Origin of the sequence: Enterobacter sp. BIDMC 27, from assembly GCF_000534415.1 — a bacterium.
Classification (GTDB): Bacteria; Pseudomonadota; Gammaproteobacteria; order Enterobacterales; family Enterobacteriaceae; genus Enterobacter; species Enterobacter hormaechei_C.
This window is the reverse complement of record NZ_KI973178.1, coordinates 3,973,957-4,031,627: the sequence shown is the minus strand read 5'-3', so window position 1 is coordinate 4,031,627 and position 57,671 is coordinate 3,973,957. Positions and strand designations below refer to the sequence as shown.

Below are 57,671 nucleotides of genomic sequence, written 5' to 3'. Positions count from 1 at the left end.
CGCTTCAAATTTGGCAATCTCTTCGTGGTCAACGTTGTGAGCCACCGGGGATTTTTCGGCATTCATGGGCGCTTTTACTCCTTATTTAGCAAGACAAATAAGTATATCAGGCAATCCCTGTGAATAAAGCGTATAGGTTTACCTGTATCACCGCGGCTGTGTTATAATTTGCGACCTTTGAATCCGGGATACAGTAGAGGGATAGCGGTTAGATGAGCGACCTTGCGAGAGAAATTACACCGGTTAACATCGAGGAAGAGCTGAAAAGCTCCTATCTGGACTATGCGATGTCGGTCATTGTTGGCCGTGCGCTGCCGGACGTCCGCGATGGCCTGAAGCCGGTACACCGTCGCGTACTATACGCCATGAACGTATTGGGCAATGACTGGAATAAAGCCTACAAAAAATCTGCCCGTGTCGTTGGTGACGTAATCGGTAAATACCATCCTCATGGTGATTCCGCGGTGTACGACACCATTGTCCGTATGGCGCAGCCCTTCTCGCTGCGTTACATGCTGGTAGATGGTCAGGGTAACTTTGGTTCTATCGACGGCGACTCCGCCGCGGCAATGCGTTATACGGAAATCCGTCTGGCGAAGATTGCCCATGAGCTGATGGCTGACCTGGAAAAAGAGACGGTTGATTTCGTTGATAACTACGACGGCACGGAAAAAATTCCTGACGTTATGCCAACGAAGATCCCAAACCTGCTGGTGAACGGTTCGTCCGGTATCGCCGTCGGTATGGCAACCAACATTCCACCGCACAATATCACGGAAGTGATCAACGGCTGCCTGGCCTACATTGACGATGAAGACATCAGCATTGAAGGGCTGATGGAACACATCCCGGGCCCGGACTTCCCGACGGCGGCAATCATCAATGGCCGTCGCGGTATTGAAGAAGCGTACCGCACCGGTCGCGGCAAGATTTACATCCGTGCCCGCGCCGAAGTGGAAGCGGACGCTAAAACCGGCCGTGAAACCATTATTGTTCACGAGATCCCGTATCAGGTGAACAAAGCGCGACTGATTGAAAAAATCGCCGAGCTGGTAAAAGAAAAACGCGTTGAAGGCATCAGCGCGCTGCGTGACGAGTCTGATAAAGACGGTATGCGCATCGTGATTGAAATCAAGCGCGACGCGGTGGGTGAAGTTGTGTTGAACAACCTTTACTCCCAGACTCAGCTTCAGGTCTCCTTCGGTATCAACATGGTTGCGCTGCACCATGGCCAGCCGAAGATCATGAACCTGAAAGAGATCCTGAGCGCGTTCGTGCGTCACCGCCGTGAAGTGGTGACCCGTCGTACCATCTTCGAACTGCGCAAAGCGCGCGACCGTGCCCATATCCTTGAAGCACTGGCCGTTGCGCTGGCGAACATCGACCCGATCATCGAGCTGATCCGCCGTGCGCCGACGCCGGCAGAAGCGAAGGCGTCGCTGGTTGCGCGTCCATGGGATCTGGGCAACGTGGCGGCAATGCTGGAACGTGCCGGTGATGACGCTGCGCGTCCTGAGTGGCTGGAACCGGAATTCGGCGTGCGTGACGGTCAGTACTACCTGACTGAACAGCAGGCCCAGGCGATTCTGGATCTGCGTTTGCAGAAACTGACCGGCCTTGAGCATGAAAAACTGCTCGACGAGTACAAAGAGCTGCTGGAGCAGATTGCCGAGCTGCTGCATATCCTGGGTAGCGCAGAGCGCCTGATGGAAGTGATCCGTGAAGAGCTGGAGCTGGTTCGCGATCAGTTCGGCGACGAGCGTCGCACCGAAATCACGGCCAACAGCTCTGATATCAACATTGAAGATCTGATCAACCGCGAAGACGTGGTAGTGACGCTGTCTCACCAGGGCTACGTGAAGTATCAGCCGTTGACCGACTATGAAGCACAGCGTCGTGGCGGTAAAGGCAAATCTGCGGCGCGTATTAAAGAAGAAGACTTCATTGACCGTCTGCTGGTGGCCAACACCCACGACACGATCCTCTGCTTCTCCAGCCGGGGCCGTCTGTACTGGATGAAAGTCTATCAGCTGCCGGAAGCGAGCCGTGGCGCGCGGGGTCGTCCTATCGTCAACCTGCTGCCGCTGGAAGCGAACGAACGTATCACCGCTATTCTGCCGGTACGCGAGTACGAAGAGGGCGTGAACGTCTTTATGGCGACCGCGAGCGGTACCGTGAAGAAAACCGCGCTGACCGAGTTCAGCCGTCCACGTTCTGCCGGGATCATCGCGGTGAACCTGAACGAAGGCGATGAGCTGATCGGCGTGGATCTGACCTCCGGTTCTGATGAAGTCATGCTGTTCTCTGCCGCCGGTAAAGTGGTGCGCTTTAAAGAGAACGCCGTGCGCGCAATGGGTCGTACGGCGACCGGCGTGCGTGGTATCAAGCTGGCGGGTGAAGACAGCGTGGTTTCCCTGATCGTTCCGCGTGGCGAAGGCGCAATCCTGACCGTCACCCAGAACGGCTACGGTAAACGTACGGCGGAAAGCGAATACCCGACCAAGTCTCGCGGCACGCAGGGCGTTATCTCCATCAAAGTGACCGAGCGCAACGGTTCCGTTGTTGGCGCGGTGCAGGTGGACGACGCGGACCAGATCATGATGATCACCGATGCCGGTACGCTGGTGCGTACCCGCGTGTCTGAGATCAGCGTGGTGGGTCGTAACACCCAGGGCGTAATCCTCATCCGCACTGCGGAAGATGAAAACGTCGTCGGTCTGCAACGCGTTGCTGAGCCGGTGGATGACGAAGAGCTCGACTCTATCGACGGCAGCGTTGCGGAAGGGGATGATGAAATCGCCCCGGAAGCGGACACCGATGATGAAGTAGCGGATGACGCTGACGAGTAACGTCTCCTGACGCATAAAGGGCCGGTTTCCGGCCCTTTTGTTTTGCGCAAGCAGACAAGTGAACGTTGCGACAAGCCGCGTTTACCGCTACCTTAACCACATTCTTTTTGACCCCGACGGCGGAGCCTCGCCCCTTTGAAATACCTCGTCTCCTTTCGTACCACGTTAAAAGTCTCTCGCTATCTGTTTCGGGCGCTTGCGCTACTGCTATGGTTGCTGGTGGCACTGCTCTCGGTGTTTTACATCGTTAACGCGTTACACCAGAAAGAAGCGGAGATCCGCCAGGAGTTTAACTTAAGCTCGGATCAGGCTCAGCGCTATATCCAGCGCACGTCTGACGTGATGAAAGAGCTTAAGTATATTGCTGAGAATCGACTCACGGCGGAGAACGGCATTCTTGCTATCCGCGGTCGGGATGAAAAAACCGAAGTACCTGATTTCGAACCGCTCTTCCCGGACTCCGATTGTTCCGCCATGAGCAAAGCCTGGCGTGGTTCACTGGAGTCCCTCTCATGGTTTATGCGCTACTGGCGCGATAATTTCTCGGCCGCCTACGATCTGAACCGTGTCTACCTGATTGGCAACGAAAATCTCTGCATGGCGGATTTCGGCCTGCGGGATATGCCCGTCGAACGCGAAGACGCGCTGAAAAGTCTGCATGAGCGTATAGTGAAATACCGCAATGCGCCTCAGGAAGAGCGCGGGAACAACATCTTCTGGATAAGCCAGGGGCCGCGCATGGGCGTCGGCTATTTCTATGCCCTGACTCCGGTTTACCTCGGAAACCGCCTGCAAGCGCTGCTGGGGATTGAACAAACCATCCGTATGGAAAACTTCTTCACGCCGGGCAGTCTGCCGATGGGCGTGACCATTCTGGATGAAAACGGCCATCCGCTCATCTCCCTTACCGGGCCTGAAAACCGCCTGAAGGTGGAACCCAGCTGGATGCAGGAGCGGTCATGGTTTGGCTATACCTCCGGGTTCCGCGAGCTGGTGCTGAAGAAAAGTTTACCGCCATCGTCGCTGAGCATTGTCTACTCGCTGCCGGTGGACAAGGTCCTGGAGCGCATTCGCATCCTGATCCTTAACGCCATTTTGCTGAACATCGCGGTAGGCGTCGCGCTGTTTATGCTGGCGAGAATGTATGAGCGGCGGATCTTTATTCCGGCGGAAGCGGATGCTCAGCGTCTGGAAGAGCATGAGCAGTTTAACCGTAAAATTGTCGCCTCGGCGCCGGTAGGGATCTGCATCCTGCGTACTCAGGACGGGACAAATATCCTCAGTAACGAGCTTGCCCATAACTACCTGAACATGCTCACGCATGAAGACCGCCAGCGGTTAACGCAGATCATCTGCGGTCAGCAGGTTAACTTTGTGGATGTGCTGACCAGCACCCACACCAACCTGCAAATCAGCTTCGTCCATTCTCGCTACCGCAATGAAAACGTGGCCATTTGCGTGCTGGTGGACGTCTCTGCGCGCGTGAAAATGGAAGAGTCATTGCAGGATATGGCGCAGGCGGCGGAGCAGGCCAGTCAGTCGAAATCGATGTTCCTCGCGACCGTCAGCCATGAGCTGCGTACGCCGCTGTACGGCATTATCGGTAACCTCGATCTGCTCCAGACCAAAGAGCTGCCGAAAGGGGTCGACCGGCTGGTGACGGCCATGAACAACTCGTCCAGCCTGCTGCTGAAAATCATCAGCGATATTCTCGACTTCTCTAAAATTGAATCCGAGCAGTTGAAAATAGAGCCGCGCGAGTTCTCCCCGCGCGAAGTGATGAACCATATCTGCGCTAACTACCTGCCGCTGGTGGTGCGTAAACAGCTTGGGCTGTACTGCTTTATCGAGCCGGATGTGCCGCTGACGCTGCATGGCGATCCGATGCGTCTGCAACAGGTCATCTCAAACCTGCTGAGCAACGCCATCAAATTCACCGATATCGGCTGTATTGTGCTGCACGTCTGTCGGGCAGGGGAGTACCTGACCATTCGCGTGCGCGACACGGGTGTTGGCATTCCGGCGAAAGAGGTCGTTCGCCTGTTCGATCCGTTCTTCCAGGTGGGAACTGGCGTCCAGCGTAATTTCCAGGGGACCGGGCTAGGTCTGGCGATTTGCGAGAAGCTTATCAGTATGATGGATGGAGATATCTCCGTCGATACAGAGCCAGGCATGGGCAGCCAGTTCACCATTCGTATTCCGCTCTATTCGGCGCACTATCCGGCGAAAACCACCGTCGACGGGCTGAGCGATAAGCACTGCTGGCTGGCGGTGCACAACGCCTCCTTACATGATTTCCTGACCTCGATGCTGACCAGCAGCGGCGTGCGGGTTTCACGCTACGAAGGCCAGACGCCGGACGCGGATGACATGCTGATCACCGACGTTGAGCCGGAGCAGGCGTGGGCGGGGCGCGGCGTAGTGATGTTCTGCCGCCGTCATATCGGTATTCCGCTTGAGCGTTCGCCTGGGGTATGGGTGCACAGCGTGGCGACACCGCACGAGCTGCTGGGCTTGCTGGCGCGTATTTACAGTGTGCAGCTTGAGGACAGCGACGGCGCCACCGTGCTGGCTTCCCCTGATGAGCTGGCGTCGGTGAACGACGATATGATGATTCTGGTCGTCGACGATCATCCGATTAACCGTCGTCTGCTCGCAGATCAGCTTGGCTCTCTGGGCTATCAGTGTAAAACGGCCAATGATGGCGTGGATGCCCTGAATGTCTTAAGTAAGAACCATATTGATATTGTGCTCAGCGATGTGAACATGCCTAACATGGACGGCTACCGTCTGACGCAGCGTATCCGACAGTTGGGGCTGACGCTGCCGGTGGTAGGGGTGACAGCCAACGCGCTGGCGGAGGAGAAGCAGCGCTGTCTGGAATCGGGAATGGACAGCTGCCTGTCGAAGCCGGTCACGCTGGATGTACTGAAGCAGACGCTGTCCGTGTATGCGGAGCGGGTACGAAAAGCGAGACAATAAAAAAGGCCCGAAAGGGCCTTTTTTATTTCTCCGGCGGTTGTAGGCCGGGTAAGCGCGAGCGCCACCCGGCGTAGACAGCGAAGATCAATCTTTGTCCGTTGCGCTCAGCGTCACGGAAGAGAGATAGTTCAGCAGGGCGATATCGTTATCCACACCCAGCTTCATCATCGCGGATTTTTTCTGGCTACTGATGGTTTTAATACTGCGGTTCAGCTTTTTGGCGATTTCAGTGACCAGGAAACCTTCAGCGAACAGACGCAGAACTTCACTCTCTTTAGGCGAGAGACGCTTGTCGCCATAACCACCCGCGCTGATTTTTTCAAGCAGGCGTGAGACGCTCTCAGGAGTGAATTTCTTCCCTTTCTGTAGCGCCGCCAGCGCTTTTGGCAGATCGGTAGGTGCGCCTTGTTTCAGCACAATCCCTTCAATATCGAGATCCAGAACGGCGCTCAGGATCGCCGGGTTATTGTTCATGGTCAGAACAATGATCGAAATGTCCGGGAAGTGGCGTTTAATGTATTTGATGAGCGTGATCCCATCACCGTACTTATCTCCAGGCATGGAGAGATCGGTAATGAGCACGTGCGCATCAAGTTTAGGCAGATTGTTAATGAGGGCTGTGGAATCTTCAAATTCACCGACTACATTCACCCACTCGATCTGTTCAAGTGATTTGCGAATACCGAACAGTACAATCGGATGGTCATCGGCAATAATTACGTTCATATTGTTCATGTATAAGGCTACCTTGCTACAGCAAGCTCTTGACGTAAGCGTCAATGTCGCTGATGTATTTTTCAATGCCAGAGGCATCTTTCTCACGAATTAGATGTTCCAGCGTTTCACATAACTGCTTGCCGGGAACCAGATTAAGCATGGCAAACACCCCTTTAAGCCGGTGTGCTGTCTGTGCCAGCGCTGCAAAATCCTGCGCAGCGGACTCAGTATACAACCGCTTAACATCATCTGGTACTGTATCAACGAAGAGCGAATAATATCCGCTGGCATGGAGTTCGGCATTTTCATCGCCGCCTAACGGTGACTCCAGGATCTCTTCCTGCGCCAGATTCTCTTCAATCAGTTGTAATACAGCTTCCTGCATTGCATTGCTCATATTAAAGTTGACGCGCAGCTGCCCAGGGCCGATTTTCCGCACGCCTGGCTCATCATCGCTTAAAAGCAAGCCTGAGGCAGTAAGATTAGACGGATTATCAGTTAAAAATAGATCAAATTCTTGACTCGCGAGCCTTTCGTCCGGGGTAATGCAGGACGCCCCCCAGTTTTCCAGCTGACGAACGACGATATTACGGATCTCACTGGAGGTCACATCCACCATCACCACCACATCGTCCAGCAGACGCTCTTCATCCTCTTCCTGGGGATTCGCCGCCATTTTCACGTGTAAAGAGTAGCGGGTGCCGAGGGATTCGCGCGCCTTGATGTTCAGATGACCGCCCAGCTTACGCGCCAGCTGATCGCAGAGCCAGAAGGTGAGGGCATTCGCCTTGCCGTAGTGGTCGCGCTGGGTATCGTTCAGGAACGGGAAGTGCAGGTTATCAATTTCGCTCACTGTGACGCCTTTGCCCGTATCCAGAATGCGGAACGTCAGACGATCGTCGGTGGACTCATCGGTGCTGACTTCAAGGGTGATCTTGCCGATCTGCGTCGTGGTGACGGCATACTGTATCAACATCATCAGGATGCGACGCAGGGCATCGCGATCGCCGTGACGTTCGTCGTTGGCCGGTAAATGGTTGTTGATCAGCAGCTGGAGTCCCTTGCGCTTGATCACCGGCAGGACTTCCGGCACCACCTCATCAATCAGGTCCTGGATGGAGAAGAGCGTAGGGGTGCCTTTCCAGATATCATTTTCCAGCATGTTCGCAAGCTGGATTTCGTCCACCAGACGAACCAGTGAATCGGCCTGGCTGCTTAGCTGTCGGCTTTCCGGCGTGCTCAGATCAGCAATCTGCGTGGCGAGTGACTTCAACGGTTGTTTAAAGGCATCGCCAATATTTTGCATAAACGCCGCGCGGCCATGTTGGTTTTTCTCGTACAGCCTTTGCGCCTGCTTGAGCTTTTTATTCACCAGCACTTCGCGATCCTGATCGCGAATGATGAAGATTTGCGTGCGCGAGGCGACCTGACTGCGGAACTGGCGGATCTCATACAGTTCATTATTAACGGTGGCCTGAATAACGCCCTGGTGCTGGTCCGCCATGGCCGTAATATTTTGCAGGTTAAGATGCGGCAGAAGGTGATCGGCAATTTTATTGCTCATTACCGTGCGGTTAGCCTCCTGGTCGTGAACGAGCACCCCAAGCGGTAGCACGGAAATAATCTCTTCATTCAGGGCACGAAGAATGCGCAACTCGTTGCTGGTCCCGGCTGATACCGACGTCGAGTCGCTCTGGCGGCCCGACTGGAAACGGAAGGTGCTGTAGCCAAACAGCGCCAGCGCCAGCAGGCCAATATTCAGCAACAGCGGCAGCAGAATGTTTTGCAGAGTATCAAGCATCAGGGTGCCAAAAGGCACCTGCCACACCAGACGCATACCGGTTGAGTTGAGCGATGAGGCAATCTCAATCTTTGAGCCATTAAAGGAGATCGCTACGCTGTCCGCGCCTTCTTTATCCGACGGCGTGCGCATATTTTGGGTGCTGTTGTCTGGCTCCAGACGGAAACTGTCCAGCGGCATATCCGGTGGGATGAGATCGTTAATCGGCAGGTCGAAGGCAACCACGGTCGCCAGATGGCCCGGCTGGTTAAAGGTGGTTCGCAGCGTAAAGTAGTGGCCATTCTGCCAGGCAAGACGGCGTAATGACGAGAAACTTTCTCGCTCGTCCAGCGCGTTGGCCTGTTGCAGCATTTCTGCCCGACGGGAATCCACAATACTGCCAACGGTGGTCTCTTTAAAGCCGGACGAGAGATCCTTAAGCGGCAGGGTCGAGATCAGGATCATGCTGTTGTCCTGACCGTTCAGGTAATACATTGACCACGGTACGGTCTCGGCGCCCCACAGGGTGTCCAGATAGGAGGAGATCCGCTGCGTCATCTCAAGCGTTGCGCTGTCGTGCGAGCCGAAAATCAGGGCTTCCGTCTTGCGCTGCGGTTTTTCAAGGTAATACACATCCTGCTTAAGGCGCGTTTCCTGCAACCCTTCGCCTGACGAGGTGGCAGGCGCGGCAGCGATATTGTCGTAGATTTGCCAGGTCGCATAGCGCCACGTATCAATGCGCTTATGCACCGCATGGGTGATATCGACGATTTGATAGCTTTTATCTTTAAGCCAGGTATTAACGGCGCTCTGAACCATCACCCCCATTGTGACTAACAGCACAACGATCAACAGAAGAAAGAAACGGGTGATGCTGCCCGGTAGAAGGGAGAATTTGCTCGGGGCGGTAGTTTCAGTCTGACTCATCGATGTGTTTAACCCGTAATGGCCGCGCGGTAATGGGATAGGGCAGTATAAAGGGTAATAACTGAATTTCCAGCGTCGTTAACGGTATGACCTTGACTTTTTATCCGGGTAAGCGGCTTCAACGTCCCCGGATGAAAGGTGTACAAAACCCCGTGAAATGTATAAATACGCGATCGCACCGGCGGGAAAATAGCACGAATAAACAAGAAATTAATTTCAATAGCATAAAAAAGAATTCAGCGAAAGCCGGATGCTGGATTTAGTTAATAGTCGTTATCATTTCTGAGGGGTAGCACATAAAATGTAGGCTGACGTAAAGAAAGGTAAAAAAAAACCGAATGCGAAGCATCCGGTTCAATTAGGGATAAACAGACATTCAGAACTGAATGACGGTAATAAATAAAGTTAATGATGATAGCGAGAGTTATTTTAGTGGTGTTGAAGGGAATTTTTTTGTCATTCAGTGCTGTACTGTTTTTTAAGCTAATCAATTGTATTAAATAGAATATATTTTTGTTTTGATTATCCGTGCTATATTTTTAAACTATTTATGCTCTGTAAAAGTTCCTTCAAATTTACAAATTGAAACATGTTGATGGTAAAGTGAGACATCTTCAAAGTTTTCGTATCATATTCCTGTTGGATTATTCTGCATTTTTGAGGAGAATGAACTTGCCGACTGGTTAAGAGGGTTGACCAGTAAGCAGTGGTAAATAATAAGGCATATAACAGAGGGTTAATAAAATGAAAGTTAAAGTACTGTCCCTCCTGGTACCAGCTCTGCTGGTGGCAGGCGCAGCAAATGCGGCTGAAATTTATAACAAAGACGGCAACAAATTAGATCTGTACGGTAAAGTGGATGGTCTGCACTATTTCTCTGATGACGACAGTGCAGACGGCGACCAGACCTACATGCGTCTGGGCTTCAAAGGCGAAACTCAGGTTAACGACCAGCTGACCGGTTACGGCCAGTGGGAATACCAGATCCAGGGTAACTCTGGTGAGAACGAAAACAACTCATGGACGCGTGTGGCGTTCGCAGGTCTGAAATTCGCTGATGCGGGTTCATTCGACTACGGTCGTAACTACGGCGTTGTTTACGATGTGACTTCCTGGACCGACGTTCTGCCGGAATTCGGCGGCGATACCTACGGTTCTGACAACTTCATGCAGCAGCGTGGTAACGGCTTCGCGACCTACCGTAACCAGGACTTCTTCGGTCTGGTTGATGGTCTGAACTTCGCGTTGCAGTACCAGGGTAAAAACGGCAGCGCAAGCGGCGAAGGCCAGACCAACAACGGTCGTGACGCGCTGCGTCAGAACGGTGATGGCTACGGCGGCTCTCTGACCTACGATCTGGGCGAAGGCTTCGCTATCGGTACGGCAGTCACCAGTTCTAAACGTACTGCTGACCAGAACGCTGCGGGCTACTACGGTGAAGGCGATCGCGCAGAGACCTATACCGGTGGTCTGAAATACGACGCGAACAACATCTACCTGGCTGCACAGTATACTCAGACTTACAACGCGACCCGTGCGGGCGACCTGGGCTGGGCTAACAAAGCGCAGAACTTCGAAGTGGTTGCGCAGTATCAGTTCGACTTCGGTCTGCGTCCATCCGTGGCGTACCTGCAATCTAAAGGTAAGGACCTGGAAAACGGCTACGGCGACCAGGATCTGCTGAAATATGTTGATGTTGGCGCGACTTACTACTTCAACAAAAACATGTCCACCTACGTTGATTACAAAATCAACCTGGTTGATGAGAACGACTTCACTCGCGCAGCAGGTATCGGTACTGACGATATCGTCGCGCTGGGTCTGGTTTACCAGTTCTAATTGCTCATACAGCGACAAAGGGGCCATCAGGCCCCTTTTTTCATGCTTTTTTAGGGTCTTACAAATACGCTGTTTTAGTGTACTCTTGCCGCCCTGGCATGAGGATAATAACCAATGGATATGACTTTTTTACGCGCCAGCGTTCTGGCGACTTTTTTACTCCTGACCGCGTGTGACTCTTCCACACAGCCCGCAAAAATCGACGCACCCGCCGCGACGGTGCTGGAAGGGAAAACCATGGGGACCTTCTGGCGCGTCAGCGTGATGGATATTGATAAATCCCGCGCTGAAGAATTACGCGGTAAAATTCAGGCGCAGCTGGATGCCGACGATCAGCTACTCTCTACCTATAAAAATGACTCAGCGCTGATGCGTTTCAATCGCTCCAGCAGCACCTCGCTGTGGCCGGTGAGCGAAGCGATGGCCGATATCGTCACGGAATCCATGCGCGTGGGCTACAAAACCAACGGCGCAATGGATGTGACCGTGGGGCCGCTGGTGAACCTGTGGGGATTTGGCCCCAACAAGCAGCCGGTGACTACACCCGATCAAGCCGCCATCGACGACGCCCGCGCCCGTACGGGGTTACAGCATCTGGCGGTGATCTCCCAGTACGGTCAGCAATACCTGCAAAAAGATATTCCCGACCTGTTTGTCGATCTCTCCACGGTAGGCGAGGGGTATGCTGCGGATCATCTCGCGGCCCTGATGGCGCAGGAAGGCATTCCGCGTTATCTGGTTTCCGTCGGGGGCGCGCTCGTCAGCCGGGGCATGAACGCCAGCGGCAGGCCGTGGCGAGTGGCCATCCAAAAACCAACCGATCAGCAGAACGCGGTGCAGGCGATTGTCGACATCAACGGGCACGGTATAAGCACCTCCGGAAGCTACCGCAACTATTACGAGCTGGATGGCAAACGTATCTCGCACGTGATTGATCCGCAAACCGGACGCCCGATTATCCACAACCTGGTGTCCGTGACGGTGATAGCCCCAACCGCGCTGGAAGCGGATGCCTGGGATACCGGATTGATGGTGCTCGGCACGGAGAAGGCCAAAGAGGTGGTGCGTCAGGAAGGGCTGGCCGTCTATATGATCACCAAAGAGGCTGACGGATTTAAAACCTGGAGTTCGCCGCAGTTCAATAGCTTCCTGGTGAGCGAAAAAAATTAAAAAGCAAGGTTGCGGGTTTTTGTTCGGTGGCGTTCAGGCAAGCTGAGCGTATGCTTGTAAGAGGAGCCGATAATGAAAAACACAACCTATCTTACCGATGAGGATCGCTGGCAGGCCGTACTGGCCCGCGATCCGCGTGCGGATAACCAGTTTGTCTTTGCCGTGCAGACGACCGGCATTTATTGTCGTCCGTCCTGCCGCGCCCGCCACGCGCTGCGTAAAAATGTCTGCTTTTATCCTGATGCTCACCAGGCCGCGCAGGCGGGTTTCCGCCCCTGTAAGCGCTGTAGGCCAGACCAGGTCGACCCTATGGCGCAGAAAAAGGCCAACATTGCGCTGGCCTGTCGACTGCTTGAACAGGATGCCGCGCTGAACCTGGAGGCACTGGCGCAGCAGGTTGCCATGAGTCCGTTCCATTTCCACCGCTTGTTTAAATCCGTCACCGGCATGACGCCGAAAGCATGGCAGCAGGCCGCGCGTGAACAACGCCTGCGCACCCTGCTTGCACAGGGCGGTAAAATCACCGACGCCGTACTTGCCGCTGGCTTTCCGGACGGCAGCAGCTACTACCGTAAAGCCAACGGCGCGCTGGGCATGACGGCAAAACAGTACCGCAACGGAGAGGCTGCGGTCCGCTATGCCATCAGTGACTGCTCGCTGGGCCGCTGTCTGGTGGCGGAAAGCGAGCGCGGGATCTGCGCAATACTGCTGGGTGATGACGACGCCGGGCTGACGGCTGAGCTGCTGTCACTGTTTCCGCTTGCCGTCCGTGAACCGATGGAAGGCGCGTTTGCCGGGCGTGTTCGGCAGGTTATTGCCTCTGTCGACAGCCGCGCGACGCCGCTGACGCTGCCGCTGGATATCCGTGGTACCGCCTTCCAGCAGCAGGTCTGGCAGGCGCTGCGGGCTATCCCCTGCGGTGAGACGGCAAGCTATCAGCAGGTCGCAAAGGCCATTGGCAAACCCAATGCCGTACGTGCCGTGGCGGGGGCCTGCGGTGCCAACAAACTGGCGATAGTCATCCCCTGTCACCGCGTGGTGTGTAACGACGGTGCGCTGTCGGGTTATCGCTGGGGAGCAGCGCGTAAGATGCTATTGTTGAAACGTGAGGCGAGCAACCCGGAGGGATAATGCTCGATCTTTTTGCTGATGCTGAACCCTGGCACGAGCCGCTCGCGCCGGGGGCGACGATCCTGAGACGATTCGCGCTTTCCCGCGCGGCGGCGCTGTTCGACGGTATTGATGCCGTCAACGCCCGTTCGCCGTTTCGCCATATGGTTACGCCGGGCGGGTATACCATGTCCGTGGCGATGACCAACTGCGGCGAACTGGGATGGGCGACGAATGAGCGGGGCTATGTATATGCCGCGAACGATCCGCTGACGGATCAGCCGTGGCCGCCGATGCCGGAGGCGTTTCAGGCGCTGTGTCATGACGCCGCCGTGGCGGCCGGCTATCCTGATTTTCGACCCGATGCCTGTCTTATCAACCGCTATGCCGTTGGGGCAAAGCTCTCCTTGCATCAGGATAAGGACGAGCCGGACCTGCGCGCGCCGATTGTCTCGGTATCCCTTGGGCTGCCCGCTGTCTTTCAGTTTGGCGGCCTGCGGCGCAACGACCCGCTCAAACGGCTGATGCTGGAGCATGGTGATGTGGTGGTCTGGGGCGGTGAATCACGGCTTTTTTACCACGGTATTCAGCCGCTTAAACCTGGCGATCACCCGGTGGCGGGGGCATTTCGCTACAACCTCACGTTCCGTCAGGCGGCATACAGAGAATAAAAATAAGAATTATTCTTGATGTGTGTGAAAGGCAGTTTACACTGCTGGCTGATTTTTCTTGTCCGGATTGCTCTGCATGCAACTACTTCTTCTTGTCTGGCGGCAGTATCGCTGGCCTTTTATCGCGGTGATGGCGTTAAGCCTTGCCAGCGCGGCGCTGGGGATCGGCCTGATTGCCTTCATTAACGTGCGTTTGATCGAAATGGTCGACACGTCACTCTCAGTCCTGCCGGAATTTCTGGGTTTACTGCTGCTGCTGATGGCAGTCACGCTCGGGTCACAGCTGGCGCTGACCGCCCTCGGCCACCATTTCGTTTTCCGTCTGCGCAGTGAGTTCATCAAACGGATCCTTGATACTCAGGTGGAACGCATCGAACAGCTGGGAAGTGCCTCTCTGCTGGCGGGGCTGACCAGCGATGTGCGCGCCATTACCATCGCCTTTGTGCGCCTGCCGGAGCTGGTGCAGGGGATCATCCTGACATTTGGCTCGGCAGCCTATCTCGCCTGGCTCTCCAGCAAAATGCTGGCGGTGACGGCGCTGTGGATTGTTATTACCATCTGGGGCGGGTTCCTGCTGGTATCACGCGTCTATAAGCACATGGCGGTGCTGCGCGAAACGGAAGACAAGCTCTATAACGATTATCAGACGGTGCTGGAAGGGCGCAAAGAGCTGACACTGAACCGCGAGCGTGCCGAGCATATCTTCAACCATCTCTATATCCCGGATGCGCACGAATATCGTCATCACATTATCCGCGCCGATACGTTCCACCTGAGCGCCGTGAACTGGTCCAATATCATGATGCTGGGCGCGATTGGCCTGGTGTTCTGGATGGCGAACAGCCTGGGGTGGGCGGATACCAACGTGGCGGCAACCTACTCCCTGACGCTGCTGTTTTTACGTACGCCGCTGCTGTCGGCCGTAGGCGCACTGCCGACGCTGCTGAGCGCTCAGGTGGCCTTCAACAAGCTGAAGAAATTCGACCTTGCGCCGTTTAAGGCTGAGTTCCCGCGCCCGCAGGCCTTCCCGAACTGGCAAACGCTGGAGCTGCGTAACGTTACCTTCCGCTATCAGGATAACGCCTTCTCCGTAGGGCCGATAAACCTGACCATTCACCGCGGCGAACTGCTGTTCCTTATCGGCGGCAACGGCAGCGGCAAATCTACGCTGGCGATGCTGCTGACGGGCCTCTACCAGCCGCAGGCGGGTGAAATTTTGCTGGATGGTAAAGCGCTGAGCGCGGAGAAACCGGAGGATTACCGCAAGCTCTTCTCGGCGGTATTTACCGACGTCTGGCTGTTCGACCGGCTGCTGGGACCGGAAGGGCAGCAGGCGGATCCGGCGCTGGTGGAGAAGTGGCTTGCGCACCTGCAAATGTCACACAAACTGGAGCTACAGGATGGCAAAATCCTGAATCTCAAACTGTCGAAAGGGCAGAAGAAACGCGTGGCGCTGCTGCTGGCGCTGGCCGAAGAGCGTGACATCATCCTGCTGGATGAGTGGGCCGCCGATCAGGACCCGCACTTCCGTCGCGAGTTTTATCAGGTCCTGCTGCCGCTGATGCAGGCGATGGGGAAAACCATTTTTGCCATCAGCCATGACGATCACTACTTCATTCACGCCGACCGTCTGCTGGAGATGCGCGACGGCAAGCTGAGCGAGCTGACCGGCGATGAGCGCGATGCAGCGTCACGGGACGCGGTGGCGCGTACGGCCTGATTGCAATTGTGCCGGGTGGCGCCCGGCACACTAATTTTTCATATATGCCGTTTTTTTCTCCATCCCGACCCGCCGTTTATTCTTATTTACATATCCCCGCGCTATGCTTAACGCCAACTCATTTAATGGATTTATGATTGATGTCGGTATTAAAGAAAAACAGCGCCAGGCAGCGTGACCAGGAGCGTGCGCGGCTCATCTGGCTCCTGACGACCGATAAAGCGGTCACGTCAACGTTATTGGGTAAGCTAACCCTGGCTGAGCAATATGATGTCGGCACGCTGGCCGACGATATTGCTGAGGTAGGTGCGCTGGTTGCACATTTACCGCCCCCGGACCTGGCGGACACCCTGGAGGCATTGCCTTCCGAAGAGCGCCACGCCCTGTGGCGGCTGGTGCAGGATCACGAGCGCGGTCAGGTATTGCTTGAAGCCTCGGAAAACGTCTGGGATGACCTTATCGATGAGATGAGCGACCGGGACATCCTTGACGCCCTGCAAACGCTGGATATCGATGAGCAGATTTACCTCGTTCAGCATCTTCCGCGCAACCTGACCGGACGCCTGCTGGCTTCCCTGCCTGCTGAAGAGCGGGCGCGTGTGCGTCAGGTGATGCACTACGAGAAAAACAGCGTCGGCGCGATCATGGAGTTTGGCGTCATCACCGTGCGCCCGGACGTCACCCTGGGTACGGTGCAGCGCTATCTTCGTCGCCTGGGCAGTATGCCGGACAACACCGATAAACTGTTCGTCACCTCGCGGGATAAAACTCTGCTCGGGGAGCTGGAGCTGAAAACGATCCTGCTGAACAGCACCCAGCAGCGGGTGAGTGAGGTCATGGAAACCGAGCCGATGGTCTTCTCGCCGGAAGACGATGCCGAAAAAGCGGCGCGTACCTTCGAACGTGATGACCTGGTGAGCGCGGCGGTGGTGGATTCGGTGGGCAAGCTGATGGGGCGTCTGACCATCGATGAGATCGTTGACGTGGTCTATGAAGAGACCGATAACGACCTGCGTGCCCTTGGCGGGATCAGTGCCGAAGATGACGTTCATGCCTCCGTCGGCAAGGCCGTCAAAACGCGCTGGGCGTGGCTCGCCATCAATTTATGCACCGCGTTCGTGGCGTCCCGCGTTATTGACGGCTTCGAACATACCATTTCCCAGCTGGTGGCCCTGGCGTCGCTGATGCCGATTGTGGCGGGGATCGGCGGGAACACCGGCAACCAGACTATCACCATGATCGTTCGCGCCCTGGCGCTGGAAAACATACAGCCGGGTAATTTCTCGTGGCTGATTTTCAGGGAGATGGGCGTCGCGCTGATTAACGGCCTGGTCTGGGGCGGCATCATGGGCGGCATTACCTGGTGGCTGTATGATGATATGGCGCTGGGCGGGGTCATGATGCTGGCGATGGTGCTGAACCTGCTGGTGGCGGCGATGATGGGCGTGATTATCCCGTTGACCATGACCCGGCTGGGGCGCGACCCCGCGGTGGGGTCGAGCGTGATGATCACCGCCATTACCGATACCGGCGGTTTCTTTATTTTTCTTGGACTGGCGACGATTTTTCTTCTGTAGCCAGCGCTTTTTGCTTAAGTCGGGCAGGGAGGATGAACATCGTCACAATCCCGCCCAGCACGCCAATCGCCAGGTTGCCGGTGAAAACCGTTGCCACAACCGTCACCAGCATCACGACGGTTTCAGCCACCGGCGCGTTTTTCAGCGTTCCGGGCTGAACGCTATGCCAGCTAAAGGTCTTGACGGCCACAATGGCCATAATTCCCGCCAGTACCGCCATCGGAATTTTGGCCATCACCTCGCTGAGCGCCGTAACCAGCACCAGCAGTACGATGCCCGCCGCAAGGGTGGAGATACGGCTTCTGCCTTTCCCCATCTCCACGTTAACGATGGTCTGCCCAATCATCGCGCAGCCCGCAATGCCGCCGTAGAACCCGGCCATAATATTGCCCACGCCCAGCCCGATGCTCTCGCGGCGCTTACTGGAGGGGGTAGCGGTCAGCTCGTCCACCAGTTTTGCCGTCAACAAGGATTCCAGCAGGCCAACGAAAGCGATACTTAGCGCGCACGGCCAGATGATGCTCAGGGTTTCCAGATTGAGCGGCACCAGCAGTTGCGTAAAGCCCGGCAAACCGCCGCCCATGGAACCTTCATCCCCTACCGTCGGCAGGATTTGCCCGCTGGTGACGGTGAACAAAGTCAGCAGCACAATGGCAATCAGCGGGGAGGGCACGCTTTTGATATAGCGTGGCACCCACAGCACAATCAGCAGCGTCAGCACGAACAGGCCCACAATCAGCGGGCTTCGGCTCCAGAAATGGGGCACCTGGGCAAAGAAAATCAAAATGCCAAGGGCGTTAACAAACCCGGTCATCACCGACTGGGGAATAAAGCGCATCAGCCGCGCCATACCCAGCGCGCCGAACAGGATCTGAATCACGCCTGCCATCACCACTGCGGGCAGAATGTACTGTACGCCGTGTTGATGGACCATCGGCCCAATCACCAGCGCGACGGAACCTGCCGCCGCCGTCACCATGGCCGGACGCCCGCCGAGCAGGGAAAGGGCGAAACAGAGCACCACGGAGGCGATAAGGCTCACTTTCGGATCCACGCCCGCGACCACGGAAAACGAAATCACTTCCGGGATCAGCGCCAGCGCGGTAATCACACCGGCCAGGGTTTCGCGCATCAGACGGTGAGGCGAACGTAAAACAGTGGCGACATGGCCTTCTTGAGGTACAGACGAGTGGGGTAATGACATAACAATTCGCTGGTAGGGGCAGGCTTCCGTGCGCGCGATCACAAAGTGCAGCATGATAGCCAGGAAAATCGTCGGGTGCCAGCCTGTCTGCCAAATCCCTACAAACAATCCATCATTAAATTTCACAATTACAATAATTTCGTAACCTTTAAACAATATTTAAAAGTTGCTACCGTGCCACCGCAGCGTGTTTCACCTGTAATTTCCACGCATCAAGCACTATTCAACTAAGGCATAAATGATGAAAAAAATGACTGCCGTGCTCTTTTCTCTGGCCGTGGGGCTGAACGCCGTCTCGATGGCAGCGAAGGCTGACGCACCAAAAGAGCAGGAAACGGATGTCCTTTTAATTGGTGGCGGCATCATGAGCGCCACGCTGGGAACGTATCTTCAGGAATTGGAGCCGAACTGGTCCATGACCATGGTCGAGCGCCTCGATGGCGTGGCACAGGAAAGCTCTAACGGCTGGAACAACGCCGGGACGGGGCACTCGGCACTCATGGAACTGAACTATACGCCGCAGAAAAAGGACGGTTCCATTAGTATCGAGAAGGCGGTAGAGATCAACGAAGCGTTCCAGATCTCACGTCAGTTCTGGTCTCACCAGGTGAACAGCGGTGTGTTGCACAATCCGCACTCCTTCATCAACACCGTACCGCACATGAGCTTTGTGTGGGGCGATCAAAACGTCAACTTCCTGCGCGCGCGCTACGCTGCCCTGCAACAGAGCACGCTTTTCCGCGGGATGAAATACTCTGAAGATCACGCTCAAATCAAAGAGTGGGCGCCGCTGGTCATGGAAGGCCGCGATCCGAACCAGAAAGTAGCGGCGACCCGCACTGAAATTGGTACTGACGTTAACTACGGTGAAATCACCCGTCAGCTGGTGTCCTCTCTGAAGAAAAAAGAGAACTTTAACCTGCAACTCAGCTCCGAAGTGCGTGGTTTCAAGCGCAACGCGGATAACAGCTGGAGCGTGACCGTTGCCGATCTGAAAAACAACGAAGCCGAGCATGTGATTAAGGCGAAGTTCGTGTTTATCGGTGCGGGCGGCGCGGCGCTGAAACTGTTGCAGGAGTCCGGTATTCCGGAAGCGGACGACTACGCGGGCTTCCCGGTCGGCGGCCAGTTCCTGGTGTCGGAAAACCCGGAAGTGGTTAACCGTCATCTGGCTAAAGTGTACGGTCAGGCCTCTGTGGGCGCACCACCGATGTCCGTTCCGCATATCGACACCCGCATGCTGGACGGTAAGCGCGTAGTGCTGTTCGGGCCGTTCGCCACATTCTCCACCAAATTCCTGAAAAACGGTTCCCTGTGGGATCTGCTGAGCGCGACCACGACGTCAAACGTTAAGCCAATGATGGACGTGGGGCTGGATAACTTCGATCTGGTGAAATACCTGATTAGCCAGGTGATGCTCTCTGATGAAGAACGCTTCGAGGCGCTGAAAGAGTACTATCCGCAGGCGAAGAAAGAAGACTGGCGTCTGTGGCAGGCGGGTCAGCGCGTGCAGATTATCAAACGCGATCCGAAAGAGGGCGGCGTGCTGCGTCTGGGTACCGAAGTGGTAAGCGATAAGGATGGCACCATTGCCGCGCTGCTGGGGGCATCTCCGGGGGCGTCTACCGCTGCGCCAATCATGCTGCACCTGATGGAAAAAGTGTTTAAGGACAAAGTATCCAGTCCGGAATGGCAGGCGAAGCTGAAAACCATTATTCCATCCTACGGTACGAAGCTGAACGGTAACGTTGAAGCCACGGAACAAGAGCTGGAATACACCAGCCGCGTTCTGCAACTGCAATACGTCAAACCGCAGGCTGCGGATGCTGCGCCAAAGGCAGAGCTGAAGCCTCAGGCGGAAAGCAAGCCGGTAGCGGATATCGCGCTGTAAGGTAAACGCAAAACGGTAACATCCGTTACCGTTTTTAGTGTTTTCTCCCTCTCCCGGTGGGAGAGGGTTGGGGTGAGGGCACCAGAACGCACCCTTTCCTGGTCGGGTAAGCGAGAGCGCCACCCGACTTATTATTAACGAACTACCGCTTGTCCTACCGTCTCATCCGCCTTCCATACGCGATATTTCACATCCACGTTTTCCGGCGTGTATACGACGATCGGCAGCTTGCTGTTATAGCGCAGCAGACTGTTATCACCCAGATACGCGGTAATAAATTTCTTCTCTTTCTTGCCGTCCGGGCACGCCATCATGGTGGAGACTGGCGAGGTTACTTTGTCGAAGACATAGTAGTCATAGCCCCAGCCTTCCAGCGTTTTGCTTTCCAGCTGGCCGCCCAGGCGATGCTGGTTGCAGTCCACTTCCAGCGTCTGGCCGATTAACAGCTCAACTTTGAAATTTGCTTCATCCTGCTGAGCCGGGAGCTGAATAACCTGGCGCTTCATCCCTTTGTCCGCTTGCGGATACGGAGCAACTTTTTCCAGCGGCTGCTCTTTCCGGGTTTCGCTGGCGAAAGCACTGCTGCTGGCGCACGCAGCGGCGATGAGGGCGATGGCAAATTTAGGTGCGTTTTTCACTGTCATTCCTTTTTTGTCAAAACGATCCGGTAAAGACTAACATAACGTACGTGAATGGTTGGCGCAATTTACTCATGTTTTCAATTTAAATGGAGTAATACACTGCTTTGGTGTTCTTTTTGTGGTGTTTAATGCTGCGTTGGAGTCGGGGCGGCAATCGTGTTATTTTACGCGTTAATTATTGTTATTCATCTGTAAAGGGAGGGGAGATGGTACGGGAAAAACTGAAGACACCTGAAGGCCGCAAGTTCCTGCTGGCGTTACTGGTTGTATTTATGATTGCTGCCGCATGCGTGGGGCGAGCAACCATTGTCGGTGTGATTGAGCAGTACAACATCCCGCTCTCTGCCTGGACAACCAGCATGTTTGTCCTGCAATCGGCGATGATCTTTGTTTACAGCCTGGTGTTTACCGTCCTGCTGGCGATTCCGCTGGGGATTTTCTTTCTCGGTGGGCGTGAAAAACACTAAGCATTGCGCATGCGGAGACAGGCAATAAAAAACCAGCCATAAGCGGCTGGTTTTTTTGTGTAGTTTTGGTCGGCACGAGAGGATTTGAACCTCCGACCCCCGACACCCCATGACGGTGCGCTACCAGGCTGCGCTACGTGCCGACGCATAAAAGGAATACTACTCGATTCCTTTTTGAATGCAAGGGGCAAGCAACGCTAACTGATTCATAAATAATCAGTTAGCGATAAAGCGCTTCTCGTCTGTCAGCACCTGCAACAGCAAACTGAGCTGCGGCTTCTGGTCTTTCAGCTTCTCACCTTCGAGGTTATACGTCTGGTAATTGCCATTGCTGTTCAGCACCAGGGACAACGTTGGCGTGGTCACCACCAGCGTGTTTCCGCCAGCAGCCGTGACCCAGTTATGACGCCGCGTGGCGCTAAAGAGGTCTTGTCCCTGCGAGTACTCAATTGCCGGTGTGCTGACGTGCAGCAGCCGTTGCATTAACGTGGTCATGACGTCTTTATGGTCGGTGAGCATGTTGATGCGCTGCGCGGGAGTGCCCGGCCAGTGGATCACCAGGGGAACATGCAGGTTCGGACGCGACCACTCCATGCCCTTCGCCTCGTCGCCGAGCGGCACGCCATGCCCCGCCGTGATAATCACGACCGTATTATCCAGCTTGCCCGCGTCGCGCAGGGCGGTCAGCACGCGGCCGATCTGCGCATCGACATCGCCCGCCGCACGGCTATAGCGGCGCGCGAAGCCTTTCTGATTGCTGTCATCAAGCGTTGTGCCGTTAAACGCAACCCAGGAGAACCAGCGGTTATCTTCCTGCGCATAGCGCTTCAGCCAGTCTATCCACTGGTCAGCGGTCCGATCGTCAGACTGGCTCTGCGCGGCGGGCAGTGAGAAATCAGACAGCAGCGCCTGGCGGTACAGCGAGCTGTTGAAACCATCAGAGGCGAACAGCCCCAGCTGGTAGCCCTGCTGATTAAGCCCGGTAATCAATGCCGCCGGAATACGGGCCGACAGCACGCCGTCCATATAGCTCGGTGAAATGCCGTAGAACAGGCCGAAAATACCCGCGTCGGTCGAATTACCGGAGCTCATATGCTGAGTGAATACGATGTTGTTCTCAGCGAATTCAGCCAGCGCTGGCATCTGCTTCTCATAGCGGGAATAGTTCAGGCCATCGACGGTAATCAGCAGCACGTTCTGACCGCGGCCCATGTCGCGATATTTCAGATCGCTCAGGGGATACTGCACGCTGACCGCTTCCGGATTACCCTGTTCGACCAGACGACGCTGATACTCCTGCGCGTCCAGCAGGCCGTGTTTTTCGAGGAAACGACGCGCCGTCATCGGATAGGAGAGCGGCAGGTTCGCGCGCTGCATGGTAATCGGGCGGTAGAAGTTCGCATCTGCCCAGATATACATCAGGTGCGAACCGATAAATGAGGCGAAAAAGAGCGCCGCGACGGGCTTCGCATAATGGCGGCGTCGGGTCAGACTGCGGAGTTTTTGCCAGCTCCACGTGGCGAACAGCATTTCGATCAGCAGGATGATCGGCACGCTGATAAACATCAGCTGCCAGTCGCGCGCGGTCTCGTTCTGATCCGGGTTAATTACCAGCTCCCAGACGACAGGATTCAGGTGCAGGTGGAAGCGGGTAAAGACTTCGCTGTCGATCAGCAACAGCGTCATGCCCGCCGTCGCAAGAATGGCGGACAGGAAGCGCATCAGCCGCTGCGACATGACGATAAACGTCAGTGGGAACAGGATCAGCAGATAGGTGGCGAAGACCAGAAAGCTAAAGTGACCAACAAGGCTCATCCACGAGTAGATGCGCCCGGTTAACGTGGTTGGCCAGTCCGCCACAAACAGATAACGGCAGCCGAGCACCATCGCCAACAGAATGTTGAACAGGGCAAACCAGTGCCCCCAGCTGACCATCTGGGAGACTTTTTCACGGTAGCGCTGACGATTCGTCACCATAAACTGTTGTTCGTTTCCCTTAGTGTGCCTGGTCGTCGCTAACGGAGGACTGCAAAGCCTGGGCGAAAGATTTGGCGATCGCCTGACGCTGAGCCGGAGCAACGCTGGTATTGATCAGGTTGGTAACCATATTTCCCAAAACCATCAGGGAGAGATCGGTTGGCGTTTTATGTTTTTCCAGTACGTTGACCAGCTCACTGAGCAATTGTTCAACGTGTTCGTCACTGTAGCGGGAATGTTGTGGCATAAATCAAAATCAGTTTGTTGAGAGAAGGGCGACATATTACCGTAGCAACAGCTTTTTTTCCCCTTTTTTATCTTCTGTTGCACACATGCTTTGGTGGTGGTTGAATACCGCCCGGTCTAAAAGGAGAGTTTATCATGAGTCTGGAAATCAACCAGATTGCCTTGCACCAGCTTATCAAGCGTGATGAGCAAACCCTTGAAGTGGTGCTGCGCGATTCGTTACTGGAACCAACGCCTACCGTTGTCGAGATGATGGCGGAGTTGCATCGCGTCTACAGCGCGAAAAATAAAGCCTATGGCTTGTTCAGCGAAGAGAGCGAACTGGCGGATAGCCTGCGCCTGCAACGTCAGGGCGAAGAGGATTTCCTGGCATTCAGCCGCGCTGCTACTGGCCGTCTGCGTGACGAGCTGGCGAAATATCCCTTCGCCGATGGCGGTATCGTCCTGTTCTGCCACTACCGCTATCTGGCGGTAGAGTATCTGCTGGTCACCGTGCTGAATAACTTAAGCAGTATGCGCGTGAACGAGCAGCTGGATATCAGCTCAACGCACTACCTGGATATCAACCATGCGGATATTGTGGCGCGTATCGATTTAACCGAATGGGAAACCAACCCGGAATCAACGCGCTATCTGACCTTCCTTAAAGGCCGCGTGGGCCGCAAAGTGGCGGATTTCTTTATGGACTTCCTCGGCGCCAGCGAAGGGCTGAATGCCAAAGCGCAGAACAAAGGTCTCCTCCAGGCGGTGGATGACTTTACGGCTGAGGCGCAGCTTGATAAATCTGAGCGTCAGACCGTGCGTCAGCAGGTTTACAGCTACTGCAACGAGCAGCTACAGGCTGGAGAAGAGATTGAGCTGGAGTCGCTGTCCAAAGAGCTGGCAGGCGTCAGCGAAGTCAGCTTCCAGGAATTTACTGCGGAAAAAGGCTATGAGCTGGAAGAGAGCTTCCCGGCGGATCGCAGTACGCTGCGTCAGCTGACGAAATTTGCCGGTAGCGGCGGTGGGTTAACCATTAACTTTGATGCCATGCTGCTCGGGGAACGTATCTTCTGGGACCCGGCCACCGACACGCTGACCATTAAAGGCACACCGCCGAATCTGCGCGACCAGCTTCAGCGTCGCACTTCAGGCGGTAAGTAACAGCCATAAAAAAACCCCGCAAACGCGGGGTTTTTCTCGACAGGTTTGCGATTACGCGCGAACGAAGTCGATGTGAGTCAGTTTTGGCTTGAACGCGTGACGCTGAACAGCCTGAACTTTCACTTTTTCTTCTTTACCGTCAACAACGATGGTCAGAACTTCGCTGTAGAATTCAGCTTTGTTCTGCATGTTCCATACTTTGTCGTGATCCAGTTCAATAGCAACTGGAGCAGCTTCGCCACCGTAAACGATAGCCGGGAACTTGTTTGCGGTACGCAGGCGGCGGCTCGCACCCTTACCCTGCACGTTACGTACTTCTGCTTCGATAGTGAACATTGATTTCTCTCTGTATTTAAAACCCTACTACAGGCGACCCAGCAGCAGGTGAGTGTTCTGCCTCACGGATGTGAAGCGGGCGGCATTTTATACTCAAATGGCTCGCGCATCAACGAAAAGTCCCGTTAACCGCGCAATTCGTTTGCCCGGCGAAAGCGTCCTTCATAGTCAAAGACCTTCTCACGCACCTGCCAGAACTGCCCTTTTTTACGGGCGACAACAAAATCAGGATGGCGCAGTAACGCCTGCTGGCGCACGATATCGGCCACGGTTAGCCAGCGCAGCGGCACGCCAGGCGTGCGGGTGTGCGGGCGGATAAAGAGCTGCTCAAACGCGGTGCGCTGGGCGGGCGTCTGGACCCGGAACCGCTCGCTGACGTCTGCGCCATCCTCGTCGTAGTAGGTAATTTTTAGCCACTCGCCTTTTTCATCCGCGCCGGGCTGTAAGGCCATGCCGGAACAGCGCAGCACCAGCGCATCTTTCAGCTTCAGCGCCGCTTTCAGCATGTCGTCCGGGTCGACCAGGACCGTGTCGCACTCCCGACAGCGGCGGGCGGCAATGTCGTTTTCGGCATTGCACTGCGGGCAGTTTTTGAAGCGGAAGCGGAAGTCACACTGTTCGCGATGGCCTTCATCGTCTTCAAACCAGCCCTGACAGCGGCGGCCAAAATGTTCGATCAGCGTGCCGTCGGCGGTGGTTTTCCCCCAGAAGGTGTTGGCAAACCCGCAGGCAGGGCAAAAAACCTGAACGGGCACGTTGTCGCTCTTGCCTTTTGGCGTGCCGACTTCCGGCGAATAGAGATCGTGCGGGTTACCGGCGTAATCAAGGATCAGACAGTCGGTTTTGCCCGGCGCCAGACGCAGCCCGCGGCCAACAATCTGCTGATACAGGCTGACGGATTCCGTCGGGCGAAGAATCGCAATCAGGTCGACGTGCGGGGCGTCAAAGCCGGTGGTTAGTACGGAGACATTCACCAGATAGCGGAACCGCTGAGCTTTGAAGTCCTCAATCAGGCTGTCGCGCTCCAGGCCGGGGGTTTCACCGGTAATTAACGCCGCGTCGTCGGCGGGCAGCAGCCCCGTAATTTCGCGCGCGTGTTCGACAGTGGCAGCAAAAATCATCACCCCTTTGCGCGTTTGCGCGAACTCTTCAATCTGGCTGATGATATGCGGCGTGATCCGCTTCTGTTTTTTCAGCTCATGGTTAAGATCTGCCTCGCTGAACAGCCCGTTGCTCTGCGCCTGTAAACGGCTGAAATCGTACTGCACGACGGGCATATCCAGCCGCTCCGGCGGCGTCAGGTAGCCGTGCTTGATCATGTAGCGCAGCGGAAGCTCATAGATACAGTCGCGGAACAGGGCCTTTTCATCGCCACGCACCATGCCGTGATAATGAAACTGATAAATCCAGCCCTTGCCCAGACGAAACGGCGTGGCGGTGAGGCCAAGCAGACGGAGGTGAGGATTCACCTTTTTCAGATGAGTGAGGATTTGCTGATACTGGCTGTCGTCGTCATCGCTGATGCGGTGACACTCATCGACAATCAGCAGGGAAAACTCGCTGCGAAACAGTTCCAGGTTGCGCGCAACGGATTGTACGCTGCCAAACACCACTTTTCCGTGGCTCTCTTTGCGCTTCAGTCCGGCGGCAAAAATGTCGGCCTCCAGGCCGAGCGCGCAATATTTGGCGTGGTTTTGCGCCACCAGCTCTTTGACGTGCGCCAGCACCAGCACGCGTCCGCGGGCCAGGCGCGCCAGTTCGGCAATCACCAGGCTTTTACCGGCTCCGGTCGGGAGTACGATGGCAGCGGGCTCCCGATGCTTGCGAAACCAGGCGAGGGTGGCATCAACGGCTTCCTGCTGATAGGGGCGTAATGTGAACGTCATGGCTTCTCTATTCAGTTAACTCGCATATAGTATGCCACGAAACTTTTTCCCTTGAGTGGCGCAACCAGACCATTATACTGAACTGTTTCTGACTGCTTCTTTTTCGGACGCGTAGTCCGACTTCCAGCACCATTAAGGCTAAAAAGATTTCATGCGACTTGATAAGTTTATCGCTCAGCAACTCGGCGTAAGCCGCGCTATTGCCGGGCGTGAAATTCGCGCCTGCCGCGTAACCGTGGACGGCGACATTGTGAAAGACAGCGCTTTTAAACTCCAGCCTGAGCACCAGGTGGAGTATGACGGCAACCCGCTGACCCAGCAGAATGGCCCGCGCTACTTCATGCTCAACAAACCGGAAGGTTACGTCTGTTCAACGGACGATCCGGATCACCCGACGGTGCTCTATTTCCTCGACGAACCTGTGGCGCACAAGCTGCATGCGGCAGGGCGACTGGATATCGATACTACCGGCCTGGTGCTGATGACCGATGACGGCCAGTGGTCGCACCGCATCACCTCCCCGCGCCATCACTGCGAGAAAACCTATCGGGTGACGCTTGAGTCTCCGGTCTCGGATGACACGGCAGAGCAATTCGCGAAAGGCGTTCAGCTGCATAATGAGAAGGATCTGACCAAACCGGCGGTGCTGGAAATCCTCACCCCCACGGACGTCCGTCTGACCATCAGTGAAGGCCGCTACCACCAGGTGAAACGGATGTTTGCCGCCGTGGGCAACCACGTTGTGGGGCTGCATCGTGAACGTATTGGCGCGATTGAACTCGATCCAGACCTGGCGCCAGGGGAATATCGCCCGCTGACGGAAGAAGAGATTGCCAGCGTCGGGCTGCCTTCACGCTAAATTCAGGAGAACCCTGTGACCACCAGGCCACACTCGTCGTTTAAAATTGTATTTATCCTTGGCCTGCTGGCCATGCTGATGCCGCTGTCTATCGATATGTATCTGCCCGCGCTGCCGGTGATTTCCGCGCAGTTTGGCGTACCGGCAGGCAGCGCGCAGATGACGCTCAGCACCTACATTCTTGGTTTTGCCCTCGGTCAGCTCTTTTATGGCCCAATGGCCGACAGCCTGGGGCGTAAACCGGTTATCCTGGGCGGGACATTGATATTTGCCGCGGCGGCGGTGGCCTGCGCGCTGGCGCAGAGTATCGATCAGCTGATTGTGATGCGCTTCTTCCATGGCCTGGCGGCGGCTGCGGCAAGCGTGGTGATTAACGCGCTGATGCGCGACGTCTACCCGAAGGAAGAGTTCTCACGCATGATGTCGTTCGTCATGCTGGTCACGACAATTGCGCCGCTGGTCGCCCCCATGGTGGGCGGGGCGGTCCTGGTGTGGTTCAGCTGGCATGCGATTTTCTGGATCCTGGCGATTGCCGCGCTGCTGGCCTCGGTGATGATCTTCGTCTTTATCGATGAAACGCTGCCGGTCGAGCGACGTCAGAAGTTCCACATTCGCACCACGCTTGGCAACTTTGCCTCGCTGTTTCGCCATAAGCGTGTGCTCAGCTATATGCTGGCCAGCGGCTTCAGCTTTGCCGGAATGTTCTCGTTCCTGAGCGCGGGGCCGTTTGTGTACATCGAACTGAACCATGTGTCACCCCAGCATTTTGGTTACTACTTCGCGCTGAATATTGTGTTCCTGTTTGTGATGACCATTATCAACAGCCGCTTTGTCCGGCGGGTTGGGGCGCTGAATATGTTCCGAGCCGGGCTGTGGATCCAGTTCGTGATGGCTATCTGGCTGGTATTGAGCGCGTTGCTGGGCGTCGGTTTCTGGGCGCTGGTGGTGGGCGTGGCGGCGTTTGTCGGCTGCGTGTCGATGGTTTCATCCAACGCGATGGCGGTGATCCTCGACGAATTTCCGCATATGGCGGGCACCGCCTCGTCGCTGGCAGGAACGTTCCGTTTCGGAATTGGCGCGATAGTCGGGGCGCTGCTCTCGACGGCGACGTTTAATACCGCCTGGCCGATGCTGTGGGCGATTGCCCTCTGCGCGACCTGCTCCATACTCTTCTATCTTTACGCCAGCCGGCCGCGAAAGACGGCGCATAAATGACCACTTAAGGCCCGTGACGGGCCTTTTTGTTGACCCATATCAACCAACCCTCCGTTCGTTTACCCTGTGTTTGTTTCTTTTATGTAAAATCTATTTATGTAAAAAGTCACATCATTGTATTTAAAAAGGTTGAGTTAGATCGCAGAAACGGGTACATATAGCGCCGACGCGAGCCTGCAACGCCTATAAAATCCGCTAAACAGTGCAGGTTGGCGATGATGTGTTACTATAAATGTAAATAAATTGTGAAGTAAATTTGCTTCCGGGGATCTGAACGTGAATACATTACAACTCTCCATTGTCCATCGCTTGCCCCAGAGCTATCGCTGGTCGACGGGTTTTGCAGGTTCGAAAGTTGAACCGATTCCGCAAAGCGTTGCCGGGGAGGATAATTGTCTGGTGGCCCTCAAACTGCTCAGCCCGAGCGATGAAAATGCGTGGCCGGTCATGGAACGTCTCAGCCAGGCGCTGACGGACATCGAAGTGGACAGCTCCGTGCTGGAATGCGAAGGTGAGCCGTGCCTGTTTGTTAACAGCCAGGATGAGTTTGCCGCCACCTGTCGTCTGAAAAACTTCGGCGTGGCCATTGCCGAGCCGTTCTCCGGTCAATATCCTTTCTGAGTGCTAGTCAGCGGACAATAGCTGGCGCGTGTAATCCTGCGTCGGCGCGGTGAATACGCGCTGGCACTCTCCCTGCTCAACGACTTCTCCCTGCCGCAATACCACCACCTGATGGCAAAGCGCACGCACCACCTGTAAATCGTGGCTGATAAAGATATAGGCCAGCCGATGCTTTTCCTGTAGCCCCTTCAGCAGCGCCAGAATTTGCGCCTGCACGGTGCGGTCCAGGGAAGAGGTTGGCTCGTCCAGCACGATCAGCTCCGGTTTCAGGATCAGCGCGCGGGCAATCGCTATACGCTGGCGCTGTCCGCCGGAAAACTCAGCCGGATACCGGTGCCGGGTCTCGGGATCTAAACCCACTTCCGCCATCACCCGCATCACGTCGATTTCACGCTGTTGCGCCGTCATGGTCGGCTGGTGGACGCGCAGGCCCTCTTCAATAATCTGTAATACGCTCAGGCGCGGGTTAAGCGAAGAGTTTGGATCCTGAAATACCACCTGCATCCGCGGACGCACGGGAAGCATCATCCGGCGATTCAGGTTTTGCAGCGGCATGCCGTCAAAAACAATGCTTCCCTGAGAGGCGATCAGGCGCAGCAGCGCCAGGCCGGTGGTGCTTTTGCCTGAACCGGACTCGCCCACAAGCCCAAGCGATTCGCCCGGACGCAGAGCGAAGCTCATGTCTTTCAGAACATGATTGTGATCGACCACGCGACGCAAAATGCCTTTGCGGATCGGGAATGACACCGACAGCCCCTCAACCCTCAGCAACGGCGCGCTGTCAGCGTTAAGCGGAACCGGGTCGCCAGCGGGTTCGCTATCGAGCAGGCGCTGTGTATACGGGTGCTGAGGCGCGCTCAGCAGGGCGGATGCCCGGTTCTGTTCCACGCAGCGGCCGTTTTGCATCACGGCCACCGCGTCAGCGAGCTTTTTCACGATGCTCAGGTTGTGCGTAATAAACAGCAGGCTCATGTTCAGCTCGTCGCGCAGTTCGCGCAGCAGTTGCAGAATTTGTGCCTGTACCGTGACGTCCAGCGCGGTAGTAGGTTCATCGGCAATCAGCAGTTCGGGGCGCGTGAGCAGGGCCATTGCAATCATCACGCGCTGGCGCTCGCCGCCGGAAAGCTGGTGCGGGAAATCGTTCAGCCGTTTCGCCGCATTACGGATACCGGTGCGTTCAAGGCAGTCCAGAATTTCACCCCGCGCTGCCTCTTTACGCATTCCCCGATGAAGTGACAGCACTTCATAGAGCTGTTTTTCCAGGGTATGCAGTGGGTTGAGCGACACCATCGGCTCCTGAAAAATCATGGCGATGTTGTTGCCACGAATGCCGCGCAGGGTTTGCTCGTCAGCGTTCAGCAGCGATTGTCCATGGAACAGAATATCCCCCTGCGGATAGCTGACCGGCGGGGAAGGGAGCAGGCGCAGCACCGACAGCGCCGAAACGCTCTTACCGGAGCCGGATTCCCCGACCAGCGCCAGCGTCTCTCCGCGCTGGATCTGCAACGATAAATCCGTCACCACCGTGCGTGATTCGCCCTGTTTTGAAAACGCAATCGACAGGTTCTCTATGCTCAGAAGAGGCCGGGTCATGTCATACCGCCTTGTTGGGATCGAAGGCATCGCGCACGGCTTCGCCAATAAAAATCAGCAGGGAAAGCAGCACCGCCACGGAGAGGAATGCGGCGATGCCCAGCCAGGGGGCCTGGAGATTGTTTTTGCCCTGCAACAGCAGTTCGCCAAGGGACGGTGAGCCCAGCGGCAAACCGAAACCAAGAAAATCAAGCGACGTCAGGGTGGTGATGGAGCTGCACAAAATAAACGGCAGGAAGGTAAGGGTCGCCACCACCGCATTGGGAAGCATGTGACGGAAGATGATTGCGCCATCGCTCACGCCTAACGCCTGCGCAGCGCGAATATAGTCGTAATTCCGCGTACGCAGAAACTCCGCGCGCACCACGCCGACCAGCGCCATCCAGCCGAACAGGACGGTGATCCCGAGCAGCCACCAGAAGCCAGGCTGTACCACGCTGGACAGCAGGATTATCAGAAACAGCGTTGGCATACCGGACCAGACTTCAATCACGCGCTGTCCCCATAAATCTATTTTACCCCCGTAATAGCCCTGCACGGCGCCCGCCACAACGCCCATTACGCTGCTAAAGAGCGTCAGCAGTAGCCCAAACAGGAGCGAGATGCGGGTGCCATAGAGAATGCGCGCCAGCACATCGCCGCCGTTGGCGTCCGTTCCCAGCCAGTTTTGCGCGGAAGGCGGCGAAGGGAAGGGGGTGGACGTGGCGAAGTTAATACTGTTCGCGCCAAAACGAATCGGCGCCCAGATAGCCCAGCCGTGCTGCGCTATCTGTTCACGTAACCAGGGATCCTGGTACTCGGCTGGCGTCGCAAACGGGCCGCCAAAATCGCTTTCGCTGTAGGTAGTCAGCACCGGCACATACCAGCGGTCTTTGAAATGCACCAGCAGGGGTTTATCGTTGGCAATCAGTTCCGAACACATACTTAAGGCGAACAGGACGGCGAAGATCCACAGCGACCAGTAGCCGCGACGGTTGTGGCGAAAGCGCGCCCAGCGGGCCTGATTGACGGGGCTTAAACGCGACATCAGCGACCCTCAAAATCGATACGGGGATCGACCAGCGTATAGCTGATATCGCTGATGATGTTCAGCAGCAGGCCGATCAGGGTGAAAATGTAGAGTGTGCCAAACATCACCGGATAATCACGCGAGACGGTGGCCTCATAGCCCAGCAGCCCTAATCCGTTGAGCGAGAACATCACCTCTATCAGCAGCGAGCCGGTAAAAAACATACTGATGAACGTGGCGGGGAAACCGGCAATCACCAGCAGCATGGCGTTACGAAAAACGTGCTTCCACATGATCTGCTTTTCACCGACGCCTTTGGCGCGCGCGGTGACGACGTACTGTTTGCGGATCTCATCGAGAAAGGCGTTTTTGGTCAGCATCGTAAGCGCCGCAAATCCGCCGATGACCGTTGCCAGCACCGGAAGCGTGATGTGCCAGAAGTAATCGGTGATTTTCTGATACCACGGCAGGGTGCTGAAATCCGCAGAGACCAGCCCGCGCAGCGGGAAGAGGTCGAAATAACTGCCGCCGGCGAAAAAGACAATCAGCAGCACGGCAAACAGAAACGCCGGGATAGCGTAGCCGATGATAATGAATGTGCTGCTCCAGATATCGAAACGGCTACCGTTATAGACCGCTTTTCGGATCCCCAGCGGAATGGAGACCAGATAAATAATCAGCGTCCCCCACAGTCCGAGCGTGATGGAAACCGGCAGGCTTTGTTTGATCAGGGTTAACACCGAGGCGCTGCGAAACAGGCTGTCGCCAAAATCGAAACGGACATAATCCCAGAGCATCCTGAAATAACGCTCGTGCAGCGGCTTGTCAAAACCATAGCGATGAGTAATCTCGGCGATCACCTCCGGATCCAGTCCGCGACCGCCCCGGTAGTGGCTTTCGCTGATGTTGCCCACGCCCGTCCGGGCATGGCTGGCCCCCATTCCTTCACCGCCGCCGCCCGGCATGCCGCCAGCGTGACCAAATTCTATTGCCGCAATTGCCTGGTCCACCGGACCGCCGGGGGCGATCTGGACGATAAAAAAGTTAATGGTAATGATGGCCCACAGCGTCGGGATCACTAACAGCAGCCGGCGGATAAGATAAGCGCCCATCGTCACTCCTTAACGCCGCTCTGCGGGCAGTTTTGCGGCTTTATTCACGTCATACCACCAGGTGTCAAAGCCGAGGGTGTAGACCGGGCGAACGGCAGGCAGGGAGAATTTATCCCAGCGGGCCACGCGATCTTCGCCCATATACCACATCGGCAGCATGTAATAGTTCCAGGTTAAGACCCGATCGAGCGCGCGGCCAAGCGGCAGAAGCTTGTTCTTATCGCCCTGAGCGGCGACAATTTTTGCAATCAGCGCATCAATCACCGGGCTCTTTACGCCCGGGGCGTTGTAGGAGGAGTCGATATACCCCGATGCCCAGGAGATTTGCAGATCTGAACTTGGCCACGGCTGCGCGGCCCACAGGGTCTGCATCATGTCGTAATCGCGACTGCGCTTGCGGTTGGTTAACTGGGCCATATCGACCTGGCGGATATTCATGGTGACGCCAAGCCGGGCAAGGTTCTTCTTAAATGGCAGCACCCACTGATCGTTTGCGCCGGAGGCAATCAGCAGTTCGAAGCTGAGCGGTTTACCGGTTTGCACATTAACCCGTTGCCGATTTTTCAGCACCCAGCCAGCATCATCCAGCAGGTTGCTGGCTTTCAGCAGGTTGTCCCGGTCGAACCCGTTTCCGTCGGATTTGGGCGGTTCAAATACGCGGGTGAACACCTCCGGCGGGAGCTCCGCTTTCATTGGCGCCAGCAAAACCAGCTCGTCCGCGTGGGGATAATCACGGGCGGCATATTCAGTATTCTGGAAATAGCTGTTCGCCCGGCTGTAGGCTCCGTAAAACAGCGCTTTGTTCATCCATTCGAAATCAAACGCCAGGGTAATGGCTTCACGCACCCGACGATCGGAAAAAACCGGGCGCTGAATATTAAACGCCAGCCAGCGCGTGTCCTGCGCGGATTCGTTTTTGTGTTCGTCTTTAACAATATAGCCTTTCGCGAAATTTTTTCCGATATAGCGGGTCGCCCAATTTTTGGCGCTGTTCTCGACACGTAAATCAAACGCGCCCGCCTTAAATGCCTCGAAGGCCACGTTATCATCCAGGTAGTAGTCGTAGCGGATTGTATCGAAGTTCCAGCGGCCCCGGTTTACCGGCAGAGTGGCTGCCCAGTAATCTTTCACCCGGGAATAGATCACGTACTGGCCCATTCGCCAGTCGGTAATGCGATACGGCCCTCCGGCCAGCGGCGGGGTAGAGAGGGGATCGCTCAGCTTATGATTTTTCCAGAAGGATTCGGGCATGACGGGCAGGGAGAACAGGCTCAGCATATTCTCTTTGTTCGGCTCAGGGAGTTCGATTCGCACGGTCAGCGGGGCGATGGCTTTCACCGTGGTGCCCTTGTACACCAGACGAAACTGCGGCACGCCTTCGGTCATAAATTTATGAAAGGTGAATGCCACGTCACGGGCGCTAACCGGCGTACCGTCGTGAAAACGCGCCCGCGGATTAATCGCGATTTCTGCCCAGCTGAAATCATCGGCGTATCGCACGTTCTCGGCGACCAGGGGATAATAGCTGCCGGGCTCGTCGTCGGAGGTGACGAACAGCGTGTCATAGAGGGATTCGGTACGCGCTGCCGCCACGCCGCGCAGGGCAAAGCGGTTAAAGTTGTCAAACGTTCCCGTGGCGGAAAGCGTCACGTTTCCGCCTTTCGGGGCGGCGGGGTTAACGTAATCGTAGTGGTTAAAGTTAACCGCGTACTTCGGCTCGCCAATGACGGCAAAGGCCGTGCTCTCTTTGATGGTCTGCGCCTGGCTCGACAGGCTCACCAGCGCCAATAGCGTCAACACAACGCGCATAATCATAGTGCGGCGGATCCCTTTGTTCACAGGCAGGCTCGGTTGAACAGAATAATAAGGGACAGCGCCGTGATTGTGAAATTATTCCCCGAGCGTGATGTCGGGTTGCCACGTCCTGAACTGCTCCAGCGGCATTGGGCGGCCGATCCAGTAGCCCTGAAGATAGTTCACGCCATGCTCGCGCAGCCACGCCGCCTGCTCCGGCGTTTCAACACCCTCGGCAACGGTTAACATATTCAGGCGTTCTGCCAGCGTCAGCACCGCGTCAAGCACTGGCGAGGTGACGGTTTCAGTCCCGATGGCATTCACGAAGCCACGGTCAATTTTCAGGTAATCCATCGTGAAGCGTTCCAGATAGATCAGCGCGCTGTGGCCGGTGCCAAAATCATCGATGGCAATTTCAAAACCTTCTTCGTGCAGCCATTCGAACAGCTGATTAGCCTCGCGGTGGTTGATCATATCGCGCTCGGTTATTTCCAGCACAATCTGGAAGTGATCGGGTGGAAGGGCGGCGGCAAACGCGCGCATATCCTCTTTAAAGCTTTCCGCATGCAGATGCCCGGGCGCGATGTTGATCCCAAACTTGGCCCCAGGCGGGAGCACCGTTTGCAGGACAGGGGCATCGCGGATAATCAGGTCAAAAAGATGCAGCGTCAGCGGGACAATCAGCTTCTGCGCTTCAGCGAAATTAATAAAGGCATCCGGTGGAATTTCTCCCATCACCGGATGCTTCCAGCGCATCAGGACTTCCAGCCCGGTCATTTTGAGCGACTGCGCATCCACGACGGGTTGATAGACCACGTAAAACTGGTCGCGTTTGATGGCCGTTAGGATCTCTTTCCCCGGATTAAGACGGATAGTAAGAATATAGAAATTCAACAGGCCCGCCGCGATACCGCAGACCAGGCCGAAAAACAGGGCGTACAGCACTTCATCGGTCGTCCAGGCTTCCGCATAAACATGGATGGTCAGAGGCACATTTTTCAGCGTGGCGGTACGGACCGGGATATCAGGCAAATCACGTGCAGGGACCAGCGTTCCGGAATGGGTTGATAACGCATAATCGCCAATAATGATGGAAATACCGGCAAACTCATCCTGTCTTGAGGTGTAGAGGAGATAAGGAGTCAGGTTAAGATTAACGGAGGTAAATACACCGCCGTCCTTCACCAGTGGGTTGCGATACCAGATGGCAATCGCGGGCTTGTCCGGCATCATGGGGGTGCCCGGCAGGAGCGCCATATCAACCTGTTTATTGATGTGCAGTTCAGGAATAAGCGCTTCCAGAGGGACATTCATCGGGCCGGTGGCGGAAGAGCAGTAGGCGTTTTTATCCCTGACCAGCAAAAAGGCGCGCACGTTGATGCTAAAGGCCGCCCGGGAGGTCAGGGCGGCACTCACTTCCTCGCAGCTGTTTAGCGTGAGTGGCTGGAGTGTATCAATCGACATTTTGAGCTCATCGAAATAGCTCTCCATGTAGACGCTTAAATCGGTAATAAGGGTATCGAATCTGACGTCTCGCTTGTGGTAACTCCAGTAAAACTGTAATGCTCCCAGGAGCAGGGCAGTGAATAACCCCGTAAGGAAACTGAGAAACAGAATCTTGCGGTTGCTGGAGAAGTAGCGGGTAAACATAGATGTCGTGATTCCTGAAATGCCGCTGGATAGTTATCAGTGTAACGGGCAAAAAAAAACACTGCCGGAGCAGTGCTTTTTTTATCGTATCGCCAGCCAAGGGATAACCAACGATACGACAGCAATATTAACTACGGCTCAGAACGCGGCGAGCTTCGTTGTAGCGCTTCTTCCAGTAAGGTTCGTTCATGCTGGAAATCGTCACACCACTGCTGGTGGAAGCATGGACAAACTGATCGTTACCGATATAGATGCCAACGTGTCGACCGGTTGAACCCGCTCTGAACAGGACTAAATCGCCCGTGCGCAGTTTAGTGCGCGAAATGGATTTACCCATTTCCTGCTGTTCATAAGTAGAACGCGGAAGGTCTAACCCAAACTGCTCACGGAACGTACGCTGTACGAACGCGGAACAATCGATGCCTTTCTTGGTGCTGCCGCCCAGACGGTAACGCACGCCTTTCCAGTCAGCATACTGATCCATAATACGCGACTTAACGTCGAGATTACGTACCATATTTTCAAATTCATCCTGAGAGGCTTGCAGTGAAGAGGAATCTTCCATTCCCACAACACGCGTCTCAGGATGCATATTCTTCGCGGTGTTCGTCGTACTACATGCCGAAAGCAGAACCGCCACTGCAATCGCCGGGATCCCCCGCAAGATATATCTCAAGATTGGTTGAGATTTGACCATTTTGTTTGTTTTCCCTTGAAGTCCTTAACGAAAATATCGTTATAAAAATGCCAACCGTGACGAGACTAATAATCTGTTCACAATGAGACAATTCTTTATGGTGAAAACTGTGGCTCAACGCACAAAATTATTCACCATGATAATAATTATCTCAGTGGGGCAAAACGAGTTCGAGGTTAACCGATTGCACGGGGTATTGCGAGCAAAAAAGTCCGTTTTTTTATAAGAAAATGTGATACACAAAGTTACAGCGCGGAATTGCTCAAAATGCCGCCATTCATATCGGTAATCCCTGCAATTGCTTCATTTTTATCACGAATTGTATGACGGGATGATGACAGCGTTGAATGACGCCGAAAAGAAGTGACGCAGGGATCGAAAACGATCCCTGATGAATGGTGTTAATTTTCGTTATTTATTTGTTTCCAGCTTGTTTAAATTTGCCAGGAAGATAGCGATCAAAAATGTCTATTATGCGATCGCTCAGGGGGGTCATCAGCACCCACGGTAAACCAATTAACACCGCCGTGAGGGAGCCTACGGCGATATCTGTCAGCCAGTGAGCGCCAATCATCACCCGCGGGAATGCAAATACCACCACAATAACCAGGGCGATGGTGAAGGCTTTTTTACCAAAATAGCGCAGCATGAAGCCTGCAAAAATCAGCAGCATCATACCGTGGTCGCCCGGGAAACTGTCCTTCGAGGCATCTTTGGTTGGAATATGAAGCAGCTCGCTGACGCGGTTAATATTCGGGAAAAAGAGCGAAGGACTGGCGCGTTTAACCGGCATCAGATGCTGCGCCAGCTGGTTGATAATCACGGCCGTCAGCAGCATCACCAGGCCGATAATCAGAATACGGCGACGACCCGTTTTGTCTTCCTTCAGCCAGAAGGAGAGCATCAGACAGCCCATTGCCAGCAGCGAACAGCCGTCAAACGCGCGGTTGTTGGTGATCGCCACCAGCCACAGGAAGGCTTCACTCTTCGCCAGCGCCTGGTTAAAGAAGTGGAACAGCCCGGAATCCAGCGGGAACCAGAAACCGTGATCCGCCGGGATATACCAGGAGAAAAAGATCGCCAGGCCGGCAGCGTTGAGCAATAAAATAGCAGGAAGTCGAGTCGTCATAGTCTTCAGCAATGTGTGAAATCAGGGGCAACGTTAGCCGCCCAAACTTAAACGAAGCTTCAACAGGCTTGACTGGAGGGCATTCCAGTCGGTATTAACCGCACTAATTAACTCTATCCGGCTGTCGGGTGGCGCGACGTTCTGGGTTTCAATAAAGAAATCCTCGCCCTGACGGTTAATGCGCACCAGACCATCCGGAGTGCGCATGATCCCTTTTACCCGCTCAACCGGCGCGAGTCTCGCCCATTCCAGTATACCAATGGTGTCGAAAACCGTATCGGCATCGAAGATCCACCCGCAGGCCTGATGCCCCTGGCCGCTGTTCAGGTTGCGACGCCAGCGCTGATGCTCCGGCAGGCTCAGTGCAGCCAGGCCTTGCTTCGCGCCGTGGCTATGCGAATGCTCAGCGCTGGCAGGCAGTTGCGTCTGGTTGAGGCGGGGAAGGTCGAGCAGGGCGCCATCAATGTTGCCCTGGGTCGTCTGCACATACTGACGTCCACCGCCAGCCTGCTGCCACCAGGACTGGAACGCGGCCTGACTCTCAGCTGTCGCGCGATCGGATTTATTCGCCACGATAATATCTGCCGAGGCGAGCTGGTCGCGGAAATTGTCATTATTGATCGCTTTTTCATCCAGCAGCTGGCGGGGGTCGAGCAGGCAAAGCGTCGCACGCAGCTCAAGCCACGGCTCGTATACCGGGGCGGTCAGTAAATCAAGGATTTGCTTAGGATGCCCCAGCCCGGTGGGCTCAATCAGCAGACGGTCCGGCTTGCCCTGACGCAGCAGCGTATTCAGCCCGACCTGCATCGGCAGACCATTCACGCAGCACATACACCCGCCCGGGATCTCTTTCACCATCGCGCCGCTGTCGGCGAGCAACGCGCCGTCGATCCCCACTTCGCCAAATTCGTTGACCAGCACGGCCCACTTTTCCGCCGGGTCTTTATTGGCCAGCAAATGCAGAATGGACGTAGTTTTACCGCTGCCGAGAAAACCGGTGATCAGGTTGGTTTTGGTCACGTGCGCTCCGATAAATAATTGTGATGTAGTAACAACTATCTATCATCCTGACGAAAAAATCGGGCATTGAGAAGAGGGAGGGCGAACGGAGCATAAAACCGTTCGCCTTAAACGCAATAATCGCTAAATTTTTAACGTTTCGATAACGGCCTGGCGCGCGCCGAGCCGGACGAGGCGCTGGTACGCGCTGGTGATTGCCTCGACAAAGACAGGGTTTTGCGGCAGGTCGTCGCCAAAGATTTCATTTAGCGTCAGCAGGGCGCTAACGCGTTCTGCGTCGCTGCTGGTAGCGACAATGGCCTGAAACTTGTCGCTCAGCGGATCGCGTACGTCAATGGCGTTGCCCTGTTCGTCCGTACCGCTGACGTAGCGCATCCAGCCCGCCACCCCCAGCGCCAGTAATGGCCAGGCGGTGTTACGCTCAAGATGCACGCGGATCCCATCCAGCATGCGCTGAGGCAGCTTCTGGCTGCCGTCCATGGCGATTTGCCATGTACGATGCTGTAGGGCCGGGTTGGCGAAGCGGTCAAGCAGGCTGTCAGCATAGGCTGTCAGATCAACGTTGGTGATGCGCAGCGTAGGGGCCTGCTCATTCAGCATCAGCCTGCGGGCCGCCTCGCGGAAACTGTCGTCCTGCATACATTCATTTATGTGCGCGTAGCCGGCAAGGTAGCCCAGATACGCGAGGAAGGAGTGACTGCCGTTCAGCATCCGCAGCTTCATCTGCTCCCAGGGCAGGACATCCTCAACCATCTGTACGCCTGCCACCTCCCACTCCGGACGCCCGGCGACAAAGTTATCTTCCACTACCCACTGAATGAACGGTTCACAGCTGATGGCGCAGGGATCTTCAACGCCAAGTTCCTGGGTGATTTCCGCGAGTGAGGCGTCGGTGGCGGCGGGCACGATTCGGTCGACCATGGTGCCAGGGAAGCTCACGTGCGCCTCGATCCATGCGGCCAGCTCTGCGGAACGCTTTCCGGCCATGCCGAGAACGGCATTTTTCACCACGTGGCCGTTGTCGGGAATATTGTCGCAGGAGAGCACGGTAAACGCCGGCAGGCCCCGCTCGCGGCGGCGATGAAGCGCTTCAACCAGAATACCCGGCGCGGAATGCGGCTCAGACGGGTGCTCGAGATCGTGCAGGATGCGGCTATTCCGCATATCCAGTTTTCCCGTCGCCGGATCGATGCAGTAGCCTTTTTCGGTAATGGTGAGGGAGACAATTGCCACCTGCGGTTCGCAGAATTTCTCAATAATGGCTGCCAGCGAGTCGAGTTTGGCGTTCAGGCACTCTTTTACCGCACCGATAATAATGGGCTGATTGCCTTCGGCACCTTTCTCCAGCACGGTAAACAGATGATCCTGCGCCCGGAGCTGGCCCATAAGGACATCGCCGCTAAAGAGGCTAATCTCACAAATTCCCCAGTCGCCTCCTTTGGCATTCAGTACCCGGTTTGTTAACAACGCCTGATGCGCCCGGTGGAACGCGCCAAAACCGAAATGGACGATGCGGGAGTGTAACTGCTCGCGATCGTAGCGGGGCTGCTGGACATGAGCAGGAAGCGCGGTGGAGGCAATAGTCTTCATGTAATACACACCTGATTAACCATTAATTAACAATGCCAGTGTAAAGTTATATGACAACAAATTAAATTGGTAAGCCGTAAATATCCCTGTTATGTGAGTTTGATCAATCAATGCCGCGTGCTGTATTGACCACTTCGATTAAACATGTATGGTAGTCGTCATTGAAGTAACACATATTGGTATAACAACTTGAGAGGGTGGGGCAATGGAACAAACCTGGCGTTGGTACGGGCCGAACGATCCGGTTTCTCTTGATGATGTGCGTCAGGCTGGCGCAACGGGTGTAGTCACGGCGCTGCATCATATTCCGAACGGTCAGGTGTGGCCGGTAGAGGAAATCCAAAAGCGTCAGGCTCAGCTGGCAGAGAAGGGGTTAACCTGGTCTGTTGTGGAAAGTATTCCGGTTCACGAAGATATCAAAACCCACTCCGGTGAGTGTGATACCTGGATTGCGAATTATCAGCAGAGCATTCGTAACCTGGCAGCCTGTGGTATTGATACCGTCTGCTACAACTTTATGCCGATTCTGGACTGGACGCGTACCGACCTGGAATATGAAATGGCCGATGGTTCGAAGGCGCTGCGTTTCGATCAAATCGCTTTTGCGGCTTTCGAACTGCACATTCTGAAGCGTCCGGGGGCGGAAGCAGACTACACTGCCGAAGAGCAACAGCAGGCGCTGGCGTGGTTCAATGCCGCCAGTGAAGCGGACATTGAGAAGCTGGTTCGCAATATCATCGCGGGCCTGCCGGGGGCGGAAGAGGGTTATACCCTCGATCAGTTCCGCGCGCGCCTGGCGGAATATGGCGATATCGATAAAAACCAGCTGCGTGAAAACATGGCGCACTTCCTGCGCGCTATTGTGCCGGTGGCAGAAGAAGTCGGCGTGCGGCTGGCGGTTCATCCTGACGATCCACCGCGCCCTATCCTCGGCCTGCCGCGTATCGTGTCTACGATTGAAGATATGCAGTGGCTGAAAGAGACGGTGGACAGCATCTACAACGGCTTTACCATGTGTACGGGCTCGTATGGCGTGCGGGCGGATAACGATCTGGTGCGGATGATCGAAACCTTCGGCGATCGCATTCATTTCACCCACCTGCGTGCAACCTGCCGTGAAGAGAACCCGAAAACCTTCCACGAAGCAGCCCATCTTGGCGGCGACGTGAACATGGTTGCGGTGGTGGATGACATTCTCTCTGAAGAGGTTCGTCGTAAGCAGGCGGGGGATGTGCGTCCTATTCCGTTCCGTCCGGATCACGGGCACCAGATGCTGGACGATCTGCGCAAGAAAACGAATCCAGGGTATTCGGCGATTGGCCGTCTGAAAGGGATGGCGGAAGTGCGCGGTATCGAGCTGGCGCTGAAAATGACGAAGTATCCTGAACTGCTGTAAAGGTTGTTGCCGGGTGGCGGCTGCGCCTTACCCGGCCTACAAAAACACAAAAACCGGCATCAGAGCCGGTTTTTTGTAGGCCCGGTAAGCGTAGCGCCACCGGGCGAAAAGCAGGATCAGTCAGCACGACCCATATAGCGTTTTTCTTCGATATGGATACGGATTTTCTCGCCCGCTGACAGGTACTCTGGCACCTGTACGACCAGACCGGTAGTCAGGGTAGCCGGTTTGTTACGCGCACTTGCAGACGCGCCTTTGATGCCCGGCGCCGTTTCAACAATTTCCAGATCAACGGTCTGCGGCAGCTCCAGCGCCAGCAGCACGCCATCCCAGGTCAGCACCTGCATGTCCGGCATTCCACCTTCTGGAATAAACAGCAGCTCTTCTTCGATCTGATCTTTAGTGAAGATATACGGGGTGTAATCTTCTTTATCCATGAACACGTATTCGTTGCCGTCGATGTAGGAGAAATCAACGTAGCGACGGGTGAGGGTCACGGTATCAACGATATCGTCGCCTTTAAAACGTTCTTCCACTTTCAGGCCGGTGCGGACATCGGAGAAACGCATTTTGTACAGCGTTGCTGCGCCACGGGCGCTGGGTGCCTGAATGTCGATATCTTTCACAATCAGCAGTTTGCCGTTGTAATTCAGTACCATACCTTTCTTAATTTCGTTCGCTCTTGGCATTGCAGTAATCCTGTTTACGGGAGGTAAAAAATATCGCGCCAAATTACTCGCGCGCGGCCTTTCAGGCAAGCGGAATTCGTGGGTTTTGCTATCAATACATAAAAGGTGTTACTGTGCGCGCAATGCCCGACTGCGCGGGCATCTGCCACCAACAGAGAGCATGTATGGATTGTCGTTCCGACTGTGGCGCGTGCTGTACCGCACCGTCCATCTCAAGCCCCATTCCAGGCATGCCGGAGGGCAAGCCTGCCAATACCCGCTGCGTTCAGCTCTCTGACACTAACCTGTGCATGATCTTTGGCTCGCCCCTGCGCCCGAAGGTGTGCTCCGGGCTCCAGCCAACCGCCGAAATGTGCGGCAGTACGCGCCAGCAGGCCATCACTTATCTGCTTGAGCTGGAAGCGCTCACCGCGCCTTAGACATCTTTGATTCGCGTCAGGCAGCTCAGCGTCAGGACGCACATCACCAGCGCAATCCAGAACACCGTATGATAGTTCCAGATTTCAGCCACAACGCCCGCCAGTGAGCCTGCAATAATCCAGCCCACGCGGGTGGTATTAGTATAAAGGGTGGTGGCAGAGCCTGCCTGACCCGGCATCAGATCCTGGAAGTAGAGCATGCCGATACCGGCCAGGATACCGATGTAAATGGCGTTCAGCAGCTGTAAAGCAAGAAGCAGGGCTGGCGTATGAACCGTCAGCATACCGACATAAAACAGCAGCCCGGCTACGGCGGCGACGCGCATCAAAAAGCGCTTGCCGAAGCGCTTCGCGTAATAGCCCGCAATCAGCATGGTGGGGATCTCAAGCCCCGCGGCGGTTCCCATCATGATCCCGGCCAGCTTCTCCGGCAGATGCAGCTCATCAATAATAAACAGCGGCATATTAATGATATAGAGGCTGTTGGTGCCCCACATCAGCGTACAGATAATGAATAACAGCAGCGCGTCGCGCCGGTTACGTCGCGGAGCTTCCAGCGTACCGGTCGCCACTTTCGGCTCTTTGCGCATGGAGGGCAGGAAGAACCAGACCATTGCGCCGCATACTACGAAGGCCACGGCTGCGCTGAGGTACATCACCGTAAAGCCAAAACCCATCGCCAGCGCGTAGGCGAGCGGGGGGCCAATCACCCACGCCAGCGACACCTGCGCGCGCAGTATCGAGCTGAACATCACCGCTTCCCGCCCGGTGCGGTCGGCATGCTCACGGGCAAGGGCGAACATCTGCGGGTTGGCGGTCGAGCCGAAACTGCTCAGGAATACGCCCACAAACAGCAGAATGAAGTAGTTACGGTTCCAGGCAAACAGCAGGCAGGCAAACACCCCGAGCAGGCAGCAAAAAACGATCAGGCTTTTGCGATCGCCTTTGCGGTCTGAACGCCCGGCAAGAAACTGGCTGACGAAAATGCCGATGATGGCGCTCCCGGTGAAGAAGAAGCCAACCATCGCCGGGCGGGCGTGGACTTCGTTGGTCAGAAACAGGCTCAGCGTAGGCGTTTGTAACGCACCGGCAATACCGGTGAGAAAAGCAACGATCAAAAACGCCGTTGACGTCAAATCAAAAGGCTTTGGTGAGGCGGCAGCGGGGGTGTTATGCATGTTCAGTCTTTGCGAGTAACAGAGAGAGGCGGAGTTTACGCCGCCTGTCATTAAATAAACAGAGGGCAAAATCAAGATTGCCACAATAAATCAAAATAGCATTTCAGTTTATCGCCGTTTCGCTGAAGCGTGCTGAACCTATTTGCTGAACATCAGCAAAAACCTCCCGACTGAAGAAGAAATGTGCTGCACTTCTAAATTCTGCAACAAGAAATGTAACTTTTCTTGCAACCTTTTGTAGAAAAGACAAGACTTCTTGAAACGTTTCAGCGCTATCTTGCATGTCCTGACGAAGCAGGTTAGCGCTTATTTTCTCAGTTAAGCTGAAACGATTCAATTTCAGCAGGAGAGGAGAATCATGTTCCAGTTATCTGTTCAGGATATTCACCCGGGCGAACAGGCCGGGAATAAAGAAGAGGCTATTCGCCAGGTCGCCGCTGCACTCGTGCAGGCTGGCAACGTGGCTGACGGCTACGTCAACGGCATGCTGGCGCGTGAACAGCAGACCTCCACCTTCCTCGGTAACGGTATTGCAATTCCGCACGGCACCACGGACACCCGCGATCAGGTGCTGAAAACCGGCGTACAGGTCTTCCAGTTCCCGCAGGGCGTGCTGTGGGGCGAGGGTCAGGTGGCTTACGTGGCGATTGGCATCGCGGCCAGCGGTGACGAACACCTGGGCCTGCTGCGTCAGCTGACGCACGTGCTGAGTGATGATGCCGTCGCGGAACAGCTTAAATCCGCCACCACTGCTGAAGAGCTGCGTGCCCTGCTGATGGGCGAAAAACAGAGCGAAGCGCTGAAGCTGGATAATGAAACCCTGACGCTGGACGTCGTTGCGTCCGATTTGCTGACGCTCCAGGCGCTGAACGCGGCCCGCCTGAAAGAAGTGGGAGCGGCAGATACCACTTTTGTGACGTGCGCCATCAATGATAAGCCATTAAACCTGGGTCAGGGCATCTGGCTGAACGACAGTGCTGAAGGCAACCTGCGTAGCGCTATCGCGGTCAGCCGTGCTGCGGTTGCCTTTGAGACAGACGGCGAACGCGCCGCGATGTTGGTAACGGTCGCCATGGCGGACGATCAGCCGGTATCCGTGCTGAAGCGTCTGGGCGATCTGCTGCTGAACAATAAAGCTGAAAAACTGCTGAACGCAGACGCGGCGACGGTGCTGGCCCTGCTGACCAGCGACGATGCGCTGACGGATGACCTGCTGAGCGCAGAGTACGTGGTGCGTAACGAACACGGCCTGCATGCCCGTCCGGGCACCATGCTGGTGAATACCATTAAACAATTTGAAAGTGAGATCACCGTGACCAATCTGGACGGTTCGGGTAAACCAGCCAACGGGCGCAGCCTGATGAAAGTTGTCGCGCTGGGCGTGAAGAAAGGCCATCGTCTGCGCTTTACCGCGCAGGGTGCGGATGCTGAACAGGCGCTGAAAGCGATTGGCGACGCCATCGCGGCCGGTCTGGGGGAGGGCGCATAATGAGCAGACGTGTTGCGACCATTACGCTGAACCCGGCTTACGATCTGGTGGGTTTCTGCCCGGAAATTGAGCGTGGCGAAGTCAACCTGGTGCGGACGACCGGCCTGCATGCCGCAGGAAAAGGGATTAACGTGGCGAAGGTGCTGAAAGATCTCGGCATCGACGTCACCGTAGGCGGCTTCCTCGGTAAAGACAACCAGGATGGTTTTCAGCAGTTGTTCAGTGAACTGGGCATCGCTAACCGTTTTCAGGTTGTGCAGGGCCGTACCCGCATCAACGTTAAGCTGACCGAGAAAGACGGTGAAGTGACCGATCTGAACTTCTCCGGCTTCGAAGTGACCCCGGCTGACTGGGAGCGCTTTGTTGCCGATTCCCTGAGCTGGCTGGGCCAGTTTGACATGGTGTGCGTCAGCGGCAGTCTGCCGTCCGGCGTCAGCCCGGAAGCGTTCACCGACTGGATGACGCGCCTGCGCAGCCAGTGCCCGTGCATTATTTTCGACAGCAGCCGCGACGCGCTGGTCGCCGGTCTGAAAGCCTCGCCATGGCTGGTTAAACCTAACCGCCGCGAACTGGAGATCTGGGCGGGCCGTAAGCTGCCAGAATTAAAGGATGTGATTGACGCTGCCCATGCGCTGCGCGAGCAGGGTATCGCTCACGTGGTGATTTCGCTGGGTGCAGAAGGTGCCCTGTGGGTTAACGCCTCCGGGGAATGGATTGCCAAACCGCCTTCAATGGAGGTGGTCAGCACCGTGGGTGCCGGGGATTCGATGGTTGGCGGCCTGATCTACGGTCTGCTGATGCGCGAATCCAGTGAACATACCTTACGTCTTGCTACCGCCGTTGCGGCCCTGGCCGTGAGCCAGAGCAATGTCGGTATTACCGATCGTACCCAGTTAGCCGCGATGATGGCGCGCGTTGACTTAAAACCTTTTAACTAACAGCAGGAGAGGAATAATGAAAACGCTGCTGATCATTGACTCCGGTCTCGGACAGGCTCGTGCCTATATGGCGAAGACCCTGCTGGGCGCGGCGGCACAAAAAGCGCATCTGGATATCATTGATAACCCGGGTGATGCTGAAATGGCGATTGTTCTGGGCGACAAAATCCCCGCTGACAGCGCCCTGAACGGCAAAAAAGTGTGGCTGGGTGATATTAATCGCGCGGTGGCACACCCTGAACTGTTTCTGAGCGAAGCAAAAGGTCATGCGACGGTTTACAGCGCACCTGTTGAGGCGGCGCCGGTTGCCGCCGCTGGGCCGAAACGCATTGTTGCGGTAACGGCCTGCCCGACAGGTGTGGCGCACACCTTTATGGCGGCTGAAGCCATTGAAACCGAAGCGAAAAAACGTGGCTGGTGGGTGAAGGTTGAAACCCGCGGCTCTGTTGGTGCGGGCAATGCCATCACGCCGGAAGAGGTGGCGGAAGCCGATCTGGTGATTGTGGCGGCGGATATCGAAGTGGATCTGGCGAAGTTTGCCGGCAAGCCGATGTACCGTACCTCTACCGGCCTGGCGCTGAAGAAGACCGCGCAGGAGTTTGATAAGGCGCTGGCAGAAGCCAAACCGTATCAGGCAACCGGTGCGGCAAAAACGCCGACCGAAGGCAAGAAAGAGTCTGCCGGTGCCTATCGTCACCTGTTAACGGGCGTGTCTTACATGCTGCCGATGGTAGTGGCGGGCGGCCTGTGCATTGCGCTCTCCTTCGCCTTTGGTATCGAGGCGTTTAAAGAGCCGGGCACGCTGGCGGCTGCGTTGATGCAGATTGGCGGCGGCTCCGCGTTTGCGCTGATGGTGCCGGTGCTGGCGGGCTTTATCGCCTTCTCCATTGCTGACCGTCCGGGTCTGACGCCGGGTCTTATCGGCGGTATGCTCGCCGTGAGCACCGGTTCTGGCTTTATCGGCGGTATCATTGCCGGTTTCCTCGCCGGTTATGTGGCGAAGCTGATCAGCTCGAAGCTGAAGCTACCGCAGAGTATGGAGGCGCTGAAACCTATCCTGATCATCCCGCTGATTTCCAGCCTGGTGGTCGGTCTGGCGATGATTTACCTGATTGGTAAGCCGGTCGCGGGCATTCTGGAAGGTCTGACCCACTGGCTGCAAACTATGGGGACGGCGAACGCGGTGCTGCTGGGCGCAATCCTCGGCGGTATGATGTGTACCGACATGGGTGGTCCGGTGAACAAAGCGGCATATGCGTTTGGCGTTGGCCTGCTGAGTACCCAGACCTACGCGCCGATGGCGGCGATCATGGCGGCCGGTATGGTGCCTCCGCTGGCGCTCGGTCTGGCGACGATTATTGCCCGCCGTAAGTTCGATAAAGCGCAGCAGGAAGGCGGTAAAGCGGCGCTGGTGCTGGGCCTGTGCTTCATCACCGAAGGCGCAATCCCGTTTGCGGCACGCGATCCAATGCGTGTTCTGCCGTGCTGTATCGTGGGTGGTGCGGTGACGGGGGCTATCTCCATGGCGGTAGGTGCGAAACTGATGGCGCCGCACGGCGGTCTGTTCGTCCTGCTCATCCCTGGCGCCATCACGCCGGTGCTGGGTTATCTGCTGGCGATTGTTGCCGGTACGCTGGTGGCAGGCCTGTCTTACGCGGTGCTGAAGCGCCCGGAAGCGGAAGTGGTCGCAAAAGCAGCCTAAAAGAGGTGTCGGGTGGCGGCTTCGCCTTACCCGACCTACAAAAAAAGCCGGGTGCGTAAGCAGCCCGGCTTTTTTTATGCCGCCTGTTCAGCGGTTTGCTGCGCCTTCAGCCAGGCAATCTCTTCCGCCCAGATATCCGGGTTAATGGTTTCGAGCACCATCGGAATACCGTCGAAGCGGGCGTCCTGCATGATAAAGCGGAACGCATCATGGCCGATGTTGCCTTCGCCCAGGCTGTGGTGGCGGTCAACGCGGCTGCCGAACGCGCTTTTCGCATCGTTTAAGTGCATACCGCGAAGGTATTTAAAACCGACAATACGCTCGAACTCCTCGAAGGTATTTTTCGTGGCCTCGGTTGTGCGCAGGTCATAGCCGGCGGCAAAGGCGTGACAGGTATCGATGCACACCCCCACGCGGGATTTATCTTCCACGCCGTCGATGATCGCCGCCAGATGCTCAAACTTAAAGCCGAGGTTGCTGCCCTGACCGGCGGTATTCTCAATCACCGCCGTCACGCCCTGGGTTTTATCCAGCGTCATGTTGATGGACTCGGCGATGCGCGCCAGACAGGCGTCTTCGTCAATCTGCATCAGATGGCTGCCGGGATGGAAGTTCAGCAGCGTCAGCCCCAGCTGTTCACAGCGCTGAACCTCATCCAGGAACGCTTCGCGGGATTTTTCCAGCGCCTCGGCAACCGGGTGACCGAGGTTAATGAGGTAGCTGTCGTGGGGAAGGATTTGGCCAGGCCCATAGTGGTATTTCTCACAGGCGGCTTTGAAATCATCAATCACTTCAGCGGTGAGCGCTGCGGCGCGCCACTGGCGCTGGTTTTTGGTGAACAGGGCGAAAGCGGTCGCCTCGATTTCGGCGGCGCGAATGGCGGCATTCGCAAGGCCACCGGCAGCGCTGACGTGCGCTCCAACATATTTCATAAAAAGACTCCTGTTAACCCGAAATGCCTATGATAGCGGGTTAACAGGAGAAGGACGAGATGGTTTATGCCAACAGGCTGTGTACCGCAAGGTTAATCGCACCGCCGCCAACGATCAGCCAGATGAACAGCACCAGCGCCATCAGCAGCGGTTTCGCCCCGGCTTTTTTCAGCGCGCTGACGTGCGTGGTGACGCCCAGCGCCGCCATTGCCATTGCCAGCAGGACCGTATCCAGCGTGACCAGCATATCCACCATCGCTTTTGGCAGCAGGTGGAAAGAGTTGAAGACAGCGACCACGATGAACAGGATCGCAAACCACGGAATGGTGATTTTGCTTTTCTCGCTGCCGCCTGCCGGAGCCAGCTGTTTAACCCGCGCCGCGAGGAAAATCAGGAACGGGGCCAGCATCATCACGCGCAGCATTTTGGCTATGACCGCCGCGTTTTCTGCTTCTGGATTAATGGCGTGACCAGCCGCCACCACCTGCGCCACTTCGTGCATGGTTGAGCCGATATAAATGCCGTAGGTTTCCGGGCTAAACCAGTGCGCCACCAGCGGATACATGGCCGGATACAGGAAGATCGCCAGCGTACCGAAGATAACTACCGTCGCGACCGCTACCGTCACTTTACTGGCTTCAGCTTTAACGACGGGTTCTGTTGCCAGTACCGCCGCCGCGCCGCAGATGCTGCTGCCTGCGCCGATTAACCAGCTGGTTTGCTTATCCAGGCCAAAGATTTTCTGACCGATGAAGCACGCCAGTAAAAAGGTGCTCGAAAGGGTCAGGACGTCGATGGCGATCCCGCTGACGCCCACATCCGCAATCTGCGAAAAGGTGAGGCGGAAACCGTAAAGAATAATCCCGAGGCGCAGCAAGTGCTGTTTAGCAAAGATTATCCCGCCGTCGCAGGATTTCCAGATGTGTGGATAAACGGTGTTCCCGACCACCATGCCGATCAGAATGGCCAGCGTCAGGGCGCTGAACCCTGCACCGGCAACCGCCGGTATACTCCCGCCCCATAAAGCCACGCCGGTCACCACGGCGCTGAGCGCGAGACCCGGCACGAAGTGCCACACTGTACGATGATGTTGTAAGGTGATTTCTGACATAACCTTCTCCTTTGTCTGGCTAAAGGTTACGGCGCTCTGGCTTAAAAATAAAATTGATTATATATTTATAATCAATCTTTATAAGTGGTAAGCAACCATGCACATTACATTGCGTCAGCTGGAAGTTTTTGCCGAGGTGCTGAAAAGCGGCTCGACAACCCAGGCGTCACAAATGCTGGCGCTCTCGCAGTCCGCCGTTAGCGCGGCCTTGACCGATCTTGAAGGGCAACTGGGCGTCCAGCTTTTCGACAGGGTAGGGAAGCGGCTGGTGGTGAACGAACATGGCCGCCTGCTGTACCCGCGTGCCCTGGCCTTGCTGGAGCAGGCGACGGAGATCGAACAGCTGTTCCGCGAGGACAACGGCGCTATTCGCGTCTACGCCAGCAGCACGATCGGTAACTACATCCTGCCGGAAGTGATTGCCCGCTACCGCCGGGATTTTCCGACCCTGCCGCTGGAAATGAGCGTCGGCAACAGCCAGGACGTGATCAACGCGGTGATCGATTTCCGCGTGGACATCGGGCTTATCGAAGGGCCGTGCCACAACGTCGATATCATTGCGGAACCCTGGCTGGAGGATGAGCTGGTGGTGTTTGCCTCCCCGGCCTCTTCTTTACTCCAGGGCGAGGTGACGCTGGAGCGTCTGGCGCAGGCGCAGTGGATCCTGCGAGAGCAGGGCTCCGGCACGCGTGAGATTGTCGATTATCTGCTGCTGTCCCATCTGCCGCAGTTCCAGTTAGGGATGGAGTTAGGTAACTCCGAGGCGATTAAGCATGCGGTGCGTCATGGCCTGGGCATTAGCTGTCTTTCCCGACGGGTGATCGCCGAACAGCTGGAAACCGGCTCACTGGTTGAGATCCCCGTTCCGCTGCCGAAGCTGGTGCGCACGCTGTGGTGCATCCATCATCGTCAGAAACACCTTTCCAGCTCGCTCCAGCGTTTTCTGCGTTACTGCGAGATGTAAAAGCTCCCCTCACCCTGGCCCTCTCCCCAAAGGGGAGAGGGAAAAATTATGCTTTACTTATAATCCTGGCCGAGTCATGAAGCTCTCTTATAACTGAGCATTTCTGCCGGAAGCAACGCAGATCGTCTGCTACAATCGCGCCTCATTTATTGAATGGACAGCATTTTCACATGGTTTCAGAAACTAAAACCACACAAGCGCCCGCGCTACGTCGCGCACTTAAGGCGCGTCACCTGACGATGATCGCCATTGGCGGCTCCATCGGTACGGGACTTTTTGTTGCCTCTGGCGCAACGATTTCGGCAGCCGGCCCGGGTGGGGCATTATTCTCTTATATCCTGATTGGCCTGATGGTCTACTTCCTGATGACCAGCCTGGGCGAACTGGCGGCATACATGCCGGTGTCTGGTTCGTTTTCGACCTACGGACAAAAGTACGTTGAGGAAGGCTTTGGCTTCGCGCTGGGCTGGAACTACTGGTATAACTGGGCGGTGACCATCGCCGTTGACCTCGTCGCGGCACAGCTGGTGATGACCTGGTGGTTCCCGGACACGCCGGGCTGGATCTGGAGCGCCCTGTTCCTGGCGGTCATCTTCCTGCTGAACTACATTTCCGTGCGCGGTTTCGGCGAAGCGGAATACTGGTTCTCTTTGATTAAAGTGGCAACCGTCATCATCTTTATCGTCGTCGGTGTGGCGATGATCGTTGGTATTTTCAAAGGGGCTGAACCGGCGGGCTGGAGTAACTGGACTATAGGCGATGCGCCGTTTGCCGGGGGCTTCTCCGCGATGATTGGCGTGGCGATGATTGTCGGCTTCTCCTTCCAGGGCACGGAGCTGATTGGTATTGCGGCCGGTGAATCCGAAAACCCGGAGAAGAACATTCCGCGCGCGGTGCGTCAGGTGTTCTGGCGTATCCTGCTGTTCTATGTGTTCGCGATCCTGATTATCAGCCTGATCATTCCGTATACCGACCCAAGCCTGCTGCGTAACGACGTAAAAGACATCAGCGTCAGCCCGTTCACGCTGGTCTTCCAGCACGCGGGTCTGCTCTCTGCGGCGGCGGTGATGAACGCGGTGATCCTGACGGCGGTACTGTCTGCGGGTAACTCCGGGATGTACGCCTCAACTCGTATGCTCTACACCCTGGCCTGCGATGGTAAAGCGCCGCGTATTTTCTCGAAACTGTCTCGCGGTGGCGTGCCACGCAACGCGCTGTATGCGACCACGGTGATTGCGGGTCTCTGTTTCCTGACCTCCATGTTCGGCAACCAGACGGTCTACCTGTGGCTGCTTAACACCTCCGGGATGACGGGCTTCATTGCCTGGCTGGGCATTGCCATCAGCCACTACCGTTTCCGTCGCGGGTACGTCAAGCAGGGTCATGATCTGAATAATCTGCCGTACCGGTCAGGGTTCTTCCCGCTGGGGCCGATCTTCGCCTTCGTTCTGTGCCTGATCATTACCCTGGGTCAGAACTATGAGGCCTTCCTTGCGGACACCATTGACTGGGGCGCCGTCACGGCCACCTATATTGGCATTCCGCTGTTCCTGATCATCTGGTTTGGCTACAAACTGACGAAAGGAACACGCTTCGTTCGCTACAGTGAAATGGATTTCCCGGAACGATTTAAACAATAACCGCACTTCCTCTCTTTTAGCCCGCTCAGTTGAGCGGGCTTTTTTATGGGCAGATCAGAAGCTGTAGGTCATGCCGACGGTATAGCGACGGCCATCCAGCACGGTGTCATACGTATCGTAGTCAATCTGCTTATCAAGCACGTTATACACACCGGCAGTAACCAGCAGGTTTTTGTTGGCGTTGTAGCGCATACCGACATCAACCTGAGTGTAGGACGGCGTACCCTGGGACATTGACGTGCGGCTCAGGTACTCAGACGTTTTACCGCGCAGGTTCAGACGGCTCCAGAAGCCGACGTCGGGCGTCGCCTGCCAGTCCAGGGTGGTGTTAAACATGTGTTTCGGCATTTTGTTCAGTGGCTTGCCGGAGAACTGGCCGCTCTTCTGCTCGGACTCCGTATAGGTGTAGTTAGCAGTCCAGTTCACATCGCGCGTGATCTTCCACCCGAAGGAGGACTCCACACCGCGCATGTTGGCTTTGTCCACGTTGACGCGATCGCTGACGAAATCATAGCTGTGACCGCCAATCGTACAGGCTGGATCGGCGCTGCTGTTACAGCGGCGAACTTCCGTAATTTTGTCCTTGAAGTCGGTATTAAACAGCGTCACCCCGGCATTCAGGTTATCGTTGTTATCCCAGAGCAGGGCGAGCTCTTCGCTCAGGCTCTTCTCTGGTTTCAGATCCGGGTTGCCGACGATGATACCGTCAAGACGGCCGCCACCCGTTACCTGGCCCCAGCTGGCAGACGACTGACGCAGATCCGGCGCACGATAGCCAGCCGAAACCCCGCCTTTTAACGTCCACTGATCGGCCAGGTGCCATACGCCGTAACCGCGCGGCGTCCAGTTCGTCCCGTAGTTTTGGTCTTTGTCCATACGCAGGCCGCCGGTCAACGTAAAGCTTTCCGTCATTGCCCATTCATCTTCGGCAAACAGGGCCCAGCTCCAGCGCGTCAGTTTGTTCAGGCCGTCAGCTGCTTCCAGCTGATTTCCGTTGTCGCGAAGTTTCTCATAGCGATACTGCCCGCCGAGGGTCAACGTATGATCGCCGAGGAAAATCTGGTTCTGGTTGTTGAAGGTGGTGTTATACGAGCGCATTTCGCGACCTGGATTATTGGTCTCTTCCTGCTGGATATAGCTGGTAGTATTAAAGTCGTCGTAATACCCGCTGTGCGTTAAGGAGTAGGTCGTGTGCTCATAGCGCGAGTCGCTTTTGGTATTTGGCGTACAGCTTGTTCCCCGGCAGGTTTCAGCCGCTTTCGACATCCCCGGGGTGCTGTTTCTGTCCTGAAGCTCGCGAGCAAAGTCGAGGTCGAAATCGTTCTTCTCGTCCGGCGTGAAGTTCAGCGTAATGCCACCGTTACGCATTTTCTGCTCGTTATAGCCGTTCACGATTTTATCTTCTGCGCGGCGTGACAACAGCCCCGTCACTTTTGCGCCCAGCAGTCCGTCGATCAGGGGACCAGAGGCGTAGGCGTTGGTCTGGAAGATATCGCCGGAATCATGGTTTTCCTGGAAGGTTGCATCGCCGTGCAACGAACCGGTCCAGGCTTTGGTGTTCGAGACTTTTTTGGTAATGACGTTGATGACGCCACCCATCGCATCGGAGCCGTAAAGCGAGGACATTGGGCCGCGGATAACCTCGATGCGCTCAATGGACTCCAGCGGCGGCAGCCAGCCTTGTTCAATACCCGAGTTGTCGCTGTTGGGGCGGGTGCTTCGCGTACTGACGCGTTTGCCGTTCACCAAGAACAGGGTGTACTGAGAGGCCATGCCGCGAATACTGATATCACTGCTGCTCCCGCCGCCAGTGACGACAACGCCCGGGACGTCTCTCAGGGCATCGGTAACATCACGGTAGGCTTTATCTTCAATCTGCTGTTTTGAAATCACAGAGATGGAGGCGGGGGCATTCTGGATTTTTTGTTCAAAACCCGTCGCGGTGACGACAACGGTGTCCTGATCGGCTGCGTGAACGAAGGGGGAACATGTGGCAGCGCCAATGGCGACGGCCAGGAGCTTAATGCGCGGTATTGTCATTTGTACATTCCGTATAAAAATGAATAAAACTCCATCGGGATAACCCTGAGAACTGTATGTTTTTGTCTTGTAAGAACTCTTTGAGATGGAGAAGAGCCTGGAATTGTACAAAAGAATGTAGAATTGTAAACACAAATGATAATTGAAATCATTTGTGTTTGGGTGTCGGCGACAGAAATCAGGCTGGATTCAAGCGGATAGAAGTATGTAAAGAGGGGGAGGGGAAGACCCGGTAGGCAGGAGGCGCTACCGGGCAAAAGGCGGAACTTACCTGAACAGATGCTCCGCATGGAAGCGGAGATGATCCTCAATAAAGGACGCCATAAAGTAATAGCTGTGATCGTATCCCGGCTGTATGCGTAGCGTCAGCGGCCAGTCCTTCTGGCGCGCGGCTTCCGCCAGCAACGCAGGCTGTAACTGCCCGGCGAGGAACTGATCGGCATCACCCTGATCCACCAGCATCGGGATAGCGTCTTCTGGCTGGCTCGCCAGCATCAGCGCGCAGCTGTCCCATTCCTGCCATTTTTCTGCTTCTTCACCCAGATAGTGCGTAAAGGCTTTTTGCCCCCACGGCACCTGCGTTGGGTTCACAATCGGCGCAAATGCGGACACGCTGGTGTATTTCCCCGGATTTTTCAGCGCTATTATCAGCGCCCCGTGGCCCCCCATCGAATGTCCGCTTATCGCGCAGCGCTCGCTGACCGCGAACTGAGAGTGCACCAGGGCAGGCAGTTCATCGCGAATGTAGTCATACATGCGGTAATGGCTCGCCCACGGTTGTTCCGTGGCGTTGAGATAGAACCCGGCGCCTTTACCCAAATCGTATCCGGCATCGTCGGCCACGTCATCGCCACGCGGGCTGGTATCTGGCATCACCAGCGCAATGCCCAGTTCGGCGGCAATACGCTGGGCACCCGCTTTGGTGGTGAAGTTTTCGTCGTTGCAGGTCAGGCCTGAAAGCCAGTACAGCACCGGTGGATTGTCCGCAGGGGGCAGGAAAATGCTGAACGTCATAGCACAATTCAGCGTGGTGGAGTCGTGCCGCCAGCGCTGCTGTCGACCTTCAAAACAACGATGCTCTTCGAGCAGTTCCATGCAGGGCTCCTTAAAGGTAAGACGATTCATAAAACGCATAATACAGAGTTTTCATTGACCTGTGAGCAACTTTCACTTTCGCAGGACGGCGAGATGTTGCATCATAAATTTACTTTTCTTTAACAATTGGAGCGATCATGGCGCTGCGTATCGCGCTCAGCGGATTTGTGGTTCTGGTCGTGGCGATGGGGATAGGGCGCTTCGCCTTCACGCCTCAGGTGCCGCTGATGATAGCCGCCGGGCAACTCACGCTTACCAGCGCGGGGCTGGTGGCGGCAATGAACTATCTGGGCTATCTGGTGGGGGCATGGGATGCCATGCGCGCCCATCGCTTCGTTGAAACGCGTCTCTGGCTTGGCATCACCGGTGCGGTGGCGCTAACGCTGCTCTCCGCGGCGGCAGATAATGCCGTTGTTCACGGTCTGCTGCGCTTTGTGATCGGCTGCATGAGCGGCTGGTCGATGGTGCTGATTGCCGCCTGGACCAACGAGCGGCTGGGGCAGCTGGGCAAACCGGGACTCAGTGCGGCCGTCTTTGCCGGACCCGGGGCCGGCATCGCCCTGAGCGGCCTGCTGGCGGTCTATATTCAGGCGAAATCCTTGTCCGCCGGGGCGGCATGGCAAATCTACGGCGTACTGGCGCTGGTGCTGATTGTG

47 protein-coding genes and 1 tRNA gene (2 of these 48 only partly in view) are annotated in these 57,671 nt (G+C 55.8%); 22 read left to right on the top strand and 26 right to left on the bottom strand.

The features are described from left to right. Window positions 1-66, bottom strand: partial view of a bifunctional 2-polyprenyl-6-hydroxyphenol methylase/3-demethylubiquinol 3-O-methyltransferase UbiG gene (gene ubiG / locus L463_RS03895; RefSeq protein ID WP_006811346.1) — the 5' portion only. 663 nt of this gene lie to the left of the window's left edge; only the first 66 of its 729 coding nucleotides appear in the window; the start codon lies at window positions 64-66; its stop codon lies beyond the left edge, outside the window. 146 nt (window positions 67-212) lie between these two features. Here ubiG and gyrA point away from each other — a divergent pair, with 146 nt between their 5' ends. After that, the gene (gyrA, locus tag L463_RS03900) at window positions 213-2,849 is read left to right on the top strand and encodes a DNA topoisomerase (ATP-hydrolyzing) subunit A (protein WP_017693022.1); all 2,637 of its coding nucleotides are present in this window, start codon (window positions 213-215) and stop codon (window positions 2,847-2,849) included. Between the two features lie 135 nt (window positions 2,850-2,984). Continuing rightward, entirely contained in the window at window positions 2,985-5,831 is a 2,847-nt protein-coding gene (gene rcsC, locus L463_RS03905) for a two-component system sensor histidine kinase RcsC (protein ID WP_017693023.1), read from the top strand. An 84-nt stretch (window positions 5,832-5,915) separates the two neighbouring features. Here rcsC and rcsB read toward each other — a convergent pair whose 3' ends face one another. Next, the gene (rcsB, locus tag L463_RS03910) at window positions 5,916-6,566 is read right to left on the bottom strand and encodes a response regulator transcription factor RcsB (RefSeq protein WP_003859405.1); all 651 of its coding nucleotides are present in this window, start codon (window positions 6,564-6,566) and stop codon (window positions 5,916-5,918) included. Between the two features lie 16 nt (window positions 6,567-6,582). Then, window positions 6,583-9,255 (bottom strand): phosphotransferase RcsD, encoded by a 2,673-nt coding sequence (rcsD, locus tag L463_RS03915; protein ID WP_032102717.1) that lies wholly within the window; start codon window positions 9,253-9,255, stop codon window positions 6,583-6,585. A 744-nt stretch (window positions 9,256-9,999) separates the two neighbouring features. On the opposite strand from rcsD, the gene L463_RS03920 reads away from it, so the two are divergent. The 6 genes from L463_RS03920 (at window position 10,000) to mgtE (ending at window position 17,342) form a co-directional block, all read left to right on the top strand. Next, window positions 10,000-11,094, top strand: coding sequence for a porin OmpC (locus L463_RS03920; RefSeq protein WP_023304135.1), 1,095 nt, complete (start codon window positions 10,000-10,002; stop codon window positions 11,092-11,094). Between the two features lie 114 nt (window positions 11,095-11,208). Further along, window positions 11,209-12,264: an FAD:protein FMN transferase ApbE gene (apbE, locus tag L463_RS03925; protein WP_032104974.1), complete on the top strand. Its 1,056-nt coding sequence runs from the start codon at window positions 11,209-11,211 to the stop codon at window positions 12,262-12,264. A gap of 72 nt (window positions 12,265-12,336) precedes the next feature. Next, the gene (gene ada, locus L463_RS03930; RefSeq protein ID WP_032104976.1) at window positions 12,337-13,395 is read left to right on the top strand and encodes a bifunctional DNA-binding transcriptional regulator/O6-methylguanine-DNA methyltransferase Ada; all 1,059 of its coding nucleotides are present in this window, start codon (window positions 12,337-12,339) and stop codon (window positions 13,393-13,395) included. Then, window positions 13,395-14,045: a DNA oxidative demethylase AlkB gene (alkB, locus tag L463_RS03935; protein ID WP_032104978.1), complete on the top strand. Its 651-nt coding sequence runs from the start codon at window positions 13,395-13,397 to the stop codon at window positions 14,043-14,045. Before ada ends, alkB begins: the two co-directional genes overlap by 1 nt. A 76-nt stretch (window positions 14,046-14,121) precedes the next feature. Further along, complete coding sequence (locus L463_RS03940; protein WP_017383408.1) at window positions 14,122-15,765, top strand: multidrug ABC transporter permease/ATP-binding protein; 1,644 nt, start codon at window positions 14,122-14,124, stop codon at window positions 15,763-15,765. 140 nt (window positions 15,766-15,905) lie between these two features. Continuing rightward, window positions 15,906-17,342 carry a magnesium transporter gene (gene mgtE, locus L463_RS03945; RefSeq protein ID WP_006811337.1) on the top strand — a complete coding sequence of 479 codons (1,437 nt, stop codon included), beginning with the start codon at window positions 15,906-15,908 and terminating at the stop codon, window positions 17,340-17,342. Here mgtE and L463_RS03950 read toward each other — a convergent pair. Continuing rightward, window positions 17,305-18,600: a SulP family inorganic anion transporter gene (locus L463_RS03950; RefSeq protein WP_032103276.1), complete on the bottom strand. Its 1,296-nt coding sequence runs from the start codon at window positions 18,598-18,600 to the stop codon at window positions 17,305-17,307. The genes mgtE and L463_RS03950 overlap by 38 nt on opposite strands. A gap of 187 nt (window positions 18,601-18,787) precedes the next feature. Between L463_RS03950 and mqo the strand changes: the two genes are divergently transcribed. Beyond that, complete coding sequence (gene mqo / locus L463_RS03955) at window positions 18,788-20,437, top strand: malate dehydrogenase (quinone) (RefSeq protein WP_032103229.1); 1,650 nt, start codon at window positions 18,788-18,790, stop codon at window positions 20,435-20,437. Window positions 20,438-20,571: 134 nt separating this feature from the next. On the opposite strand, the gene eco is transcribed toward mqo, so the two are convergent. Continuing rightward, window positions 20,572-21,081 (bottom strand): serine protease inhibitor ecotin, encoded by a 510-nt coding sequence (gene eco, locus L463_RS03960; protein ID WP_032103230.1) that lies wholly within the window; start codon window positions 21,079-21,081, stop codon window positions 20,572-20,574. A 203-nt stretch (window positions 21,082-21,284) separates the two neighbouring features. Here eco and L463_RS03965 point away from each other — a divergent pair, with 203 nt between their 5' ends. Then, the gene (locus L463_RS03965; protein ID WP_006811332.1) at window positions 21,285-21,545 is read left to right on the top strand and encodes a DUF2534 family protein; all 261 of its coding nucleotides are present in this window, start codon (window positions 21,285-21,287) and stop codon (window positions 21,543-21,545) included. A 66-nt stretch (window positions 21,546-21,611) separates the two neighbouring features. On the opposite strand, the gene L463_RS03970 is transcribed toward L463_RS03965, so the two are convergent. From L463_RS03970 to L463_RS03980, 3 genes are all read right to left on the bottom strand, one after another. After that, window positions 21,612-21,688, bottom strand: a tRNA-Pro gene (locus L463_RS03970). Between the two features lie 73 nt (window positions 21,689-21,761). Further along, window positions 21,762-23,522: an LPS biosynthesis-modulating metalloenzyme YejM gene (gene yejM / locus L463_RS03975; protein ID WP_017383404.1), complete on the bottom strand. Its 1,761-nt coding sequence runs from the start codon at window positions 23,520-23,522 to the stop codon at window positions 21,762-21,764. Between the two features lie 19 nt (window positions 23,523-23,541). Next, a complete protein-coding gene (locus L463_RS03980; RefSeq protein WP_001135586.1) occupies window positions 23,542-23,769 on the bottom strand; it encodes a YejL family protein in 228 nt (75 codons plus the stop codon). 134 nt (window positions 23,770-23,903) lie between these two features. Between L463_RS03980 and yejK the strand changes: the two genes are divergently transcribed. Then, window positions 23,904-24,911 carry a nucleoid-associated protein YejK gene (yejK, locus tag L463_RS03985; RefSeq protein ID WP_017693031.1) on the top strand — a complete coding sequence of 336 codons (1,008 nt, stop codon included), beginning with the start codon at window positions 23,904-23,906 and terminating at the stop codon, window positions 24,909-24,911. Window positions 24,912-24,962: 51 nt separating this feature from the next. On the opposite strand, the gene rplY is transcribed toward yejK, so the two are convergent. Further along, window positions 24,963-25,247: a 50S ribosomal protein L25 gene (gene rplY, locus L463_RS03990; protein ID WP_015572298.1), complete on the bottom strand. Its 285-nt coding sequence runs from the start codon at window positions 25,245-25,247 to the stop codon at window positions 24,963-24,965. Between the two features lie 125 nt (window positions 25,248-25,372). Beyond that, entirely contained in the window at window positions 25,373-27,133 is a 1,761-nt protein-coding gene (locus L463_RS03995; RefSeq protein ID WP_032103232.1) for a DNA repair helicase RadD, read from the bottom strand. Between the two features lie 151 nt (window positions 27,134-27,284). Between L463_RS03995 and rsuA the strand changes: the two genes are divergently transcribed. From rsuA to L463_RS04010, 3 genes are all read left to right on the top strand, one after another. Continuing rightward, the gene (gene rsuA / locus L463_RS04000) at window positions 27,285-27,992 is read left to right on the top strand and encodes a 16S rRNA pseudouridine(516) synthase RsuA (RefSeq protein WP_032103233.1); all 708 of its coding nucleotides are present in this window, start codon (window positions 27,285-27,287) and stop codon (window positions 27,990-27,992) included. Between the two features lie 15 nt (window positions 27,993-28,007). Further along, entirely contained in the window at window positions 28,008-29,207 is a 1,200-nt protein-coding gene (locus tag L463_RS04005; RefSeq protein ID WP_017383400.1) for a Bcr/CflA family multidrug efflux MFS transporter, read from the top strand. Between the two features lie 276 nt (window positions 29,208-29,483). Beyond that, window positions 29,484-29,828 (top strand): YejG family protein, encoded by a 345-nt coding sequence (locus L463_RS04010; RefSeq protein ID WP_003859372.1) that lies wholly within the window; start codon window positions 29,484-29,486, stop codon window positions 29,826-29,828. 3 nt (window positions 29,829-29,831) lie between these two features. On the opposite strand, the gene yejF is transcribed toward L463_RS04010, so the two are convergent. The 9 genes from yejF to L463_RS04055 form a co-directional block, all read right to left on the bottom strand. After that, window positions 29,832-31,421 carry a microcin C ABC transporter ATP-binding protein YejF gene (gene yejF, locus L463_RS04015; RefSeq protein ID WP_032103234.1) on the bottom strand — a complete coding sequence of 530 codons (1,590 nt, stop codon included), beginning with the start codon at window positions 31,419-31,421 and terminating at the stop codon, window positions 29,832-29,834. A gap of 1 nt (window position 31,422) precedes the next feature. Continuing rightward, window positions 31,423-32,448: a microcin C ABC transporter permease gene (locus L463_RS04020; RefSeq protein WP_015572302.1), complete on the bottom strand. Its 1,026-nt coding sequence runs from the start codon at window positions 32,446-32,448 to the stop codon at window positions 31,423-31,425. Next, window positions 32,448-33,542, bottom strand: coding sequence for a microcin C ABC transporter permease YejB (locus L463_RS04025; protein ID WP_003859369.1), 1,095 nt, complete (start codon window positions 33,540-33,542; stop codon window positions 32,448-32,450). The genes L463_RS04020 and L463_RS04025 overlap by 1 nt, the downstream gene beginning before the upstream one ends. Before the next feature lie 9 nt (window positions 33,543-33,551). After that, on the bottom strand, window positions 33,552-35,357 hold the full coding sequence (locus tag L463_RS04030) for an extracellular solute-binding protein (protein WP_017383396.1): 1,806 nt from the start codon (window positions 35,355-35,357) through the stop codon (window positions 33,552-33,554). A gap of 75 nt (window positions 35,358-35,432) precedes the next feature. Beyond that, window positions 35,433-36,986, bottom strand: coding sequence for a cyclic di-GMP phosphodiesterase (locus L463_RS04035; protein WP_015572303.1), 1,554 nt, complete (start codon window positions 36,984-36,986; stop codon window positions 35,433-35,435). Between the two features lie 127 nt (window positions 36,987-37,113). Continuing rightward, complete coding sequence (mepS, locus tag L463_RS04040) at window positions 37,114-37,683, bottom strand: bifunctional murein DD-endopeptidase/murein LD-carboxypeptidase (RefSeq protein WP_003859364.1); 570 nt, start codon at window positions 37,681-37,683, stop codon at window positions 37,114-37,116. A gap of 415 nt (window positions 37,684-38,098) precedes the next feature. Then, window positions 38,099-38,812, bottom strand: a complete 714-nt coding sequence (locus tag L463_RS04045) for a phosphatase PAP2 family protein (RefSeq protein WP_032103237.1) — start codon at window positions 38,810-38,812, stop codon at window positions 38,099-38,101. A gap of 33 nt (window positions 38,813-38,845) precedes the next feature. Further along, entirely contained in the window at window positions 38,846-39,832 is a 987-nt protein-coding gene (locus tag L463_RS04050; protein ID WP_017383393.1) for a CobW family GTP-binding protein, read from the bottom strand. A gap of 123 nt (window positions 39,833-39,955) precedes the next feature. Then, entirely contained in the window at window positions 39,956-41,422 is a 1,467-nt protein-coding gene (locus L463_RS04055) for a mannitol dehydrogenase family protein (protein ID WP_015572307.1), read from the bottom strand. A gap of 205 nt (window positions 41,423-41,627) precedes the next feature. Here L463_RS04055 and uxuA point away from each other — a divergent pair, with 205 nt between their 5' ends. Further along, window positions 41,628-42,818: a mannonate dehydratase gene (gene uxuA / locus L463_RS04060; RefSeq protein ID WP_032673260.1), complete on the top strand. Its 1,191-nt coding sequence runs from the start codon at window positions 41,628-41,630 to the stop codon at window positions 42,816-42,818. A 116-nt stretch (window positions 42,819-42,934) separates the two neighbouring features. Here uxuA and yeiP read toward each other — a convergent pair whose 3' ends face one another. Then, a complete protein-coding gene (gene yeiP, locus L463_RS04065; protein ID WP_003859355.1) occupies window positions 42,935-43,507 on the bottom strand; it encodes an elongation factor P-like protein YeiP in 573 nt (190 codons plus the stop codon). Window positions 43,508-43,671: 164 nt separating this feature from the next. Here yeiP and L463_RS04070 point away from each other — a divergent pair, with 164 nt between their 5' ends. Further along, complete coding sequence (locus tag L463_RS04070; protein WP_003859353.1) at window positions 43,672-43,926, top strand: YkgJ family cysteine cluster protein; 255 nt, start codon at window positions 43,672-43,674, stop codon at window positions 43,924-43,926. Here L463_RS04070 and setB read toward each other — a convergent pair. Further along, window positions 43,923-45,104: a sugar efflux transporter SetB gene (gene setB / locus L463_RS04075; protein WP_015572310.1), complete on the bottom strand. Its 1,182-nt coding sequence runs from the start codon at window positions 45,102-45,104 to the stop codon at window positions 43,923-43,925. The two genes, L463_RS04070 and setB, sit on opposite strands and share 4 nt — an antisense overlap. Before the next feature lie 103 nt (window positions 45,105-45,207). After that, window positions 45,208-45,387 (bottom strand): hypothetical protein, encoded by a 180-nt coding sequence (locus L463_RS24365; protein WP_139152975.1) that lies wholly within the window; start codon window positions 45,385-45,387, stop codon window positions 45,208-45,210. 75 nt (window positions 45,388-45,462) lie between these two features. Here L463_RS24365 and fruB point away from each other — a divergent pair, with 75 nt between their 5' ends. The 3 genes from fruB to fruA are packed head-to-tail and all read left to right on the top strand — an operon-like array spanning window position 45,463 to window position 49,233. Then, window positions 45,463-46,593, top strand: coding sequence for a fused PTS fructose transporter subunit IIA/HPr protein (gene fruB / locus L463_RS04080; RefSeq protein ID WP_015572311.1), 1,131 nt, complete (start codon window positions 45,463-45,465; stop codon window positions 46,591-46,593). Next, window positions 46,593-47,531 (top strand): 1-phosphofructokinase, encoded by a 939-nt coding sequence (gene fruK / locus L463_RS04085; RefSeq protein WP_006811313.1) that lies wholly within the window; start codon window positions 46,593-46,595, stop codon window positions 47,529-47,531. The genes fruB and fruK overlap by 1 nt, the downstream gene beginning before the upstream one ends. Before the next feature lie 16 nt (window positions 47,532-47,547). Next, the gene (gene fruA / locus L463_RS04090) at window positions 47,548-49,233 is read left to right on the top strand and encodes a PTS fructose transporter subunit IIBC (RefSeq protein ID WP_032103241.1); all 1,686 of its coding nucleotides are present in this window, start codon (window positions 47,548-47,550) and stop codon (window positions 49,231-49,233) included. Window positions 49,234-49,307: 74 nt separating this feature from the next. Here fruA and nfo read toward each other — a convergent pair whose 3' ends face one another. Together nfo and L463_RS04100 are read right to left on the bottom strand one after the other, a co-directional pair. Next, complete coding sequence (nfo, locus tag L463_RS04095; protein WP_017693043.1) at window positions 49,308-50,165, bottom strand: deoxyribonuclease IV; 858 nt, start codon at window positions 50,163-50,165, stop codon at window positions 49,308-49,310. A 64-nt stretch (window positions 50,166-50,229) separates the two neighbouring features. After that, window positions 50,230-51,276, bottom strand: a complete 1,047-nt coding sequence (locus tag L463_RS04100; protein ID WP_032103242.1) for a YeiH family protein — start codon at window positions 51,274-51,276, stop codon at window positions 50,230-50,232. Window positions 51,277-51,373: 97 nt separating this feature from the next. Here L463_RS04100 and yieE point away from each other — a divergent pair, with 97 nt between their 5' ends. Together yieE and L463_RS04110 are read left to right on the top strand one after the other, a co-directional pair. After that, window positions 51,374-52,240, top strand: a complete 867-nt coding sequence (yieE, locus tag L463_RS04105; protein WP_003859337.1) for a DNA-binding transcriptional regulator YeiE — start codon at window positions 51,374-51,376, stop codon at window positions 52,238-52,240. 170 nt (window positions 52,241-52,410) lie between these two features. Further along, window positions 52,411-53,880, top strand: coding sequence for an amino acid permease (locus L463_RS04110; protein ID WP_015572314.1), 1,470 nt, complete (start codon window positions 52,411-52,413; stop codon window positions 53,878-53,880). A 54-nt stretch (window positions 53,881-53,934) separates the two neighbouring features. On the opposite strand, the gene L463_RS04115 is transcribed toward L463_RS04110, so the two are convergent. Together L463_RS04115 and fghA are read right to left on the bottom strand one after the other, a co-directional pair. Then, window positions 53,935-55,920 carry a ligand-gated channel protein gene (locus tag L463_RS04115; protein WP_032103245.1) on the bottom strand — a complete coding sequence of 662 codons (1,986 nt, stop codon included), beginning with the start codon at window positions 55,918-55,920 and terminating at the stop codon, window positions 53,935-53,937. A gap of 267 nt (window positions 55,921-56,187) precedes the next feature. Further along, the gene (gene fghA / locus L463_RS04120) at window positions 56,188-57,015 is read right to left on the bottom strand and encodes an S-formylglutathione hydrolase (protein ID WP_032103246.1); all 828 of its coding nucleotides are present in this window, start codon (window positions 57,013-57,015) and stop codon (window positions 56,188-56,190) included. Between the two features lie 137 nt (window positions 57,016-57,152). Between fghA and L463_RS04125 the strand changes: the two genes are divergently transcribed. Beyond that, window positions 57,153-57,671: the 5' end (the start) of a YbfB/YjiJ family MFS transporter gene (locus tag L463_RS04125; protein WP_017383385.1), read on the top strand. The gene runs 630 nt beyond the window's last position; the window shows 519 of its 1,149 coding nt (coding positions 1-519); it begins with the start codon at window positions 57,153-57,155; its stop codon lies off the right edge, out of view.

Excerpts from the sequence above, each read along its gene's own strand:
- gyrA (WP_017693022.1), top strand. The coding sequence starts at position 213 with ATGAGCGACCTTGCGAGAGAAATTACACCGGTTAACATCGAGGAAGAG.
- rcsB (WP_003859405.1), bottom strand. The coding sequence starts at position 6,566 with ATGAACAATATGAACGTAATTATTGCCGATGACCATCCGATTGTACTG.
- rcsD (WP_032102717.1), bottom strand. The coding sequence starts at position 9,255 with ATGAGTCAGACTGAAACTACCGCCCCGAGCAAATTCTCCCTTCTACCG.
- L463_RS03920 (WP_023304135.1), top strand. The coding sequence starts at position 10,000 with ATGAAAGTTAAAGTACTGTCCCTCCTGGTACCAGCTCTGCTGGTGGCA.
- apbE (WP_032104974.1), top strand. The coding sequence starts at position 11,209 with ATGGATATGACTTTTTTACGCGCCAGCGTTCTGGCGACTTTTTTACTC.
- ada (WP_032104976.1), top strand. The coding sequence starts at position 12,337 with ATGAAAAACACAACCTATCTTACCGATGAGGATCGCTGGCAGGCCGTA.
- alkB (WP_032104978.1), top strand. The coding sequence starts at position 13,395 with ATGCTCGATCTTTTTGCTGATGCTGAACCCTGGCACGAGCCGCTCGCG.
- L463_RS03940 (WP_017383408.1), top strand. The coding sequence starts at position 14,122 with ATGCAACTACTTCTTCTTGTCTGGCGGCAGTATCGCTGGCCTTTTATC.
- mgtE (WP_006811337.1), top strand. The coding sequence starts at position 15,906 with ATGTCGGTATTAAAGAAAAACAGCGCCAGGCAGCGTGACCAGGAGCGT.
- L463_RS03950 (WP_032103276.1), bottom strand. The coding sequence starts at position 18,600 with ATGCTGCACTTTGTGATCGCGCGCACGGAAGCCTGCCCCTACCAGCGA.
- mqo (WP_032103229.1), top strand. The coding sequence starts at position 18,788 with ATGAAAAAAATGACTGCCGTGCTCTTTTCTCTGGCCGTGGGGCTGAAC.
- eco (WP_032103230.1), bottom strand. The coding sequence starts at position 21,081 with ATGACAGTGAAAAACGCACCTAAATTTGCCATCGCCCTCATCGCCGCT.
- L463_RS03965 (WP_006811332.1), top strand. The coding sequence starts at position 21,285 with ATGGTACGGGAAAAACTGAAGACACCTGAAGGCCGCAAGTTCCTGCTG.
- yejM (WP_017383404.1), bottom strand. The coding sequence starts at position 23,522 with ATGGTGACGAATCGTCAGCGCTACCGTGAAAAAGTCTCCCAGATGGTC.
- L463_RS03980 (WP_001135586.1), bottom strand. The coding sequence starts at position 23,769 with ATGCCACAACATTCCCGCTACAGTGACGAACACGTTGAACAATTGCTC.
- yejK (WP_017693031.1), top strand. The coding sequence starts at position 23,904 with ATGAGTCTGGAAATCAACCAGATTGCCTTGCACCAGCTTATCAAGCGT.
- rplY (WP_015572298.1), bottom strand. The coding sequence starts at position 25,247 with ATGTTCACTATCGAAGCAGAAGTACGTAACGTGCAGGGTAAGGGTGCG.
- L463_RS03995 (WP_032103232.1), bottom strand. The coding sequence starts at position 27,133 with ATGACGTTCACATTACGCCCCTATCAGCAGGAAGCCGTTGATGCCACC.
- rsuA (WP_032103233.1), top strand. The coding sequence starts at position 27,285 with ATGCGACTTGATAAGTTTATCGCTCAGCAACTCGGCGTAAGCCGCGCT.
- yejF (WP_032103234.1), bottom strand. The coding sequence starts at position 31,421 with ATGACCCGGCCTCTTCTGAGCATAGAGAACCTGTCGATTGCGTTTTCA.
- L463_RS04020 (WP_015572302.1), bottom strand. The coding sequence starts at position 32,448 with ATGTCGCGTTTAAGCCCCGTCAATCAGGCCCGCTGGGCGCGCTTTCGC.
- L463_RS04025 (WP_003859369.1), bottom strand. The coding sequence starts at position 33,542 with ATGGGCGCTTATCTTATCCGCCGGCTGCTGTTAGTGATCCCGACGCTG.
- L463_RS04030 (WP_017383396.1), bottom strand. The coding sequence starts at position 35,357 with ATGATTATGCGCGTTGTGTTGACGCTATTGGCGCTGGTGAGCCTGTCG.
- L463_RS04035 (WP_015572303.1), bottom strand. The coding sequence starts at position 36,986 with ATGTTTACCCGCTACTTCTCCAGCAACCGCAAGATTCTGTTTCTCAGT.
- mepS (WP_003859364.1), bottom strand. The coding sequence starts at position 37,683 with ATGGTCAAATCTCAACCAATCTTGAGATATATCTTGCGGGGGATCCCG.
- L463_RS04045 (WP_032103237.1), bottom strand. The coding sequence starts at position 38,812 with ATGACGACTCGACTTCCTGCTATTTTATTGCTCAACGCTGCCGGCCTG.
- L463_RS04055 (WP_015572307.1), bottom strand. The coding sequence starts at position 41,422 with ATGAAGACTATTGCCTCCACCGCGCTTCCTGCTCATGTCCAGCAGCCC.
- uxuA (WP_032673260.1), top strand. The coding sequence starts at position 41,628 with ATGGAACAAACCTGGCGTTGGTACGGGCCGAACGATCCGGTTTCTCTT.
- yeiP (WP_003859355.1), bottom strand. The coding sequence starts at position 43,507 with ATGCCAAGAGCGAACGAAATTAAGAAAGGTATGGTACTGAATTACAAC.
- L463_RS04070 (WP_003859353.1), top strand. The coding sequence starts at position 43,672 with ATGGATTGTCGTTCCGACTGTGGCGCGTGCTGTACCGCACCGTCCATC.
- setB (WP_015572310.1), bottom strand. The coding sequence starts at position 45,104 with ATGCATAACACCCCCGCTGCCGCCTCACCAAAGCCTTTTGATTTGACG.
- L463_RS24365 (WP_139152975.1), bottom strand. The coding sequence starts at position 45,387 with ATGCAAGATAGCGCTGAAACGTTTCAAGAAGTCTTGTCTTTTCTACAA.
- fruB (WP_015572311.1), top strand. The coding sequence starts at position 45,463 with ATGTTCCAGTTATCTGTTCAGGATATTCACCCGGGCGAACAGGCCGGG.
- fruK (WP_006811313.1), top strand. The coding sequence starts at position 46,593 with ATGAGCAGACGTGTTGCGACCATTACGCTGAACCCGGCTTACGATCTG.
- fruA (WP_032103241.1), top strand. The coding sequence starts at position 47,548 with ATGAAAACGCTGCTGATCATTGACTCCGGTCTCGGACAGGCTCGTGCC.
- nfo (WP_017693043.1), bottom strand. The coding sequence starts at position 50,165 with ATGAAATATGTTGGAGCGCACGTCAGCGCTGCCGGTGGCCTTGCGAAT.
- L463_RS04100 (WP_032103242.1), bottom strand. The coding sequence starts at position 51,276 with ATGTCAGAAATCACCTTACAACATCATCGTACAGTGTGGCACTTCGTG.
- yieE (WP_003859337.1), top strand. The coding sequence starts at position 51,374 with ATGCACATTACATTGCGTCAGCTGGAAGTTTTTGCCGAGGTGCTGAAA.
- L463_RS04110 (WP_015572314.1), top strand. The coding sequence starts at position 52,411 with ATGGTTTCAGAAACTAAAACCACACAAGCGCCCGCGCTACGTCGCGCA.
- L463_RS04115 (WP_032103245.1), bottom strand. The coding sequence starts at position 55,920 with ATGACAATACCGCGCATTAAGCTCCTGGCCGTCGCCATTGGCGCTGCC.
- fghA (WP_032103246.1), bottom strand. The coding sequence starts at position 57,015 with ATGGAACTGCTCGAAGAGCATCGTTGTTTTGAAGGTCGACAGCAGCGC.